Annotated in this window: 44 protein-coding genes and 1 pseudogene (1 of these 45 only partly in view); 20 read left to right on the forward strand and 25 right to left on the reverse strand. The window is 66.5% G+C overall.

Translation table 11 applies throughout. From position 1 onward, the window contains the following. The 4 genes from mltG to A5724_RS30375 form a co-directional block, all read right to left on the reverse strand. On the reverse strand, window positions 1–453 hold the start of the coding sequence (gene mltG / locus A5724_RS30360) for an endolytic transglycosylase MltG (RefSeq protein ID WP_067811199.1). 795 nt of this gene lie to the left of the window's left edge; the window shows 453 of its 1248 coding nt (coding positions 1–453); its start codon is at window positions 451–453; its stop codon lies beyond the left edge, outside the window. Further along, entirely contained in the window at window positions 446–1000 is a 555-nt protein-coding gene (gene ruvX, locus A5724_RS30365) for a Holliday junction resolvase RuvX (RefSeq protein WP_067811202.1), read from the reverse strand. Before ruvX ends, mltG begins: the two co-directional genes overlap by 8 nt. Before the next feature lie 3 nt (window positions 1001–1003). Beyond that, complete coding sequence (alaS, locus tag A5724_RS30370; RefSeq protein ID WP_067811205.1) at window positions 1004–3700, reverse strand: alanine--tRNA ligase; 2697 nt, start codon at window positions 3698–3700, stop codon at window positions 1004–1006. 204 nt (window positions 3701–3904) lie between these two features. Then, a complete protein-coding gene (locus tag A5724_RS30375; protein ID WP_197518845.1) occupies window positions 3905–4300 on the reverse strand; it encodes a secondary thiamine-phosphate synthase enzyme YjbQ in 396 nt (131 codons plus the stop codon). Window positions 4301–4468: 168 nt separating this feature from the next. On the opposite strand from A5724_RS30375, the gene A5724_RS30380 reads away from it, so the two are divergent. Further along, window positions 4469–5089, forward strand: a complete 621-nt coding sequence (locus A5724_RS30380) for a hypothetical protein (protein WP_067811382.1) — start codon at window positions 4469–4471, stop codon at window positions 5087–5089. Between the two features lie 84 nt (window positions 5090–5173). Continuing rightward, the gene (locus tag A5724_RS30385) at window positions 5174–5482 is read left to right on the forward strand and encodes a GlsB/YeaQ/YmgE family stress response membrane protein (protein ID WP_067811212.1); all 309 of its coding nucleotides are present in this window, start codon (window positions 5174–5176) and stop codon (window positions 5480–5482) included. Window positions 5483–5542: 60 nt separating this feature from the next. Here A5724_RS30385 and A5724_RS30390 read toward each other — a convergent pair whose 3' ends face one another. The 3 genes from A5724_RS30390 to A5724_RS30400 all read right to left on the reverse strand — a co-directional run bounded on the left by A5724_RS30390 (window position 5543) and on the right by A5724_RS30400 (window position 7778). Then, window positions 5543–6016: an SRPBCC family protein gene (locus A5724_RS30390; RefSeq protein WP_067811215.1), complete on the reverse strand. Its 474-nt coding sequence runs from the start codon at window positions 6014–6016 to the stop codon at window positions 5543–5545. Beyond that, window positions 6013–6324 carry a helix-turn-helix transcriptional regulator gene (locus tag A5724_RS30395; RefSeq protein WP_067811386.1) on the reverse strand — a complete coding sequence of 104 codons (312 nt, stop codon included), beginning with the start codon at window positions 6322–6324 and terminating at the stop codon, window positions 6013–6015. Before A5724_RS30395 ends, A5724_RS30390 begins: the two co-directional genes overlap by 4 nt. Before the next feature lie 122 nt (window positions 6325–6446). Beyond that, a complete protein-coding gene (locus A5724_RS30400) occupies window positions 6447–7778 on the reverse strand; it encodes a replication-associated recombination protein A (protein WP_067811219.1) in 1332 nt (443 codons plus the stop codon). Window positions 7779–7818: 40 nt separating this feature from the next. Between A5724_RS30400 and A5724_RS30405 the strand changes: the two genes are divergently transcribed. After that, entirely contained in the window at window positions 7819–8214 is a 396-nt protein-coding gene (locus A5724_RS30405) for a cupin domain-containing protein (protein WP_067811222.1), read from the forward strand. Here A5724_RS30405 and A5724_RS30410 read toward each other — a convergent pair. Beyond that, window positions 8211–9041, reverse strand: a complete 831-nt coding sequence (locus A5724_RS30410) for a DUF3097 domain-containing protein (RefSeq protein WP_067811225.1) — start codon at window positions 9039–9041, stop codon at window positions 8211–8213. The two genes, A5724_RS30405 and A5724_RS30410, sit on opposite strands and share 4 nt — an antisense overlap. Before the next feature lie 23 nt (window positions 9042–9064). Here A5724_RS30410 and A5724_RS30415 point away from each other — a divergent pair, with 23 nt between their 5' ends. Together A5724_RS30415 and A5724_RS30420 are read left to right on the forward strand one after the other, a co-directional pair. Further along, window positions 9065–9643 (forward strand): hypothetical protein, encoded by a 579-nt coding sequence (locus A5724_RS30415; protein WP_067811242.1) that lies wholly within the window; start codon window positions 9065–9067, stop codon window positions 9641–9643. Continuing rightward, window positions 9628–10380, forward strand: coding sequence for a sugar phosphate isomerase/epimerase (locus tag A5724_RS30420; RefSeq protein ID WP_067811245.1), 753 nt, complete (start codon window positions 9628–9630; stop codon window positions 10378–10380). The genes A5724_RS30415 and A5724_RS30420 overlap by 16 nt, the downstream gene beginning before the upstream one ends. 13 nt (window positions 10381–10393) lie before the next feature. Here A5724_RS30420 and A5724_RS30425 read toward each other — a convergent pair whose 3' ends face one another. From A5724_RS30425 to A5724_RS30445, 5 genes are read right to left on the reverse strand one after another with little or no spacing between them, the layout of a single operon-like run. Continuing rightward, complete coding sequence (locus A5724_RS30425) at window positions 10394–11413, reverse strand: putative zinc-binding metallopeptidase (protein WP_067811250.1); 1020 nt, start codon at window positions 11411–11413, stop codon at window positions 10394–10396. After that, window positions 11406–12329, reverse strand: a complete 924-nt coding sequence (locus A5724_RS30430) for a transglutaminase family protein (RefSeq protein WP_067811254.1) — start codon at window positions 12327–12329, stop codon at window positions 11406–11408. Before A5724_RS30430 ends, A5724_RS30425 begins: the two co-directional genes overlap by 8 nt. Further along, on the reverse strand, window positions 12326–14962 hold the full coding sequence (locus tag A5724_RS30435; protein WP_067811257.1) for a circularly permuted type 2 ATP-grasp protein: 2637 nt from the start codon (window positions 14960–14962) through the stop codon (window positions 12326–12328). Before A5724_RS30435 ends, A5724_RS30430 begins: the two co-directional genes overlap by 4 nt. Next, entirely contained in the window at window positions 14962–18342 is a 3381-nt protein-coding gene (locus A5724_RS30440) for a DUF2126 domain-containing protein (protein ID WP_067811260.1), read from the reverse strand. The genes A5724_RS30435 and A5724_RS30440 overlap by 1 nt, the downstream gene beginning before the upstream one ends. A 12-nt stretch (window positions 18343–18354) precedes the next feature. After that, window positions 18355–19290 carry a DUF389 domain-containing protein gene (locus tag A5724_RS30445; protein WP_067811391.1) on the reverse strand — a complete coding sequence of 312 codons (936 nt, stop codon included), beginning with the start codon at window positions 19288–19290 and terminating at the stop codon, window positions 18355–18357. A gap of 33 nt (window positions 19291–19323) precedes the next feature. Here A5724_RS30445 and A5724_RS35260 point away from each other — a divergent pair. Further along, window positions 19324–19588: pseudogene (locus A5724_RS35260) on the forward strand (MmcQ/YjbR family DNA-binding protein); the annotation flags it as partial. A 79-nt stretch (window positions 19589–19667) separates the two neighbouring features. On the opposite strand, the gene A5724_RS30450 reads toward A5724_RS35260, so the two are convergent. Genes A5724_RS30450 through A5724_RS34035 form a run of 3 tightly spaced genes read right to left on the reverse strand, consistent with a single transcriptional unit; the run spans window position 19668 to window position 21516 of the window. Then, on the reverse strand, window positions 19668–20210 hold the full coding sequence (locus tag A5724_RS30450) for a sigma-70 family RNA polymerase sigma factor (RefSeq protein WP_067811264.1): 543 nt from the start codon (window positions 20208–20210) through the stop codon (window positions 19668–19670). Next, a complete protein-coding gene (locus A5724_RS30455; protein WP_082965358.1) occupies window positions 20207–21319 on the reverse strand; it encodes a LysR family transcriptional regulator in 1113 nt (370 codons plus the stop codon). The genes A5724_RS30450 and A5724_RS30455 overlap by 4 nt, the downstream gene beginning before the upstream one ends. Beyond that, window positions 21316–21516, reverse strand: coding sequence for a hypothetical protein (locus tag A5724_RS34035; RefSeq protein ID WP_156752521.1), 201 nt, complete (start codon window positions 21514–21516; stop codon window positions 21316–21318). The genes A5724_RS30455 and A5724_RS34035 overlap by 4 nt, the downstream gene beginning before the upstream one ends. Before the next feature lie 44 nt (window positions 21517–21560). On the opposite strand from A5724_RS34035, the gene A5724_RS30460 reads away from it, so the two are divergent. Both A5724_RS30460 and A5724_RS30465 read left to right on the forward strand, forming a co-directional pair. Continuing rightward, window positions 21561–24353 (forward strand): LuxR family transcriptional regulator, encoded by a 2793-nt coding sequence (locus A5724_RS30460; RefSeq protein WP_067811267.1) that lies wholly within the window; start codon window positions 21561–21563, stop codon window positions 24351–24353. Window positions 24354–24454: 101 nt separating this feature from the next. Next, window positions 24455–25291: an alpha/beta fold hydrolase gene (locus tag A5724_RS30465; protein WP_067811270.1), complete on the forward strand. Its 837-nt coding sequence runs from the start codon at window positions 24455–24457 to the stop codon at window positions 25289–25291. Here A5724_RS30465 and A5724_RS30470 read toward each other — a convergent pair. Then, window positions 25264–26034 (reverse strand): SDR family oxidoreductase, encoded by a 771-nt coding sequence (locus tag A5724_RS30470; RefSeq protein ID WP_369830686.1) that lies wholly within the window; start codon window positions 26032–26034, stop codon window positions 25264–25266. The genes A5724_RS30465 and A5724_RS30470 overlap by 28 nt on opposite strands. Before the next feature lie 116 nt (window positions 26035–26150). Here A5724_RS30470 and A5724_RS30475 point away from each other — a divergent pair, with 116 nt between their 5' ends. Both A5724_RS30475 and A5724_RS30480 read left to right on the forward strand, forming a co-directional pair. Then, on the forward strand, window positions 26151–26645 hold the full coding sequence (locus A5724_RS30475) for a nitroreductase/quinone reductase family protein (protein ID WP_067811278.1): 495 nt from the start codon (window positions 26151–26153) through the stop codon (window positions 26643–26645). 62 nt (window positions 26646–26707) lie between these two features. Then, window positions 26708–28114 carry a selenium-binding protein SBP56-related protein gene (locus A5724_RS30480; protein WP_067811280.1) on the forward strand — a complete coding sequence of 469 codons (1407 nt, stop codon included), beginning with the start codon at window positions 26708–26710 and terminating at the stop codon, window positions 28112–28114. Here the strand turns inward: A5724_RS30480 and A5724_RS30485 are convergent. Further along, window positions 28096–28575, reverse strand: a complete 480-nt coding sequence (locus A5724_RS30485) for a helix-turn-helix domain-containing protein (RefSeq protein WP_067811281.1) — start codon at window positions 28573–28575, stop codon at window positions 28096–28098. The two genes, A5724_RS30480 and A5724_RS30485, sit on opposite strands and share 19 nt — an antisense overlap. Window positions 28576–28669: 94 nt before the next feature. On the opposite strand from A5724_RS30485, the gene A5724_RS30490 reads away from it, so the two are divergent. Further along, entirely contained in the window at window positions 28670–29851 is a 1182-nt protein-coding gene (locus A5724_RS30490; protein ID WP_067811286.1) for an acetyl-CoA C-acyltransferase, read from the forward strand. Window positions 29852–29969: 118 nt separating this feature from the next. On the opposite strand, the gene A5724_RS30495 is transcribed toward A5724_RS30490, so the two are convergent. Beyond that, window positions 29970–30401: a nitroreductase family deazaflavin-dependent oxidoreductase gene (locus A5724_RS30495; RefSeq protein WP_067811290.1), complete on the reverse strand. Its 432-nt coding sequence runs from the start codon at window positions 30399–30401 to the stop codon at window positions 29970–29972. 257 nt (window positions 30402–30658) lie between these two features. On the opposite strand from A5724_RS30495, the gene A5724_RS30500 reads away from it, so the two are divergent. After that, window positions 30659–33250, forward strand: a complete 2592-nt coding sequence (locus A5724_RS30500) for an alpha/beta hydrolase fold domain-containing protein (RefSeq protein WP_067811294.1) — start codon at window positions 30659–30661, stop codon at window positions 33248–33250. On the opposite strand, the gene aspS is transcribed toward A5724_RS30500, so the two are convergent. Then, complete coding sequence (gene aspS / locus A5724_RS30505; RefSeq protein WP_067811298.1) at window positions 33247–35043, reverse strand: aspartate--tRNA ligase; 1797 nt, start codon at window positions 35041–35043, stop codon at window positions 33247–33249. The two genes, A5724_RS30500 and aspS, sit on opposite strands and share 4 nt — an antisense overlap. Before the next feature lie 66 nt (window positions 35044–35109). Between aspS and A5724_RS30510 the strand changes: the two genes are divergently transcribed. Further along, window positions 35110–35997, forward strand: coding sequence for an oxidoreductase (locus A5724_RS30510; RefSeq protein ID WP_067811302.1), 888 nt, complete (start codon window positions 35110–35112; stop codon window positions 35995–35997). An 85-nt stretch (window positions 35998–36082) separates the two neighbouring features. Here the strand turns inward: A5724_RS30510 and A5724_RS30515 are convergent, their stop codons facing one another. Then, a complete protein-coding gene (locus A5724_RS30515) occupies window positions 36083–37582 on the reverse strand; it encodes a carboxylesterase/lipase family protein (RefSeq protein WP_067811397.1) in 1500 nt (499 codons plus the stop codon). 61 nt (window positions 37583–37643) lie between these two features. Here A5724_RS30515 and A5724_RS30520 point away from each other — a divergent pair, with 61 nt between their 5' ends. Both A5724_RS30520 and A5724_RS30525 read left to right on the forward strand, forming a co-directional pair. Next, window positions 37644–38531, forward strand: a complete 888-nt coding sequence (locus tag A5724_RS30520) for a neutral zinc metallopeptidase (RefSeq protein WP_067811306.1) — start codon at window positions 37644–37646, stop codon at window positions 38529–38531. Continuing rightward, window positions 38524–40158: a DUF885 domain-containing protein gene (locus A5724_RS30525; protein ID WP_067811310.1), complete on the forward strand. Its 1635-nt coding sequence runs from the start codon at window positions 38524–38526 to the stop codon at window positions 40156–40158. The genes A5724_RS30520 and A5724_RS30525 overlap by 8 nt, the downstream gene beginning before the upstream one ends. On the opposite strand, the gene A5724_RS30530 is transcribed toward A5724_RS30525, so the two are convergent. Further along, window positions 40133–40711, reverse strand: coding sequence for a hypothetical protein (locus tag A5724_RS30530; protein WP_067811313.1), 579 nt, complete (start codon window positions 40709–40711; stop codon window positions 40133–40135). The two genes, A5724_RS30525 and A5724_RS30530, sit on opposite strands and share 26 nt — an antisense overlap. Before the next feature lie 151 nt (window positions 40712–40862). Beyond that, a complete protein-coding gene (locus A5724_RS30535; protein WP_067811316.1) occupies window positions 40863–41102 on the reverse strand; it encodes a hypothetical protein in 240 nt (79 codons plus the stop codon). A gap of 151 nt (window positions 41103–41253) precedes the next feature. Between A5724_RS30535 and A5724_RS30540 the strand changes: the two genes are divergently transcribed. Continuing rightward, window positions 41254–41808: a DinB family protein gene (locus A5724_RS30540; protein WP_067811320.1), complete on the forward strand. Its 555-nt coding sequence runs from the start codon at window positions 41254–41256 to the stop codon at window positions 41806–41808. Here the strand turns inward: A5724_RS30540 and A5724_RS30545 are convergent. Beyond that, a complete protein-coding gene (locus A5724_RS30545; protein ID WP_067811324.1) occupies window positions 41805–42686 on the reverse strand; it encodes an acyl-CoA thioesterase II in 882 nt (293 codons plus the stop codon). The two genes, A5724_RS30540 and A5724_RS30545, sit on opposite strands and share 4 nt — an antisense overlap. 48 nt (window positions 42687–42734) lie before the next feature. Here A5724_RS30545 and A5724_RS30550 point away from each other — a divergent pair, with 48 nt between their 5' ends. From A5724_RS30550 to A5724_RS30565, 4 genes are all read left to right on the forward strand, one after another. Further along, a complete protein-coding gene (locus A5724_RS30550; protein ID WP_067811328.1) occupies window positions 42735–43370 on the forward strand; it encodes a TetR/AcrR family transcriptional regulator in 636 nt (211 codons plus the stop codon). Between the two features lie 99 nt (window positions 43371–43469). Beyond that, window positions 43470–44693, forward strand: coding sequence for an amidohydrolase family protein (locus A5724_RS30555; RefSeq protein ID WP_067811331.1), 1224 nt, complete (start codon window positions 43470–43472; stop codon window positions 44691–44693). A gap of 9 nt (window positions 44694–44702) precedes the next feature. Further along, entirely contained in the window at window positions 44703–45836 is a 1134-nt protein-coding gene (locus tag A5724_RS30560) for an acyl-CoA dehydrogenase family protein (RefSeq protein WP_067811335.1), read from the forward strand. After that, complete coding sequence (locus A5724_RS30565) at window positions 45833–47086, forward strand: acyl-CoA dehydrogenase family protein (protein WP_067811339.1); 1254 nt, start codon at window positions 45833–45835, stop codon at window positions 47084–47086. Before A5724_RS30560 ends, A5724_RS30565 begins: the two co-directional genes overlap by 4 nt. A 19-nt stretch (window positions 47087–47105) precedes the next feature. On the opposite strand, the gene A5724_RS30570 is transcribed toward A5724_RS30565, so the two are convergent. Beyond that, window positions 47106–48119 carry an Rv2578c family radical SAM protein gene (locus A5724_RS30570; protein ID WP_067811343.1) on the reverse strand — a complete coding sequence of 338 codons (1014 nt, stop codon included), beginning with the start codon at window positions 48117–48119 and terminating at the stop codon, window positions 47106–47108. Between the last annotated feature and the right edge of the window lie 78 nt (window positions 48120–48197).

Genomic DNA, 48197 nt, shown 5'->3' on the forward strand with positions numbered 1-48197 from the left:
GACCCTGTTCTGTGGATCGGCAAGTCTGGCAACGGCATTGGACGCCGGTATCTCGGTGCGCACCTTGTAGAAGCCGGGCTGGATGGCCGAGATCGCCGAGTTGCCCTGCGCAGCGGTGACGAAGGCCTTCACCGTCGCGACCACCTTGTGGTCTTCGAGGGTCTTGCCGATCGCGGTGGTCGAATCACCGTCGCGGATCTGGATGACCACGTCGTTGACGCCGTCACCGGTGTAGTCGTTGCTGCCACCGAACAGCGAATGCCACATTTTCGAACCCAGGAACACCGCGCCGACGACCACCACGATCAGCAACGCGATTGCGAAGCCGGTGGCAAACCGCCGCTTGCGCCTGGTGCGCGCTTCGCGGATCCGGTCCGACCGCGACACCCGGCGCCGCGGTGGTCCAACCGCAACGGGTTCGGCCCGGTCGCGGCCCCAGTGGTTGTCAGTCATCCCCGACCTCTCCGTGCACGGCACCGAGTTCACTCGCTCCCCGCGTGCGCGAAGCGGAGCGCCGTTGGTCCAACCAATTCTGCAAGATTCCTACCGCTGCGGCCTGATCGATCATCACCCGCTGCCCTTTGGCTCGGATGCCCGCATCACGCAGAGACCGTTGCGCCACAACGGTTGTCAGTCGTTCGTCGGACAGCCGCACCGGTGTCGGCGAGATGCGTCGGGCAAGCTCGTCGGCCAACTCGATAGCGTCCCTGGCTGAGGAGCCGGCCCGGTCCGCGAGGGTGCGCGGTAACCCCACCACCACTTCGACCGCCTCCAACTCGTCGGCCAACTGCGCGAGCCGGCGCATGTGTTTGCCGTTCTTGTTCCTCTTGTCCCGCTGCACCGTCTCCACCGGGGTGGCCAGGATCCCGTCCGGGTCGCTCACAGCCACCCCAATCCGGGCCGTGCCCGCGTCGATACCGAGTCGTCGCCCGCGCCCGGGATCAGGGGGCGCAAGACTGTCCCCCGGCCGATCCGGGAGACGACTGTCGGTATCGGCCACCGGTCAGCTCCGGCCTATCTCTGCGCGCAGCGCGGCCAATGCCGCGTCGATGCCCGCCGCCCCCTTACCGGAACCCTGTGCCAGATCGGCCTTACCGCCCCCGCGGCCGTTGACCGCCGTGCCCACCTGCTTGACCAACTCGTTGGCCGCCAGCCCGAGGTCTTGCGCGGCCGCGTTGGTCGCGACCACGAACGGCACGGTGTCGTTCTCGCCCTCCGCGATCAACGCGACGACCGCGGGGTCGCTGCCGAGTTTGCCCTTGATGTCGCCCACGAGCGTGCGCAGATCCGCCGCCGACATTCCGCCGGCCATCCGCTGCGCCACGACACGCACCTTACCGATTTGCTCAGCACCCGCGGCGGCATTCGCTGCGGCTGCGCGCGCGTTTGCCAGCCGCATCCTGTCGAGCTCCTTTTCGGCTGCCCGCAGGCGCTCGACCAGGTTGGCCACCCGGGCGGGAACCTCGTCCGAAGGAACCTTCAGCGTGGATGCGAGGCCCGCCATCAGGGCGCGTTCCTTCGCGAGATGGCGGAACGAGTCCAAGCCCACGTAAGCCTCGACGCGGCGCACCCCCGAACCGACGGACGACTCGCCGAGGATCGTCACCGGACCGATCTGCGCCGAACTCTCGACATGCGTTCCGCCGCAGAGCTCCAGCGAGAACGGCCCGCCGATCTCGACCACCCGGACCTCGTCGGGATAGTTCTCGCCGAACAGGGCCATCGCGCCCATCGCCTTGGCCTTGTCCAGTTCGGTGGTGAAACTGTGCACCTCGTAGTCGGCCTCGACCGCCTCGTTGGTGACTTCCTCGATCTGGGTCCGCTGGTCATCGGTCAGGGCGCCCTGCCAGTTGAAGTCGAACCGTAGATAGCCCGGCCGATTCAGCGAACCCGCCTGGACAGCGTTGGGACCCAGCACTTGTCGCAGCGCCGCATGCACCATGTGGGTGCCCGAATGGCCCTGCGTCGCGCCGTGCCGCCAGCGCGGGTCCACCGCGGCGATGACGGTGTCGCCCTCGACGAACTCGCCGGATTCGACATTGACGCGATGAGCCCACAGGGTCTTGGCGATTTTCTGGACGTCGGACACGGCAGCCTTGGCCGCCCCGGAGGCGCCCGTTCCGCTGATGCTGCCCTCGTCGGCGATCTGGCCGCCGGACTCCGCATAGAACGGCGTGCGGTCGAGAATGAGTTCGACCCGCTCCTGGGCACCCTCGCGCCCGGCGTGCGTGACGACGGGCACTCGCTTGCCATCGACGAAGATGCCGAGAATCCTTGCCTCGGAGGTCAATTCGTCGAATCCGGTGAACTCCGTCGGCCCGGCGTCGACCAATTCCCGGTATTCGGACAGGTCGGCGTGGGCCTGTTTACGCGCCGCGGCGTCAGCCTTTGCGCGTTTGCGCTGTTCGGCCATCAGGCTGCGGAAGCCTTCTTCGTCGACGGACAAGTCGGCCTCGGCGGCCATCTCCAGAGTCAGCTCGAGCGGGAAGCCGTAGGTGTCGTGCAGCGTGAAGGCGTCGCGGCCGGACAACTTATCGGATCCCGAAGCCTTCGTCGCACGCGCGGCCTCTTCAAACAGCCGGGAACCCGAGGCCAGCGTGCGGTTGAATGCGGTCTCCTCCGCGACGGCGATGCGCTGGATGCGGTCGAAGTCCGACACCAGTTCGGGGTATGACGGCCCCATCGCGTCGCGCACCGTCGCCATCAGGTCCGCCATGACCGGGTCGTCGACACCCAGCAGTTTCGCCGCGCGAATGATCCGGCGAAGCAGGCGTCGCAGCACGTAGCCGCGGCCTTCGTTGCCTGGGCTCACCCCGTCGCCGATCAGAATCGCCGCGGTGCGGCTGTGGTCGGCGATGATCCGGTAGCGGACGTCGTCATCGTGGTTGCCGACGTCATAGCCGCGTGGCGCACGGGCCGCCACTGTATCGATCACCGGACGCAGCAGGTCGGTCTCGTAGACGTTGTGCACACCCTGCAGCAGGAACGCCACCCGTTCGACGCCCATGCCGGTGTCGATGTTCTTGCGCGGCAACGGGCCGAGGATCTCGAAATCCTCCTTACTGGTGCCCTCGCCGCGTTCGTTCTGCATGAACACGAGATTCCAGATCTCGATGTAGCGGTCCTCATTGGCGACCGGACCGCCCTCGACACCGAACTCCGGGCCGCGGTCGTAGTAGATCTCCGACGACGGACCGCACGGCCCGGGGATGCCCATCGACCAGTAGTTGTCGGCCATGCCGCGCCGCTGGATGCGCTCGGCGGGCAGCCCCGCGACTTCCTGCCACAGTCCGACAGCCTCGTCGTCATCCAAATAGACCGTCGCCCATAGCCTTTCGGGATCGAAGCCGTAACCGCCCTGATCTATCGGGTTGGTCAGCAGGGTCCACGCCAACTCGATGGCCCGGCGCTTGAAATAGTCGCCGAAGGAGAAGTTGCCTGCCATCTGGAAGAAGGTGTTGTGCCGGGTGGTGATGCCCACCTCGTCGATGTCGGGGGTCCGGATGCACTTCTGGATGCTGGTCGCCGTGGCGTACGGCGGGGTCCGCTGCCCCAGGAAGTAGGGCACGAACTGCACCATGCCCGCGTTGACGAACAGCAGGTTGGGGTCGTCGAGGATCACCGAGGCGCTGGGCACCTCGGTGTGGCCTGCCTTCACGAAGTGATCGAGGAAGCGCTTCCTGATCTCGTGTGTTTGCACGTTCCTACTGCCTCATCTATTCAGAAGTCTTGACGTCACCTGCGACTATGCGACCGCACTACAGTACCGGTCGTCGTTGTCGCGCTGACAAGCCAACGAACCGGCGCGGCGGCAAGTGCCGGAGCCGGCTCCTGCTTCCATGTCGCCGCCTAAGCGCCTCCTTCCATGTCGGCGCCTAAGCGCCTCCTGCTTCCATGTCGGCGCCTAAGCGCCTCCGCCGAGAAACGTCAACCTCACCTGCCGCTGCCGATTGTCCCGGTTCAGGTCCACCAGCACCACGCTTTGCCATGTGCCGAGCAGCGGTTGGCCATCCTGCACAGGAACCGTGATCGACGGCGCCACGAGCGCCGGCAACACATGGTCCGCGCCATGTCCCGGCGCCCCGTGCCGGTGACGGTAGCGGTCGTCGCGCGGCAACAACCGATCCAGCGTGTCGACGAGGTCGTCGTCGGAGCCCGCGCCGGTCTCGATGATCGCCACGCCCGCCGTGGCGTGCGGCACGAAGACGTTGCACAACCCGTCCCCCTGGCCGCGGCAGAACGAGCGGACCGCGTCGGTGACGTCGACGGTCCGTCGCCGCGATGTGTCGACCTCGAGCACGTGCGACTTCGTGTCCACGAAACCACCTTACGGACCCTCCGTTTGCGAACCCAAACACCCCATTTTGGTGCCGCCAAAGCCATTGAAACCCCTGCTCAACGGGAGGATTCTGAAAGCGGTCCGGTGGCGCCACCGGGGCGCCGCCCCAACACCGATCGGGGGTGGATCGTGCACGCACGCACTACCACTATTCAGGCGCAAACCTCATGCATCGACGCGGGAATCGGTCACGTGCGCGACGAAGTGATGCCTGCGCTCGCCGGGATGGAGGGGTTCGTCGGACTATCGCTTCTCGTCGACAGGGATTCGGGTCGGTGCATCGCCACCAGTGCGTGGCAGACGGGGGACGCCGAACGGGCCAGCGCCCAGCAGGTCGGGCTGATTCGTGACCGGGCCGCCACGGTCTTCGGTGGCAGCGACGCCACGGCCGAGACCTGGGAAATCGGCGTGTTGCACCGCGACCACCACGCCGACAACGGCGCCTGCGCACGGGTCACCTGGCTGAAGATCCCGCCGGACCAGACCAACCGCGCCGTGGAGTTCTACCGAACCGAGGTGTTGCCGTCATTGGAGGGCCTCGAGGGATTCTGTAGCGCAAGTTTCCTGATGAACCGCTCCGGGCGTGCCGTTTCGACGGCCGCGTTCGACAGCAGGGAGGCCATGGAGCGCAACCGCGAGCAGGCGCGGGAACTGCGGAATGCCCGGACCAGGGAGCTGGGGGCCGACATCATCGACGTCTGCGAATTCGAGCTCGCGATCGCGCACCTTCGGGTGCCGGAGATGGTCTGACCTGTACGAGCGCTGATTGACGCACGCGTTTATTCGGGGAACGGCTGGGGTATTTCAGCTGGACCCTAGAGCCTTGGAGGAGCAATGACCATTACAGGTGTAATCACCGCGATTCTGATCGGCATCGTGGTGGGTGTGCTCGGCCGACTGCTGGTTCCCGGCAAGCAGCCGATCGGCATGCTCATCACGATCTTGGTGGGCATCGTGTCGGCCTTCATCGGCACGGCGATCGCCCGCGCGCTCGGTCTGCCCACCGCGACGGCGGGCATCGACTGGATCGAGCTCTTGTGCCAGGTGGTCGTCGCGGCGATCGGCGTCGCCCTCGTGTCGGCGTTGATGGGCCGCAGGCGCACCGGTGTGATGGGCGGCAGGCGTTCCGGTCTACTGCGCTAGCCGCACCCCCGGCGATCCCGGCTGGCCCCCACCGGCCGGGATCGTCGCTGTCTGGAGCTTCTACAGCGTCGCCAGCAGCTCGTCGAGCTTTTCGTAGCCCTCCGCCATGCCGCCCTCCATGCCCGACGACAGCAGACCGTCGCGCGCTTCGATGGTCGGACAGATCGACCGGCCGCGCAGCCTGCTGCGGCCACCACCGAGATCCTCGAAACACATGAATTCGATGTTCACCATGTCCGGTGCCCCTTCGAATTCGAAGGTCTGGATGATGAACTCGTTGTCCCGCACCTTGTGGAACACGCCGTTGAAACCGAACTCGCCGCGATCGGCCTTGTGCACATAGCGGTATCCGCCGCCGGTCTTGAACTCCCAGTGCTCGATCGTCATCTCGAGATCCCGCGGGCCCAGCCACTGCTTCACCAGATCCGGTTCGGCGTGGGCGCGGAACAGCGCCTCGACCGGAGCGTCGAACTCGCGGGTGAATTCCATCGCCAGGGTGTCGACCGGGGCGTTGAGATTGAGCGGGTTGGTCATCTGTCCGTTCCTTCCTTGTCGGTTATCGCCGCCAGCAGAGCGTCGAGCTGGCGGTAGCTGCGTTCGGCGTCGAGCCGGTACCGGTCGATCCACGCGGTCATCCGCTCCAGCGCGGCCGCGTCGAGGTGGACGGGCCGGCGCTGCGCGTCGCGAGTCCTGGTGACCAGGCCCGCCTGCTCGAGCACCTGAATGTGTTTGGAGACAGCTTGTTTGGTGATGTCGAACGGGGCAGCCAACTCGTTGACTGTGGCTGGTCCTCGGGACAGTCGCGCCACAATCGCGCGTCGCACCGGGTCTGCCAACGCCATGAAGGCGCGGTCCAGCCAGGCGTCTGCACCATCCCCATCCTCCAATTGTCAACCTTGCCTTTGATCAATTAGTTGGTTGATTACCAAGGTAGAAGGCTGTGCGATAGCTGTCAAGAGGCTTGTCAGCGCTTCTTGCGGATGATGGCGCGCAGCTTGTCGAGCCTGGTGGCGATCTCGCGTTCGACACCATGATTGGTGGGCCGGTAGTAGTCGACGCCGACCAGCTCATCGGGTGGATACTGTTGCGGCACAACACCATCCGGGTCGTCATGGCTGTACTTGTAGCCGACGGCGTGGCCCAGCTTGGCGGCACCGGAGTAGTGGCCGTCGCGCAGATGAGGGGGTACCAGACCGGCCTTGCCGTTGCGGATGTCGCTCATCGCGGCGCCCAGCGCCGTCGTTACGGCGTTGGACTTCGGGGCGGTGGCCAGGTGCACCGTGGCGTGGGCCAGCGTCAGCTGCGCCTCCGGCATGCCGATCAGCTGGACGGTCTGCGCGGCGGCGACGGCCGTCTGCAAAGCCGTCGGATCGGCCATCCCGATGTCCTCGCTGGCCAGGATCATCAACCGCCGCGCCACGAACCGCGGGTCCTCCCCCGCGACCAGCATGCGGGCGAGGTAGTGCAGCGCCGCGTCGACGTCGGAGCCGCGTACTGACTTGATGAATGCGCTGATCACGTCGTAGTGCTGATCACCGTCGCGGTCGTAGCGCACGGCGGCCTTGTCCAACGACTGCTCGATGGTGGCGACGGTGACCTGCTCGCCCGCCTCGGCCGCCACCTCCAACGCGGTCAGCGCGCGACGCGCATCGCCGGCCGACAGTTGCACCAGCAGTTCGACCGCGTCGTCGGTGACGTCGACCTGACCGCCGAGGCCGCGCGGATCCTCGATCGCCCGGCGCACCACGGTCCGCACGGCATCACTGTCGAGTGGCTGCAGTTGCAGGATCAGCGACCGTGACAGCAGCGGCGCGACGACGGAGAACGACGGGTTCTCGGTGGTGGCGGCGACCAGCAGCACGACCCGGTTCTCGACCGCCGAGAGCAGGGCGTCCTGCTGGGTCTTGGAGAACCGGTGCACCTCGTCGATGAACAACACCGTCTGCTCGCCGTGATGGACGAGGGCGATGCGTGCCTTCTCTATGACCGCTCGTACCTCTTTGACGCCTGCCGACAACGCCGACAACGCCTCAAACCTGCGGCCAGTGGCCTGCGAGATCAGCGACGCCAGCGTGGTCTTGCCGGTGCCGGGCGGGCCGTAGAGGATGACCGACGCGGCACCTGAGCCCTCGACCATCCGGCGCAGCGGTGAGTTCGGCTTGAGCAGATGGTCCTGCCCGACCACCTCGTCGAGGCTGGCCGGACGCATCTTGACCGCCAAGGGAGCCGAAGCGCCGACGGATCCGGCCGCGGGGGCGCTCGCCTCGCCTGGGACGTCAAACAGACCGTCGGACACTGTTCAGGAATACCACGGGCAGCGGACATACGATCGACTGGTGACCACCAAGCCGATCAATCTGGCCGAGGCGCTTGCATCGTTCGACGCCGTCTACAGCCCGCGGATTGTCGCCAGTATCAACGACTACGACGTCCGCATCGCCCACGCCAAGGGTGACCACGTGTGGCACGTGCACGAGGACACCGACGAGTTCTTCCTCGTCCTCGACGGCGAGTTCCACGTCGCCGTCCGGGATGGCGACGGCAGGGAGTCAATCGTGGTGTTGCGCCAGGGCGACACGTACGTCGTGCCGAAGGGCACCGAGCACAAGCCGTCGTCGCCCGGTGCCTCGATCCTGATGTTCGAACCCCGCGGCACTGCGACGACCGGCGACCGGCACGAGGGAGAAATCCCCGACCACATCGACAGCACGACGGGGCACGCGCTCGGTTAAGCGTCTGCCGTCACGAAGTCGATCAGTTCCTCGACCCGGCCGATCAGCGCGGGCTCGAGGTCGTTCCAGTTCCGCACCCGGCCGCGGATCCGCTGCCATGCTCTGGCGATGTCGGCCTGCTGGCTGTGCGGCCAGCCCAGCGCCTGACACACGCCGTGCTTCCAGTCCGTGCCTCGCGGCACCACCGGCCACGTCGAGATGCCGAGCCGCGCAGGTTTGACGGCCTGCCAGATGTCGATGAAGGGGTGGCCGACCACCAGTGTGTGTGCGCCGCCGGGACCGCGGCGCACGGCGTCCGCGATGCGCGCCTCCTTGGAGCCGGCCACCAAGTGGTCGACGAGAACGCCGAGTCGACGCCCGCGGCCGGGCTGGAATTCCTCGACGATGCCGACGAGATCGTCGACGCCGCCGAGGTATTCGACGACCACACCCTCGACGCGCAGGTCGTCGCCCCACACCTGCTCGACGAGCTCGGCGTCGTGGCGGCCCTCGACGTAGATCCGGCTGGCGAGCGCCACTCTGGCCTTCGCCTGCACGGCCACCGAACCGGATGCGGTGCGGGCAGGAGCCTTGGGCGCCGTGCGCTTCGGCGCAGTGAGAATCACGGGCTTGCCGTCGATCAGATAGCCGGGCCCGATCGGGAACGGTTTGCGGCGGCCGTTGCGATCCTCCAGTTCCATCCGGTCGTATTCGACACGGACCACCGCGCCCACGTATCCGGTCTGGGCGTCCTCGACCACCATGCCGATCTCGACCGGCTGCTCGGTGGAGCGGGGCTTGCGGTGCGGGTTGTTGGCGAGAACATCGATGCCATAGCGATCAGCCACCGAGCGATCGTAGGGTCACACGCGTGCTGCTCAATCGCGACACGGCGGAAGGCATTGCAAACGGTGACATCACACTCGTGTTGCGCCGGTGGGACGCGCCGCGGGCCAAGGCAGGCGGGACGCAGCGCACGGTGACCGGGACGATCCGCATCGACGACGTCGCCGAGTATCCGGGCAGCTATCGGGTCACCGCAGCACAGGCGCGGGCCGCCGGGTACCCGGATGCGCAGTCCGCGCAGAAGGACCTCGATCGTCGTCCCGCCCAGCACACGTATGTGGTGACCGTGTCTTATCTGGGTCCGGACGAGCGACCGGATCTGGCCGCGGACGACCGATTGTCAGATGCCGACGTCGCTGCGATCGCCGCGCGGCTGGCACGCTGGGACGCTGCCGCCGAAACCCCGTGGACGCGTGACTATCTGACGATGATCGGCGCCAACGAGGCGGTGCGGGCCCCGGACTTGGCCGCTCGCGTCGGGCTGGACGTGCCGCGGTTCAAGCGCCGGGTGCGAAAACTCAAGGGGCTGGGGCTGACCATCAGCCTCGACGTGGGTTACCGGCTTTCCCCGCGTGGGAAGGCGTTTTTGTGCAGCTCGCTCTGACCCCCGACGGGAAGTGGGATGTCGCGGCGGCCGACCTCGTCGCGGCGGCTGCTGCGGCCGGTTTCACCGCCGTGGGCATCAATGCGGACAGGGTCGACGCCGCGGCGGTCGATGCCTACGCCGCGACGGGCGTCGGCTGCCACGAACTGCTGGCGTTCATCGTCGGTGACGACGAATCGGCCACAATGTCGAGTGCCGAGCAGTTGGCCGACCGGGCGCAGACTGTCGACGCGCAGTGGGTGCTCACGGTGTTCACCACCAAAGTGCCTACCGCGTGGATTACCCGCTGCGCCAAACTGTTTGACGATGCCGGTGCGGGCATGGCGGTGGAATACACCCCGTTGGGCGCGATCCCGTCAATCGAGGATGGCGTGGCGTACGTACGGGCCGCTCGGCGCGGTGGGCGGGCCGGGCTGTTGGTCGACTCCTGGCACTTCTGTTTCAGCGACAACACCTGGGAGGATCTGGCCACGCTGCCTCCCGACGACATCGCCTACGTGCAATTCACCGACGCGCTGCAACCCGAGCATCGCGACCGCATGATCCGCGAGAGCCTGCACCGTCGCGCCCTACCCGGTGACGGCATCCTCGAGTTGGACCGTTTCACCGCAACGCTTCTCGACCGGGGGTGGGACGGCACGGTCAGCGTCGAGGTGCTCAGTGCCCAGCTTCGACAGCTATCCGTCGACGTGTTGGTTGAGCGGTTGTACACCACCACCGCCCGGTACTGGACCTGACCTCTGGAGGCGGTCAAGTCCCGAGTTCGTCGATGATGGTGTGGATGAACCGCATCTTCTCCAGCACCGCTGGCGGCAACACGAACGGGTAGAGGTCTTCCTTGCCCATCGAGCGGTTGATCATGTTGAGCGCCCACGACAGCGGCAGCCACATGTCGATGATCGCGTCAAAACCGCTTGGCCCCAACTGCTTACGCTCGAACGTGGCCGCGGCGGGTGCGAAGCCGAACGCCGCAGCGGTGTCCAGCGTGTCGCGGATGTGCAGATAGTGGGCGAACGTCTCCGCCCAGTCCTCGGCGGGATGCATTGTCGCGTAGGACGACACGTAGTTGTCCTCCCAGCCCGGCGGCGCGCCCTCCTGGTAATGCCGGTCCAGCGCGGCCTGATAATCGGCATCGGGATCGCCGTACAGTTCACGGAAGCGCTCCGCGTACGCGTCCGCCGGTTCGACGAGCCGGTAGAAGTAGTAGTGGCCGATTTCGTGGCGGAAATGCCCGAGCAGCGTGCGGTAGGGCTCGTCCATCGCCACCCGCAGTTGCTCGCGGTGCACATCGTCGCCCTCGGCGAGGTCCAGTGTGATGACACCGTTGTGGTGGCCGGTGAACACCTTCTCCTGCTCGCTGGACAACAGGTCGAACGCCAGGCCGTACTGCGGGTCCTCATCACGGCCCACGATCGGCAGCTTCAGTTCGACGAGTTCGGCGATCAGTCTGCGTTTGGCCTTCTCCGCGGCGGCGAACGCCGCCAGTGCCTTGGTGTCCGCGTCGCTGGGCCGGGTGCGGGTCAGCGCGCACGATGCACACAGCCGGTCGACCGGACCCTTCTCGACCAACCAATTGCATTCGGCCAGATGCAGGTTCACGCACAGCTGGTACTCGCGCGCGTCAACTGAACCTGCGTGGTCGCCGCCGGTGGTGATGACCAGTAACGCCATGTCCTCCAGCGAGAAGCCGAGCGCGCTCCCGCAATTCAGGCAAACCGAGTTCTCGAAGGCCAGCCGCTGCCCGCAGTTCGGGCAGAGGAAATCACGCACGCAGCATCCCGCCCTCATACGGCGCCACGTCCACGGACACATCTATCACGCTGCTCTCCGCGTCGGTGAAGATGATGCCGCGCAACGGGGGTACATCCGCGTAGTCGCGGCCGAACCCGACGAAGATATAGCGCTCGTCGACCATCTGGTCGTTGGTGGGATCCAAAGCGAGCCATTGATTCTGCGGCGTCCACACCGACGCCCACGCGTGTGTCGCGTCAATGCCGATCATGCGTTCCTTTCCTGGCGGCGGGTCGGTGGCCAGGTACCCCGATACGTAGCTGGCCGCCAACCCGTTGGCGCGCAGGCAGGCGATGGCCAGCCGCGCAAAGTCCTGACATACCCCTTCCCGGGCCGCCAAAACCTCGCTGACCTTCGTCGACACCGTGGTCGATCCGGATTGGTAGGTGAAGTCGGAGTAGATCCGCGACGTCAGGTCGCGCAGCACGTCGATCAGCGGGCGACCCGGTTCGAAACTCGTTGCGGCGTATGCGCGTAGCTCGTCGGTGATCTCGGGTGGCTGCAGGTCGAGGGTGAACTCGGTGGCGAGCGCACCGTCCGCACCGACGGGCCGGGCGATCTCCCACGGGGCGCGGGCCGACCCGGCGCTGTAGAGCTCTGGCGCGGGCGGATCCACCTCCACGATCGACTTGCTGGTGATCGACAGTGTGCGGTGGCGCTCGGTGACATGGAAGTACGAGCTGATGTTGCCGTAGACGTCGCGACTGGTCGAGCTGTCGGCGGCCTCCGGCTCGATGATCAGCTCATGCGACAGACACCGTTGCCGCGACGAGTCGCGCGGGATCAAAAAGCCGCGGCCGTAGGAGCTCGTGACGTCGTCCGAGTAGCGGTACACCGTGCTGTGCGAGATCTGGTAGCACCGGCTCGATCCCGACCCGACAGGCCCGTCGGTCACGGCACCACCCTGAATTCGTCAGCGCCCCACAGGTGTTGCATTCCACCCGGCAGTGACAGATGCGTGGCGGTGATGATGCCCGACAGCTCGCGCAGATCGCCGTGTATCCCGTCGAGCAGATCGGCCAGCGTGACCCGAGCGCCGTCGGCGACCTCTTCCAGGTCGGCGGGATCGAGGCGGCGCAGTCGCGTCGCGATGTCGTCGACCAGCCGCTCGGGGCGCGACGATCCGGATGATCCGGGCAGCGCCTTCAGGTTTGCCCGCAGCCGCTCGAGTTGGTAGACCAGCGAGCGCGGGTTCTCGGTGTCGAACAACACCAGGTCCGCCACAGCAGCCACACTAACCTTGCCCAGTGTGCGTCGTCGGTAGATGACCGAGGATTCGCAGGCCACCAGCGTCGACTCAGTGATGGTCTGTTCGGCGCCCGCGTTGCGCACGGTCGTCAACGTCGCGCGCAGCAACGAGGTCAACGCCAACCCACGCTCGATACGTTTGCCGATATCCATCATCGTCCACCCGACGTCCCGCACCACCGACTCGGCCGCGACACCGGCCAGCGCCAGCATCCCGGCCAGCGCCAGACTGCTCGTCGACGACAGGAACGCCTCCCCTTCGGTCTGCGATTCGGGCGGCGATTCGGAGGCGTGCAGCAGCGCCCGCTCGACCGCGGACAGCACCATCCAGGTGTCGTTGGACATCTGGTCGCGCACCGCGCGGGCGGCGAGCCCGAGCCGCTCCACCGACTGCGCCAGCGAGCCGGGCCGGCGCCGGTCGGCGGTCAGTGACCATAGCGTGCTCTGGGCCGTCGCCACCATCTCCGCGTAGTCGCCGCCCGCACCGGTGTCGGTGCCCGTGGTGTGTCCGAGCGCGGCCAGCAGCACCGACACGCATTCGCTGCCTTCCATCTCGCGGCGGTACCGGTATTCGTGGTAGCGCTCACGGGTGACGGTGAGCAGCCGGGCCATGTTCTCGGCACGTTCGGCGTAGCGGCCCATCCAGAAGAGGTCGGACAACACCCGCGGCGAACTGACGGCGCGGATCGGGCTCGGCGTCACCGGAGCCAAATCGACCGGGCTCGGCAGCGTCTCGACCGTGACGCGGGTCGGGCTGCGCACCCAAATGTCCTTGGCTGCAACACTGTTCAACCGGTAAGCGGCGTGGCCCGGGGCCAGTAGATAACCCAGGCCGCCGATCATCGGCGCGTAGCCGCTGCGCTGCGAGACGGTGAACAACCGCATGCCGACGCTGGCCGACGACAGCCCGCCCGGGTAGAAGTCGCTCGGCGCCGTCGAGAACCGCGGCAATTCCTGGCCCACCCACTGCCAGGGCGTGGCCTCGATACGCGTGCCCAGTTCCTTGCGCTGCGCCGACGACAACGCCGGTCCGACGATCGCCTTGCCGCCGGTGACGGACCTGATCAACAGCGACGACAAGTTGGTCAGCAGGTGCGAGCGCTCGGTGTTGATGCCACCCCAGTACATCGGCGTCGTCTCCAGCAGCGGTGTCTCACCGACCAACCGCTCCGCCAATTCCGGCAGAAACCGCAGCAGCCCAGGGCTTTCCAGGATGCCGCTGCCCAACGTGTTCACAACCGTGACCGCGCCGCGGCGCAACACCTCCACCAGTCCCACCACGCCCAACCGCGAATCTGCCCGCAGGTCAAGCGGATCGACGTACTCGGCGTCCACGCGACGCAAGACCACGTCGACACGCTTGAGCGTGCCCATCGACCTCATCCACAGCTTGCCGTCACGCACCACCAGATCGGCGCTTTCCACCAGCGGGAAGCCGAGCACACTGGCGAGGTAGGCCTGGTCGAACGCCGTCTCGGAACGGATACCCGGGCTGAGCACCACGACCACCGGTTCCTCGGCGGACTCCGGCGCGGCGTCGATCAGCGCCAGCCGCAACGCCTGCGCCCACGGCGATGTGGGCCGCGGGCCGATCCGCTCGTAGAGGTCCGAGATCGCGTGTGCCACCACGCGCCGGTCGGCTAAGGCGTAGCCCGCGCCGGACGGCGCCTGCGCCCAGTCGGCGTTCACCCGAAAGTCGCCGTCGGCCGACCGGCTGACGTCGCAGCCGTGCAGGAACAGCTGGTGGCGGCCGGGCACCTCGATGCCGCGCGCGGCCCTGACGTAACCCGGATGTGCGAATAGCAGCTGGGGAGGTAGCACGCCGCTGCTGATCGCGTGGCGGGGCCCGTACAGGTCGGTCAGCACGGCGTCCAGCAGTCGGGACCGTTGCACCAGACCCGCTTCCAGGGTGTCCCAGTCGGTGGACGAGAGCACCAGCGGCAGTGCGTCGAGGTGCCATGGCGCCGGTTCCGCGGCGCCGTCGCCGTTGGTCACCGCGTCGCCGTGCCTGTCGACCTCGATGTAGGTGATGCCGTCGTTGTCGACCGAACTGCGGATGACGGAGCGCAGCCGGTCCAGGCCGGCGCGGCCACGTTCGCCGACGCATTCGGCGAGCTCCTGCCAGGCGGGGCGGACATTGCCTGCCGCGTCGACGAATTCGTCGTACCCGGTGCTGGCGCGTTCACCGCGGACGTCGAAAAGCGCCTGCTGAGAGCGCGCGGCGCGGTACCGGGCGAGCAGGTTGTCGATGTCGTGCGTGTTCGGCGCGGGTAAAGCCATCACTGCAAAACGGTACGCACCCGGCGCAGATCCAAGATGCCCGGTGCGCCCACATCGGTCGATTGGCGGGCCTGCTTCTCGCGGATGTCGGACATGTCGACCTTGCCTGCGGTGAAGCCGGTCGCGTCGAACCGGCGGCCGCGTCGGGATTCGGCCTCCACCGCGTTGACCGGCGGGCTGTCGTACGCGCGGCCACCCGGGTGGGATACGTGGTAGGTGCAACCGCCGCGCGACGTCGCGGTCACGGTGTCGACCAACTCGAACCGCAGCGGCCCGTCGACGGTGATGGTCGGATGCAACGCGCTCGGCGGTTGCCACGCCCGGAACCGCACCCCGCCGACCTGGACGTCGGGATTGTCGGTGGACAGCAATGGGATCGGGTAGCCGTTGGCGGTGACGACATAGCGGTGCCGGTCCGCGCCGATCAGCCGGACCTGGATCCGTTCCACCGACGAGTCGACATAGCGGGCGGTGCCGCCCGCCGTGGATTCCTCGCCGAGCACGTTCCACGGTTCGATCGCGCCGCGCAGTTCGATCTCGACCCCATCGAACACCGCGGTGCCGATGCGCGGGAACCGGAACTCGGTGAACGGGTCCAGCCAGCTGGTGTCGAAGTTGATGCCGTGCGCGCGCAGGTCGGCGGCGACGTCGGCGATGTCATGAATCAGGAAGTGCGGCAACAGATATCGGCCGTGCAGGTTGGCGCCGTGGCGGATCAGCGGGGCGCGCAGCGGTTCGTCCCAGAACCACGCCACCAGCGATCGCACCAACAGCGACTGCACCATCGCCATCTGAAAATGCGGCGGCATCTCGAAGCCGCGCAGCTCCAAAAGACCCAGTCGACCGCGCGCGCTGTCGGGGCTGTAGAGCTTGTCGATACAGAACTCCGCGCGGTGTGCGTTACCCGTGATGTCGGTGAGCAGGTGGCGAAGCGCGCGGTCGGTGATCCACGGAGCGACGCTTGCGGAGCGACCATGTCCCGGAGCGACGCTTGCGGAGCGACCATGTCCCGGAGCGACGCTTGCGCCTGCGGTGAGCCGGGCGATTTCGGCGAACGCGATCTCGAGTTCGTAGAGCGCCTCGGCGCGGCCCTCGTCGACGCGCGGCGCCTGGGACGTCGTTCCGACGAACCGTCCCGCGAACAGATAAGACAGCGACGGATGACGCTGCCAGTAGGTCAGCAGCGAGACCAGCAGATCGGGGCGGCGCAGCAGCGGCGAATCGGCGGGCGTCTGACCGCCAAGGGTGATGTGGTTGCCGCCTCCGGTGCCGCCGTGGGTGCCGTCGACGTCGAACGATTCGGTGGACAACCGGACCTGACGCGCCTGTTCGTAGAGCGTCTCCAGCTGCTGCCGCTGCTCGGCGAAGCTGCCCGTTGGGGTGATGTTGACCTCGATGACGCCGGGGTCAGGGGTGATCGTCATCGAGCGGACCCGTGGATCCGGCGGCGGGCCGTAGCCCTCGATCACGACGGCACAGTCGACTTTGGCCGCGGCGGCCTCGACGCGGGCGACGAGGTCGACGAAGTGTTCCAGCCGCTCGGTGGGCGGCAGGTACAAATAGAGGTGTCCGTCGCGGATTTCGGCGACCATCGCGGTGGTGGGCGCGCCATCGGCGTCCTCAACGACGGCAGCCGGCTCGGCGTCGACCCGCAACTCCTCGCGCCGCGGCAACGGGTCAGCGTCATACGACGGCCGCGGCGGATGCCAGCTGATCGAGTCCAGCGGCAGCCGCAGCCCGGCCGGTGAGTCGCCTTCGAGCAGCACGATGCGGCCGCGACGCAGTTTCCAGTCCGCGCTGGCCCATCCGGAGTCGTCGTCGCGGCGATGCAGCGGCAGCACGTAGGCGGCCGGTTCGGTGACGGCCTCGTCGACGCGTGCCAGCAGCGCCGCGCGCTCCGCGGGTGTGTCGTCGGCCAAATCGTCTGCGCTCGCGACGGGTTCGCCGTCGGGCCTTCGCACCGCGGCCGCCAGCCTGCCGAGCGCGTCCTCGTAGGCCGGCCGCACCTGCGAGGGCGGCAACCCGAGCCCGTCGGTGATGGCCGTCAGCACCTGGCAGCCCGCATCGGGTGCGAGCGCCTGCGGGTCGGCGCCTGCCCACGGATCGGCAAACAGCGCCTCGTTGGTCCACAGCGGCTGACCGTCGTCCCGCCAGATCAACCCGATCTGCCAGCGCGGCAACGGTTCTCCGGGATACCACTTGCCTTGGCTGCGCTGCACCAAGCCCTGCGGCGCCCACATCTTCTTCAGCCGGGCCGCCAACGCGGAGGCCCGCTCCCTTTTGTGCGGGCCGTCGGCGTCCGTGCTCCATTCCGGGTCGGTCTGGTTGTCGATCGACACGAAGGTCGGCTCGCCGCCGATGGTGAGTCGGACGTCTCCAGCAGTCAACCGATCGTCCACCGTGGCGCCCAGCGCGCAGATCGCGCCCCACGCCGCCTCGGTGTAAGGCAACGTGACTCGGGGATCTTCGTGCACGCGGGTGACGAGGTTGGAGAAGTCCAGCGTCGTCTCGCACGGCTCGGTCGCGCCGGTGATCGGGGCCGCCGATTCGGGATGCGGCGTCGCCGACAACGGGATGTGGCCCTCACCGGCGAACAGCCCCGAGGTCGGGTCGAGCCCGATCCAGCCGGCGCCGGGGATGTACACCTCGGCCCAGGCGTGCAGATCGGTGAAGTCGGCGGCCGGGCCTGACGGCCCGTCGAGCGCCTCCACGTCGGAGGTCAACTGGACCAGATAGCCGGACACGAACCGGGCGGCCAGCCCGAGTTGGCGCAGCACCGAGACCAGCAGCCACGCCGAGTCCCGGCACGAGCCGATCCCGGTGCGCAGCGTGTGATCCGGGGTCTGCACCCCGGGTTCCATCCGCACGCTGTAGCCGACGTCGGCGTTGATCGCGTGATTGAGCGCGACCAGGAAATCGATGGTGCGGGTGCCGGGGGCGACGGCGAAGTTCTCCACCCACGCCTGGACGAGATCGCCGGGGCCGGACCCCACCGCGTCTTCGTCGACCGGCCGCAGATACGGCTTGAGATCCTCGGCGAGCGCCTTGGGGTATTCGAAACCAGCCGAACCAGACCAGTGTTCGGCCCAGTCCTCGATGAAAAAGTCGAACGGGTTGATCACCTTCAGATCGGCGATCAAGCCGACCGTGATGGTCAGGCCGCGGGCCCGGTTCGGGAACACCACCCGCGCCAGGAAGTTGCCGAACGCGTCCTGCTGCCAATTGATGAAGTGGTCGCCGGGTTCGATCGTCAGCGAGTAGGCCTCGATCAGCGTGCGCGAATGCGGAGCCGGACGCAGCCGAATGACGTGCGGGTACACCTGCACCAGCCGGTCAAATGTGTAGCTGGTGCGATGCTCCAGCGCCACCTTGATGCCCACGGTGCGATCACATCACAATGTCCGCGCCCGTGCCTGTCGACGGCGATCCGCGAGCTGACGCACCCACAACACCAACACGCCTGCCACGACGATGCCGACCAGATTCACGGCCAGCTGGGCGGCGGACTGCGCCGCGATCGACCAGTCGCCGACCGTGGCCGCGACGACGGCGAAACCCGCGGCGGGCACCGTGGTGACCGAGATGAAAACTCCGACCAGCGCAGCGGATTTCGCCGACACCAACGACAACATGCCTGCTGCGCCGGCGAACAGGGCGACCACCAACGACAGCGGCCCGACCCGGAAGATGAAGTCGACCTCGGACAACTGGCGGGTGCTTTCCAGGGTGATCCAGCCGAGCGCCTCCCCGCCGAGCACGCCGAGGGCCGTCACGAGCATCGCGGCCGGGAAGCCGACGAACAACGCCACGGCGGCGCGGCGCGCGAGGTAGGCCCGCCGGCGCGCCAGCGCGACGGCAAGCGCGGCCAATGGACCGAACTCCGGCCCCACCACCATCGCGCCGACGACGGTGACGGGCGAATCGGTGACCACCCCGACCGCCGCGATCAGGCACGCGAGGCACAGGAAGGTCAGGTAAGCGGCGTTGAGCGTGGACTCCTCCCGGGTGCGGGCGGCGAGTTCGTCCCACACCACGGCGTCGGCCGGATCACCTGCGGCCTCGTCCTCGGCGCGGTAAGCGCGGGTCGACAGCACTGTGTCGACGACGTCGAGTGTGATCGCTCCGCGTTCTTTGACCCGCAGCCGTTTGAGTCCGTCGATGACCTCGTTGGCCGACTCCCTGGCGATGTCGGCGGTGATCTCGTCGCCGTCCGGGTCGAGCGCCGCCCCGCGGTGGACGACCAGATGCGTCACACCGGGGTTCTCGGTGAGCAGTTCGATGACCGGTTCGCGTAGTTCGGTCGGCGCGATCACCCGCAAATGCAGCATGTCCGGCACAGTAGCCAGTCCTAGGCTGTTGTGATGGCGACCTGGACGGACGGACGTCGCCGGCATTGCCGCTGAGCTTCCCGAGACCGCGGAGGCCTCGCCGCGCAACTGGCGGGTGCGAGAAAAGCTCATTGCCTGGGAACTGCCGCTGCGCAAGGCGGACTAGACGGCACTCGGGGCGGACGCGCCGGACCTCGAGATCCCCGGTATCCGGGTGGCCCCGCATTTCGACGGCTACCCCGCGGTGCGGGTTCGGCTGGCCGAGATCGACGTTGCCGAACTCCAGGAGCTGATAACAACTACGTTGCGATGCAGAGTCTTGATAGCGGTGATCATCGGAGCGAATAGCCCACGACTCACGTTGACCGACAACCGGATTAGTCGAATCCGCCGAGCACCTTCTGCAGCCGACGGCGCCCGCGATACAGCCGTGACATGACGGTTCCGTGTGGAGTGTTCATGATCTTGGCGATGTCCGAGCGTCGGAGACCTTCCACGTCTGCGTAGTAGACCACAGTCCGGATGTGCTCGGGCAACTCCTGCATCGCCGCTCTAATCTCACTGTCCGGCAACATCTTCAACGCAAGTTCTTCCGACGAGGGTGACCCGGAAGAGGAGTGTCGACTCTCGGCATACTGTTGCGCGTCGGTGATGTCATCGACGGGGTACTGCGGCCTGCGCTGGCTTCTGCGGTAGGAACTGATGTAAGCGTTGGTCATGATGCGGCCCAGCCACGCAATGAGGTTGGTGCCCTCCTGAAAGGATGCGAAGGCGGCATACGCATTGGCCAATGTGTCCTGTACAAGGTCCTCTGCGTCCGCGTGGTTGCGTGTCAGCCGAAGGGCTTGGCGGTCAAGCCGGTCCAGCAGTGGCAGAACGTCACGCTGGAAGCGTTGGTGAGTCTCGAAGTTCTCGGTCATTCGTCGTCGTCCGGCGCATCGAGTGTGGTGATGAGTTGGGCGATATCGCGGCGACGCGAAGTAGCACGCCACACGGCCCAGGTTCGTTGGACCACGGAATCACCCGCGATCGGCGCCCACACGACGGTGTCTGAGGCCGGCGGCACGCTATGCCGGGGAACAAGGGCGAAAGCCTGCCGCGAGCCGACCGCGGCCAGCATGACGGAGGGAATCGCAATCTCGCCTTCGTCGTCCGCCGAGCCGATGTCGATTCCGTGGCCCCGCAGGATGGCCGCCAGTTCGTCATGCCAGGCGGGGCTGCTCGCCCGGGGCCAGTCGAACCATTGCAGTCCCCTCAGAGCGTCAAGGCGAACGCCGCTCGAGTCGGTGACTTGCGCCCCCAAATCCGTTGCCAGCAGGACTCCAAGAGTCTCGCGCGCCACCAACACCGCGTCGAACTCTGCGCCAATCGGCCGTTCTCTCACGAAGATCACGTCAAGTGCGCCGGTACGCAAGTCTTCGAGCTGGTCAGACATCGATTGGTGGTAGCGCGGTTCGACCCGCGTCGGGCGGTCGCCTGCCGCGAATTGTGCAAGCGCGCGCAGCACGTCGACGCTGAGTAACAGCGGAATCCCCAGTCGGATCACGCCTCCACCCTCGACCGTATAACCCGCCATCACCCGCCGGAGTTGGTGATGCTTGGCAAGGACTGCGCGCGCCTCCGCCCGCAGCGCACGCCCGGCCAGCGTGATGTGCACGCCAGATTTTGCGCGCACGAATAGCTTCACGCCGAGGTAATCCTCCAGTGCACCTATCGTTTGAGAAAGCGCGGGTTGACTGACGTGAAGTCTTCGCGCGGCGACGGAGAAACCGCCTTCCTCGGCTACCGCGAGGAAGGCCTCCAGTCTGGCTGGAGTGAGGAACCCAACTGTCGAAGCGCCATCACCTGCCGACGGTCCGGCGGGCTGGCTGCCGCGCGACGGCCGAACGCTACGCCGAGATTCGCGCTGATGTGGCACAGGGACCTTTTCGCTCGGGGAGAGTGTTCGGGACGGTTGCAATCGCAACCTTGTTGGCACGAGGGCGGTTTCGTTTGCCTCGAAGGCAATGTCCGAGCTGTCTGTGGTCATGGCCGCCTCGATACCAACGTGTATCCGACACCGGCGAACAAGGCAGGCGAAACCAACAGCATGCCCAAGATCGTGTGCATCATCGTTCTCTCCATGTGGAACGCCTCGCCGTGCGTGAAGGCGCCGTGGCTGGGGTCGTGAATCATCCCCGTAGGACCCCAGTGTGCGGGCGCAGGCGGGTGATTCGAGTCCGCCACTTGCCAGCCTTTACAGCCGGTGAACGTGTACCGTCGGCTGGGAAATGGCCGGGAGTCTTGGTGTTCCTGCCGTCGGGTTGATCGGCCGACGAAGCGAAATGCGCACACTCGGCGAACTTCTCGGGGCGATCCGCTCCGGCCAAAGCCGGGTGCTGGTGGTCAGCGGTGAGCCCGGTGTTGGCAAAACGGTGTTGTTGGAGGCGCTGGTCCAGCAGGCGACCGGCTGCCTCGTGCTACACGCGGGCGGTGTGCAAGCGGAAATGGAGCTGGCCTTTGCCGGCCTGCACCAGCTACTAGCACCGATCATCGGCAGGCTCGATGTCTTGCCGCAGCCTCAGCGCGAGGCACTCGAAACCACGTTCGGCCTGAGTGCCGCGGCGAAATCCGACAGATTCTTCATTGGCTTGGCCGCGTTGACTCTACTCTCCGCGGTCGCTGATGAGCAGCCAGTCATTTGCGTGATCGACGACGAACAGTGGCTCGACAGCGCGTCCAAACAGGTCATGGCATTCGTGTCGCGCCGGTTGGGTGCCGAGTCCGTCGGCCTCGTCTTCGCGTCGCGAACGCCGAGCGACGAGTTGTCCGGATTGCCGGAGTTGAAGGTTGACGGGTTGGCGGTTGAGGAGGCACGGGTTCTGCTCGACTCCGTACTCACGGCCCCGGTTGATCCCCACGTACGCGACCAGATCGTGACCGAGACTCGCGGCAATCCGTTGGCGCTACTTGAACTCACCCGAGGCGTCACACCCGCGGAACTGGCCGGCGGTTTCACATTGCCCGGGCTGATCCCGCTTTCGGGCCGAATTGAGGCGAGCTTTCGGCGCCGCCTCGAGCAGTTGCCCAAAGCGGCCGTACGTTTCGTTCAGTTGGCTGCGGCGGACCCGGTGGGCGATCCGTCCCTGCTATGGAGTGCAGCATCTCTGCTTGGCGTCGACGCCGAGGCCGCGCTGCCTGCCCTGGACGCTGGTCTCCTCGAAGTCGGCACGCGGGTGCAGTTTCGCCATCCGCTGGTTCGGTCGGCGGCCTATCGATCGGCCTCGCTGTCCGATCGACAAGCCGTTCACCGGGCATTGGCCGATGCCACCGACCCCCGGGTGGATCCGGATCGACGCGCTTGGCATCGGGCGCAGGCGTCCGTGGGGCCGGATGAAGGCGTCGCCGAGGAACTCGAGAGCTCCGCCGACCGCGCTCAAAGCCGTGGCGGGTTGGCCGCAGCAGCCGCCTTTTTGGAACGCGCGGCAGCGCTCACCCCTGATCCCGCGCGCCGCGGCAGTCGCACTTTGGCCGCCGCCAAGGCCAAACGTGACGCCGGGGCGCTCGATGCCGCCCTCGGACTGCTTGTCGCCACCGACGGCGCGCCGCTCGACGACATGCAGCTCGCACAGGCGCAATACCTGCGCGGGGAAATCGCGTTCGATCAACTCCGAGTCCAGGATGCGGCTCGCTATCTGCAAAGCGCTGCCGCACTATTCGCTCCCCTCAGTCCTGAGCTGACACGAGAAGTCCGACTACAGGCTCTCGACGCGACGATGTGGCTTGCTGATCTCGACGGCCCCGGCGGTATGCGCGAGACCGCGGCGGCAGCACGCGCAGGTACCCCAAGCCTCCAGCCGCCGCGGACAGTCGATGTGTTGCTCGATGCGCTTGCGTCCCTGTACACCGACGGTTATCAGGCGGGTGCGCCGATGCTCGCCCACGCCATCCGATTGATGCTCGCTGACGATGCACGCGACGACGCCCGTTTGTGGCTCCCGCTGGCCCGCTCGAAAGTGACAGCTGCTCTTGCCGCCGAGCTGTGGGATGCAGAAGCGTGGCACGAACTGGCTTTGGGACTCGTCCATTTCGCCCGTCGCACCGGCGCGCCGGTGTACCTCCAGTTCGCGCTGCAGTACCTGGCGTGGACTTATCTGCTACGCGGCGAGTTCGCGACCGCGAGCTTGGTGATCGACGAAGGTCGGCTGGTAGCCGATGCGACGGGAAACGCGCCGCTGACTTTCATGGACATGTTGATGGCTGCCTGGCGTGGCCATGAGCAGTCGGCGTCGGAACTGATTGGGGCTACGGAGGCGTCCGCTACCGAGCGTGGATTGTGTAAGGTCGCCGACTTCGCCGCGTATGCGCGATCGGTGCTCTACAACGGCTTGGGCCGCCACGAGGAGGCCCTCGTCGCCGCCCGCCGGGTTTTCGAAAGCGACCACGTCGGATTCTCGGCCTTCGTCATCCCTGAACTGTCCGAAGCCGCTTCCCGCACTAAAGACGTGGACGGGATCACTGTGGCGTTGGAATACGTCTCGGACCGCATCGGGACGAACTCCACCGCTTGGCTATCGGGCATTCAAGCGCGCCTGCGTGCGCTGCTCACCAGCGGGCAAGCGGCCGAACGCTATTACCGAGAATCCCTCGTCCTACTCGGCCAGACAAATGTGGCTGCCGAACTTGCCCGCGGCCACCTTCTCTACGGCGAATGGCTGCGCCGTGAAAACAGGCGTGTCGAAGCGCGCACCGCGCTTCGTACTGCCGACGAAATGTTCACCGCCATGGGGGCCGACGGGTTCGCCGAGCGGGCGCGTCGCGAGTTGCTCGCCACCGGTGAGACTGCGCGCAAGCGCAAGACCACGACGCACGATGAGCTCACACCCCAAGAACTGCAGGTGGCCCGGCTCGCGAGGGATGGATTGACCAACCCCGAAATCGGCGTCCAATTGTTCATCAGTCCCCGCACGGTCCAGTACCACCTTCGCAAGGTGTTCTCCAAGCTCGGCATCCGGTCACGCGCGGAACTGACCCACGTCCTGTCCTCCAGTCAAGTGGGAGCCAGAAACCGCGACCACGACTGAAAGTCGCGTTCTTTGGAAAATTCACATGACTGTGCGATGGCGGATGCGAAGTTTCGTCGACGGGAAAGACACTAATAAACCCGGTCGGAAGGGAACTGCCAGTGACGAAGTGGTTCAACATCCCGATGGAGCTTCGCTACCGAACCATCGACGGACTGGCGATCCGCGTCGCCGAAACCCCACCCCGCGGCGAACAGGCGTTGCTCTTGAGCCCGTGGCCGGAGAGCGTGTTGGCGTTTCAACCGGTATGGGCGTGCCTGTGTGAGGACGTGCAACTCACGGCGATCGACCTGCCGGGATTCGGCCGCTCAGAGCGCCGTCCATCGTTGCTGACGCCAGAGGCGATGGCGGAGTTCATCATTCGAGTGATCGATGCGATGGGCTTGGACAATCCACACGCCGTTGGGCCCGGCAGCGGCACAGCCGCTTTACTTCTCGCCGCGGCCAGACATCCGGGGCGGCTTCGCAGCCTTGTCATCAGCGGCATGTCCCCACGTCGACGAGAACTAGATGAGCTCTTCACCGGCTCGCGCGACGACGGCCACATCAGCGATTCACGACACTTCCTCGACCGGATGCTCTCGCTGATCGAGCGGTATGAACTCCCCCCTGAGATCCGCGACGATTACCAATGTTCCTACGAGGGCGTCCGCTTCGTGGACTCACTGAGGTACATGCGGAGCTACCATGCCGAGGTGACAGTCCTGCGCGACTTGCTCGCCGAAGTGTCGACACCGGTGAGGATCATCGCCGGACGCCGTGACCCGTTTGCGCCGCCGGAGGATGCCGAGCTTCTTGCGGCCAGCCTGCCCGACGGTGATCTCACTGTTCTCGACGCTGGCCACTTTGTGTGGGAAGACGCCGCCGACGAGTACGGCGAACTGGTCAGCAGCTTTTGGCGCAAGCTGCGTCACCCAATCTGCGGCGGAGAAAGGTAGTACCCCGCAGCCGACAGAGTGCTCTTGACCCGACGCGACTGCTCGTCGGCGAGCACTTCTTCCTGGTCGTTCCCAACACCCTCTAGTGCTGTCTCCGCGACGACACGTGGATCCGACTTCTTCGTATCGATTGCGCCGGCCATGTCCGTGTCGACGAACCCGACGTGTAAGGCGGTCACGAGAACGCCTCGATCGCGTAGCGCGAGCCGCAGCGCGTTGGTGAAGTTCCACGCCGCAGACTTCGTGGTCGAATATGCGGAGACCAGCGGCCGTGCGAACCATGTGGCATCGGACAGCACGTTGATGATCGCACCTCCACCGTTGCCGACGATCACCGGCGCGAATGCCTGGCTGGTGTGGACCATTCCATAGAAGTTGGTTTCGAACATTCGGCGGGCGACGTCGACAAAAGAGGGATCGAGCGCGCCCTGGTTCACCACACCGATACCCGCGTTGTTGACCAGTAATGTGACGTCGCCGCACTTCTCGGCGGCGGAGTCGACCGTGTCGGGGTCGGTGACGTCAAGTCGCACCGGGACGATCGACGGGTCGTCGAACGGTTCGGGGTTTCGCATTCCGGCGTAGACGCGCCGCACGCCGCGAGCACGTAAGGCACGAGCGAAGGCTAGGCCCAGACCGCGATTGGCACCTGTGACGAAGGCAACTGAACTTCTGATGTCCATGATCTCCTTTCTCCGAACTGAACAACTGCAGACATGACGCGGATCGTGCAGGGGCACCATGCAGACTGTCGATAGCACCCATAACCGGCGCGGATGGACGTCGCGGACTGTTTTCAGACGCGAGAGGCGTTGTCGTCGTTGCATTTACGCGATTCTGTAGCGAAGGAAACCTGCTCATGGCCGACCTCGACCATTTAGGCGTAGGGGCTCGCCTCTACACGGTATTTCTCGGGACGGCCACGGGGCGATGGATTGCGTTGAACATCGCTCCCAAGGTCGACCCGTGGCTGATGCGCGTCACGCGCGGACACATCGGCATGGCCCTCATGCTGCCGTCGACCTTGCTGACCACAGTCGGCGCCAAGTCACGCATTCTCCGCACCTGCGCGGTGCTGTTCTTCCGTGACGGCGATGACGTCATCGTCATCGCCTCGAGCTTCGGGCGTGACCGACACCCGGCCTGGTATCACAACCTCAAGGCCAATCCGCACGTTCACGTCGGTGCTGGCGACGGTGCCGTGGCGATGACGGCCACCGAAGTCCGCGACCCAGCCGAGCTGGCCCGACTGTGGGCGCGCGCCGACCGCATTTATCCGCTATTTCCCGATTACCGCGGCCGGGCGGCCGTCAGCGGCCGAACCATCCCGATCATCCGACTCTCGGCGTCGTAGTCACAGCGGTCAACCGTCCATTTTTACCCCAACGTCAGCGGCGCGGAGGATGATCTGCAGGCATGGCTGCAACTGACCCCACCTTTTACCGCAGCCCGGGTGCCGCCATCGCCGCGGTGCCTGAGCAGCTTGCCTATGTTGTCGCATTCGATCCAGGAGGCCAGGCGAAAGATGCGCTCGCCGTGGTGGACTGCGACTCGTCCTCGTCGTCATACGGTCGCGTGGTCGGCTGGTCCGAGCTTCCGACGGCGGGCAACGAACTGCACCACTTCGGCTGGAACGCCTGCTCGAGCGCGCTGTGCCACGAGGGTCACGAGGGCCATGCGATCCAGCGGCGTTACCTGGTGGTTCCTGGCATCCGGTCGTCGAACACCTACGTGCTCGATACTCAACCGGACCCGCGAAACCCGGTGTTGGCGCACACCATTGGCGCAGACGAGCTCGCGGCCAAGGCCGGCTACTCGCGTCCGCACACCGTGCACTGCGGGCCGGGCGGCATCTTCATGTCCGCTCTTGGCGGACCGAACGGCGACGACGGGCCGGGCGGTGTCGCACTGCTCGACCACGACACGTTCGAGGTCGTCGGGCGATGGGAGAAGGACCGCGGTGAGCAATTCTTCGCCTACGACGTCTGGTGGCATCTGCGCCAGGACACCGTGATCACCTCCGAGTGGGCCTCGCCGTCGATGATCGAGAATGGCCTGAGCCCCGAGGATCTGCTCGGCCGAAAGTTCGGACACCACCTGAACTTCTGGAGCATGTCCGACCGCACCCTGACCCAGCGCATCGACCTGGGCGATGAACACCAGATGGTGCTCGAACTGCGGCCCGCGCACGACCCGACGAAGACGTGGGGATTCGCGGGGGTGGTGATCAGCGTCGAGGATCTGTCGGCGTCGGTGTGGTTGTGGCACCGGGAGGACGACGCGTGGGCCGTCGAGAAGGTGATCACCATCCCGGCCGAACCCGCCGCCGTCGACGATCTTCCGCCGGCGTTGCGACCGTTCGGCGCGGTCCCGCCGCTGGTGACGGACATCGATCTCTCGGTCGACGATCGTTGGCTCTACGTATCGTGTTGGGGTACTGGCGAACTCAAACAGTTCGACGTAGCTGACCCGCTCCGTCCCCGCGAGACGGCATCTGTTCGCCTCGGCGGCGTGGTGCGGCGCGAACCGCATCCCGCCGACCCGGACCTGCCGCTGGCAGGCGGGCCGCAGATGATCGAGATCAGCCGCGACGGCAGGCGCATCTACGCCACCAACTCGCTGTACGCGGCGTGGGACGAAGTGTTCTATCCCGACGGTGTCGGCGCGTGGATGGCCAAACTGGACGCCGACGTCGACGGCGGCGGACTCGTTGCGGACCCCGCCTTCTTTCCCAACGGCAACGACTTTCGGGGCCTGCGGGTGCACCAGACCCGGTTGCAGGGCGGAGACGCGTCGAGCGATTCCTACTGCTTCACCGACTGAGCGAGCCGGACCGCGAGCTCATCGGCGGGCACACGATGCCCGCGCGCGCAGCGGATCTCGACGGTGGCCTCGGCTTCGCAATCCCGGTGGGCGAGCCGCAGCGACGGGCTCTCCGGCAGGTGCCGCCGACCCCACTCGAACATCGCCCACACCACCGGCATGAAATCCAGTCCGGCGTCGGTGAGCACATACTCGTCACGCCGACGCTGTCCCGGCTCCTTGTAGGGCCTTCGCTCCAGCAGGCCGGCGTCGACGAGTTCGGTCAACCGGGCCGACGCCGCAGCCTTGGTGACGCCAATGCGGCGCCAGAAGTCCTCGAAGCGGGTGGTGCCGTAAAACGCCTCCCGCATGATGAGCATCCCCGACTTGGTCCCCACCAACGCCATCGTCTTCTCGATCGGGCAGTGCCCCACCGCTGACCAGGTGTCGCGGTCGGCGAGCCGCCCCTGCAGCACTGTCATGCACGTCACTCCTTTTCTGGGTTGTTATCACTATACCTAGGTGTTATAGCTGGATATAGCGAGCAATACTCAGCGTGGAGTTCAGGAGGCGGAAATGGCCGGATATGTGGGCCGCGACGCGGTCATCGTCGGTGCGGTACGTACCCCGATCGGAAAGGGCAAGGCCAGTGGCGCACTGCACGACGTGCTGCCTGTCGACCTGCTGGCGCACAGCCTGAAAGAACTGGTGAACCGGACCGGCATCGATCCGGCGCAGATCGACGACGTCATCGCAGGCGCGGTCACCCAGGTGGGCGATCAGGCGGTCAACATCGCGCGCAACGCGCTACTCGGCGCGGGCTTCCCCGAAGCGGTGCCTGGCACCACCGTCGACCGCCAGTGCGGCAGCAGCCAACAGGCGATCAGCTTCGCCGCCCAGGGGGTGATCTCGGGGGCCTACGACATCGCCGTGGCCGCCGGCGTGGAGTCGATGGGTCGGGTCCCGATGGGCTCGAGTGTGCTGCCCGGCAGTGACCCGTTCGGTCAGATGGCGCAGCGCTACCCGGAAGGCCTTGTGCCGCAGGGCATCAGCGCCGAACTGATCGCCGCGAAGTGGGGATTCTCCCGTCAGCAACTCGACGAGTTCTCGGCAGGCAGTCACGAAAAGGCCGCGACAGCAACCAAAGAGGGCCGGTTCGACAATGAACTCGTGCCGATTGCGGGGCTCACCACCGACGAGATCGTCCGTCCCGGTACCACCGTCGATACGCTCGCCGGTTTGAAGCCGGCGTTCTACAACCCGGCCTACGAGGCGCGTTTCCCGCAGATCAAGTGGGAGATCACCGCGGGCAACTCGTCGCCGCTGTCCGACGGCAGCGCGGCCGTGCTGATCACCACCAGCGAGGTGGCCCGACGCCTCGGTCTACGCCCGCTGGCCCGCATCCACACGGCCACCGTCGTCGGGTCGGACCCGCTGTACATGTTGACCGGCGTCATCCCCGCAACCGAAAAGGTCTTGCAGAGAGCGGGTTTGACGATCGGCGACATCGACCTGTTCGAGGTGAACGAGGCGTTCGCTCCCGTCGTGCTGGCCTGGGCCAAAGACACCGGGGCCGACCTGGCGAAGACGAATGTCAACGGCGGCGCGATCGCGATCGGCCACCCACTGGGTGCCAGCGGTGCACGCATCATGACCACGATGGTCAACGCGCTGGAGCAGCGCGGCGGACGCTATGCGCTGCAGACGATGTGCGAGGCGGGCGGCATGGCCAACGCAACCATCATCGAACGCCTGTAAGGCTTGCCCCCAATTGCACTCAGGGTCGTGATCTGGTGCCTTTCACGACCCTGAGTGCAATCTTCGACACAGGACGCCCGAGATTTCGTCAACGACAAGCGGGCTGGTCGAGGCCTGCCTAAACGCGCTGCAGTTCGAACAGCGGAATGACGCGACTGGTCTTTGCTTGGTACTCGCCGAATCCCGGCGCCAGCGCGACCACCTTGGGGTAGATCGCGTCACGCTCTTGCTGCGGTAACTCACGCGCGACGACGTCGTATCCGTCGGTGCCCACCTCGACGTGCGCCCGCGGATTGGCCCGAAGGTTGTGCACCCAATCGGGATTGGTGTCGGCGCCTGCCTTCGAGCCGACGATGATCATCTTCGCGTCGATGGTGAAGTAGGCCAGCGGCGCCAACCGCGGCTGACCCGACTTGGCGCCGGTGCTGGTCAGCAACAGCAGCGTCGCGCCTTCGAAGGGCCCACCGACCACGCCGCCGTTGGCGCGGAACTCGTCGACGATGCTCTTGTTGAACGCCTTCATGGCCTCGGCGTCAGGTATCTCCGTCATGAGGCATGAAGCTACCTCGGCGATGGATCCGATAGTGCGCTTCTGGTACTCGCCGAAGTCCGCTCGTTGCGCGACGATTTTCGGGTAGGTCGCGTCTTGCCGCAGTTGGTGCAGTAGGCCAGCGGGGCCAACCGCGGCTGACCCGACATGGCGCCGGTGCTGGTCACGCCGGGCTCAACGCCGGCGATTGGCGACTCTCTTCGACCGAGTATTGCCGTACTCAGTACAGCGGGTCGCCGCGACGAGATCATCGATGGATGACCGATACAGCTCGGACACCCGATGTCAACGTCGTCGTCGTGGGAGCGGGGCTCGCGGGTCTCTACCTTGCCTACCGATTGGGCCGCACCGGCCAGTCTTTTCGGATCTTCGAAGCGGGCGACGACCTCGGCGGAACGTGGTACTGGAACCGGTATCCCGGTGCCAGGGTCGACGTACCGAGCATCGACTACATGTACACCTTCGACCCCGACTGGCGAAGCGGCTGGGAGTGGTCGGAGAAGTACGCCACCCAACCCGAGATCCTTCGTTATCTGAACCACGTCGCCGACAAACACGACCTGCGCCGCCGCATCACGTTCTCCACCCGAGTGCGGCAGGCGCGCTGGGACGAGGAATCCGCGTTGTGGCACGTGCACACCGACGCCGGCGACGAGATCACGGCGCGTTTCGTCGTGATGGCCACGGGTTGTCTGTCCATGCCGAAACCGGCCGAGATCGACGGCTTGGACCGATTCGCGGGCGAGGTGTACTTCACCAGCAACTGGCCGCACCAGCCTGTCGACTTCACCGGCAAGCGAGTGGCGGTGATCGGCACGGGTTCCTCTGGCGTGCAGTCGATTCCGGTCATCGCGAGGGATGCGCAGCAAGTGGTGGTGTTCCAGCGCACCCCGACGTTTTGCATTCCGGCGCACAACGGACCGGTCACCGAGGAGATGCTGGCGCAGATCGAGAACGAGGCGGAATACCGCGCCGCGGCGAGGTTGTCGCCGGGCGGCATCCCGATCGAGCGCGCCATCACCCCAACGTTCAGCGTCTCGGAGGCTGACCGGCAAAAGCGCTACGAGCGGGTTTGGGAGTTGGGCCTGCTGTTCGAGTCGATCAACGTATTCTCCGACGTGCTCAGCAATCCGGCGGCCAACGACGCATTCGCCGAGTTCTTCCGCGACAAGATCCGCAGCATCGTCGAGGATCCACAGACCGCGCAAGAGCTGTGCCCGACGGAATATCCGGTCGGGACGAAGCGGCCATGCCTCGACACCGACTACTACGCCACCTACAACCTGCCGCACGTGCGCCTGGTCAACATCCGCAAGAACCCGATCCGGCAGATCACCGAAACCGGTGTCGAGACCGCCGACGAGGTCATCGCGGTCGACATCATCGTGTTCGCCACCGGGTTCGACGCCGTCACCGGCGCCCTCACCGCCGTCGACATCACGGGCCGTAACGGACTGGCGCTCAAGGACAAATGGGCGAACGGACCGCGGACCTATCTCGGGTTGACCACTGTCGGGTTCCCCAACATGTTCATGATCACCGGCCCGGGAAGCCCGTCGGTGCTGTCGAACATGACCGTGTCGATCGAACAACACGTGGACTGGGTGGTGGGCTGCATCGACCATCTGAGGTCCAACGGCTTCGACGTCATCGAACCTACCGAGGCCGCCGAATCGGGGTGGGTGCAGCACGTCAACGACTGCGCCGACATCACCCTCTTCCCCACCGCCAACTCCTGGTACATGGGCGCCAACGTGCCCGGTAAGCCGCGGGTGTTCCTGCCGTACTGCGCCGGTGTCGATTTCTACGGCGTCAGTTGCGCCGAAGTGGTGGCCCGCGGCTATCTGGGCTTCACGCTGTCCGGCCCGAAGGGGTCGCAGTGCAACGACGGCGTCGTGCGCCGGTTGCAGCCCGACGTCGAGATGGTCCTGATGGAGATCGCGGCGCTGAATCTGCCGCTGATGGAGTCGATGCCCGCGCCCGACGCTCGCGCGTTCTATCAGCAGACGCAGGCCGAACGGCCGCCGGGGCCGGACATCGGCGACATCGTCGACGGTGAATTCCCTGGCGCCACAGGTGAACTCGCCTACCGGCTGTACCGTCCACCGACACCCGGCCCGCACCCCGTGGTGCTGTACTTCCACGGCGGCGGTTGGGTCATCGGCAATGCGACTGCGGATGATCCGCTATGCCGCGACCTGTGTGTGCGCAGCGACGCTGTCGTCATCTCGGCGGATTACCGGCATGCACCTGAGCACCGATTCCCCGCCGCGGTCGACGACGCGATGGCCGCGCTGCGATGGGCCGCGGACAACGCCGAATCCCTCGGCGGCCGGGAAGGCCAACTGGCGGTAGCGGGTTGGAGCGCAGGCGCTGGACTGGCCGCGGTGGTCTGCCAACTCGCGCGCGACACCGACGGGCCCCACCTCGCCGGGCAAGCCTTGCTGACGCCGGTGACGAGCGGCAGCACCGCGCTCGCGTCGTACCGCGAGAACGCCGACGGCTACGGTCTGACGACACCGTTGATGACGTGGTTCTACGACCACTATGTCGACGAGGCCGACCGCGGCGATCCCCGCGTCGCACCGCTGCACGCGACTGATCTGTCCGGACTGCCGCCCGCGATCGTCGTGACGGCCGAATTCGATCCGCTACGCGACGACGGCCGGGCGTACGCCGCCGCCCTCACCGCCGCGGGGGTGCCGACCGAACACATCGCCGCGAGGGGGCACACCCACGCCTCGATGACGATGGTCGACATCGTGCTTTCGGGTGCGCCGATACGCGGCCAGCTTGCCGACGCGCTGCGCCGGTTCTTTGTGGCGGCGCGGACGCCCGAGCCCGCCTAGGCCTTTTCCGGCCCAGGCCCAATGTCGCCGCCATTGCGGCTCCTGGCGTCGATCCCGGATTCCTTGCGCTGCTGCGGCGTGATCTGTGCTGGCGCACCGGTCAGCGGGTCGACACCGCCACCGGACTTCGGGAACGCGATCACCTCGCGAATCGAGTCCATGCCGGACAGCAGGGCGTTGATGCGGTCCCATCCGAACGCGATGCCGCCGTGCGGAGGCGCGCCAAAGGTGAACGCCTCCAACAGGAATCCGAACTTCTCCTCGGCCTCGGCCTTGTCGAGACCCATCACCGCGAACACCTTCTCCTGGATGTCGCGGCGATGGATACGGATCGAGCCGCCGCCGATCTCGTTGCCGTTGCACACCACGTCATAGGCGTCGGCCAGCACCGCGCCGGGATCGGTGTCGATGCTGTCGGAGAACTCCGGCTTGGGGGCGGTGAACGCATGGTGCACCGCCGTCCACGCACCCGAGCCCACGGCCACGTCGCCGTGCGCGGTGGCCTCGTCGGCGGGTTCGAACAGCGGCGGATCGACGACCCAGGTGAACGCCCAGGCGTTGGGATCGATGAGTTCCTGCCGCTTGGCGATCTCGATGCGCACCGCGCCGAGCAGCGCCCGCGACGACTTGGCCGGGCCCGCCGAGAAGAAGACGCAATCGCCCGGCGAGGCGCCGACATGGGCCGCCAGCCCGTCCCGCTCGGCGTCGGACAGGTTTTTGGCCACCGGGCCGCCGAGTTCACCGTCATCGCCCACCAGCACGTAGGCCAGCCCGCGGTGCCCGCGCTGCTTGGCGAACTCCTGCCAGCCGTCCAACGTGCGGCGCGGCTGGGAGGCGCCACCGGGCATCACGACCGCGCCGACGTAGGGCGCTTGGAACACGCGGAACGCGGTGTCCTTGAAGTAATCGGTGCACTCGACGAGTTCCAGTGCGAACCGCAGGTCGGGCTTGTCGGAGCCGTAGCGCCGCATCGCGTCGGCGTAGGTCATGCGAGGCAACGGCGTCGGCACGTCGTAGCCGATCAGTGCCCACAGCGCCTTGATGATCTGCTCGGAGATCGCGATGACGTCCTCGGTGTCGACGAAGCTGAGCTCCATGTCGAGCTGGGTGAATTCCGGTTGGCGGTCGGCGCGGAAGTCCTCGTCGCGGTAGCAGCGGGCGATCTGGTAGTAGCGCTCCATGCCCGCGACCATCAGCAGCTGCTTGAACAGCTGCGGGCTCTGCGGCAGCGCGTAGAACGAGCCCGGCTGCAGGCGGGCAGGCACCAGGAAGTCGCGTGCGCCCTCGGGCGTCGACCGCGTCATCGTCGGGGTTTCGATCTCCACGAAGTCGTGTTCGGCCAGCACTGCGCGCGCGACGGCATTTGCCTTGGAGCGCAGGCGAATTGCCGCGCCGGGGCCGTCGCGACGCAGATCCAGGTAGCGGTATTTCAGCCTGGCCTCTTCGCCCGCGGTCTCGTCGAGTTGGAACGGCAGCGGCGCGCTCTCCCCCAGCACGGTCAGTGTCGTCGCGTTGATCTCGATCTCGCCGGTGGGGATTTCAGGGTTCTCGTTGCCCTGTGGGCGGACCTCGACGACGCCGTCGACGGCGATGCAGAATTCGGCGCGCAGTCGGTGGGCCGCAGCCAGCACGTCGCCCTCGCGGAACACCACCTGCGACACCCCTGAGGCGTCACGGAGGTCGATGAAGATGACGCCGCCGTGGTCTCGACGACGCGCCACCCAGCCGGCGAGGGTCACCTGCTGTCCGGCATCGGTGGACCGCAGCGAACCGGCGGCATGTGTGCGCAGCACAGAAACTCCCTGGGAAAGGCCTGACGACAGGACTGCCACAGTGTAGTGGGGCGTAGCTTGGCCCCCGTGGGCACGAGCATTGCATTGATCGGACCTGGCGCCATCGGCGCGACCGTGGGCGCATATCTGCACGCCGCGGGTCATTCCGTCCTGCTGTGCGGGCGCACCGAGCGCGACGCGATCGAGGTGCGGCCCGACGACCGCGACCCGATTGTGCTGCCCGGTCCGGTGCAGACGGATCCCGCTGTCGTCGACGGGCCGGTTGACGTGGTATTCATCGCGGTCAAGGACACCCAGACCGAGCAGGCAGGCGGCTGGCTGTCGCGGCTGTGCGACGACCGCTCCATCGTGTGCGCCCTGCAGAACGGCGTCGAACAGGTCGAGCGGGTCGGCCGGTTCTGTCCGTCGTCGACGGTGGTGCCCGCGGCGGTCTGGGTGTCGTCGGAGGTGCAACCGCAGCGCTGGGTGCGGGTGCGCAACCAGCCCCGGCTGGTGCTGCCGGACACCGACGCGGCGGCGACGCTCGCGGAGTTGTTACGCGGGGCGGGCGTCACGGTCGAGTTGGACCCCGATTTCGTCACTGCCGCGTGGCGCAAGCTGCTCGTGAACGCCGTGGTCGGCCTCATGGTGTTGTCCGGGCGACGCGCGGGCATCTTCCGCCGCGACGACGTGGCCGCGCTGGGCCGCCGGTACCTGGCCGAATGCCTGGCCGTGGCGCGGGCCGACGGCGCCCACCTCGACGAGGGGGTGATCGACGAGATCGTCGGCATGCTGGCGCAGGGGCCGCCCGACATCACCACGTCGATGCTGACCGATCGCCAGGCGGATCGGGCGCTGGAATGGGACATCCGCAACGGCGTCGTGCTGCGCAAGGCCGCCGCGTACGGCATTGCGGCCCCGATCAGCGAAGTGCTGGTGCCGATCTTGGCGGCGGCCAGCGACGGCCCCGGCTAGCTCACTTCCTCTGCGCCGAAACGGCATTCCGGCACGGAAAGTTCGAGAAGAGGCGTGCTGGAATGCCGTTTCGGCGCACGCGGGATCAGTACAGGGCCGCCCACGCCTTGCGGCGTGCGGCGTCGGGATCCTCGACGACGGTGTCGCGCGCGGTCTCGATGATGCGGGTGTAGCGGTGCGCGGTGTCGTAGATCGGCCAGTCGTGCCCGCTGGACCAATGAATCGGGCCGGACGTCTGCGCGGCGAAGTCCAGCCAGGCACGCTGCATGCGCCTGCCGACCGGTGGCTGCAGCCGCCGGCCCAAAGGATGCAGCTTGCGCCCGATGAACGACGCGTAGCTGTGCTGAATGTGCACGATCTCGCTGCCGTGGGTGGCGCCTAGGCCGAGAACCCGCAGGCTCCAACCGAAATGGTCGAACCGGTACATGTGCGTCGGCGCGTGGGCGCTGTACGCGTCGGCGAACGCCCATGCCGGCCCGCCGAACATGCAATCCGACCCGAATGCGACCAGCGCACGCCGCCGCGGATAGTCCGGATACGCGGCGAGCACGCGCTCTCTGGCATCCGGTGCGACGCGGTCGAGGTAGGCGTCGATGGATGCGGTCGTGGTGGGCAGCATCGGCGGTTTGGTCCAGGCGAACATCGACGCCTCATGGCTGTTGGTGCCGATGATCAGCGGCATCCGCGCCAGCGTGCCCGCCCGCGCCGCGTCGACGGGATGCCTCGGCAGCAGATCGACGCCATAGGTCAACCCGTAAGCGAGCGTCGGCGTCGTCGACGCGCTCTTGAGCTGCAGCAGGCCCGCGGCGCGGCGCAGTTGCCGCTGCGGCAGCGCCTTGACTTCGGCCGGGCGCACGCCCAGCCGCTTCAGGAATTCGTGCGCCCGCCTCGCGCGCAGGTCGCGGTCGGCGATCAGCGGCAGCGCGGGACTCTGAGCGATCGCGCGGTGGAACAGACCGTCGGCCGCCGGGCTGGCCAGCAGCGCGAGCACCGACGTGGCGCCCGCGGATTCGCCGAACACCGTCACCCGGTCGGGGTCGCCGCCGAAGGCCGCGATGTTGTCCCGAATCCATTGCAGGGCGGCGATCTGGTCGCGCAGCGCGAGGTTGTCGTCGAACCCGTCGCCGAGGTCGGACAGTTCGAAGCCGCCGAAGACCCCGATCCGGTAAGTGATGTTGACGACGACGACGTTCCCGTTGGCGGCCAATCGTGACCCGTTGTAAAGCTGGAACTGTCCGGCGCCGTACACGAATGCACCGCCAGGGATCCACACCATCACCGGTAGCGATCCGCCTGTGTCGGGCGACCAGACTTGCAGTGTCAGACAGGCCTCGTCACGCACCTTCGGATCGTCGCGACCGCCGCCGACGAACGACTTGCTCTGCGGTGGCAGCGGTCCGTGTTCGACCGCGTCGCGCACACCGGTCCACGGCTGCAGCGGCGCGGGCGCCAGAAAACGACGTTCGCCGACCGGCTGCTCCGCATACGGCACGCCGCGCCAGACGTCCACCCCGGCCTCGGTCGTGCCGCGCAGATCTCCAAGGCCGGTGTGCGCGATGGTCGAATGTCCGGCAAGGACTGCCACGCCCAAATCGTAGTGTGCGAAGCTGAGCAGACCCCGGTGGACAAGGAGACGGAGCGGTGCGATGACCTTCAACGAGGGTATGCAGATCGACACGAGCAACATCTCCACCGGCGGCGGCCGCGGTCCCGGCCGCGGCATTGCGATCGGCGGCGGGCTGGGTGGCTTGATCATCGTGGTGCTCGCGCTGTTTCTCGGGGTCGACCCCAGTTCGGTCGTGCCCCAACAACAGCAGATCGACACCGGCGGTGTCGATGCGCCGGGCTACGACCTGACCCACTGCAAGACCGGAGCAGACGCGAACAAGTACGTGGAATGCCGGGTGGCCGCGACCACGAACTCCGTCGACGGCGTGTGGCAGCAACTGCTTCGCGGCTATACCCCGCCGCACACCGTACTGTTCCACGGCTCGGTGCAGACCGGCTGCGGCCCCGCCGACACCTCCGTCGGCCCGTTCTACTGTCCGGTGGACCGAACCGCCTATTTCGATACCGACTTCTTCCAGGTGCTCGTCGACCAATTCGGTTCCAGCGGTGGTCCACTCGCTCAGGAGTACGTGGTGGCGCACGAGTATGGTCACCATGTGCAGAATCTGCAGGGCGTGCTGGGCCGCTCACAACGTGATCCGGAGGGTGCCACCGGCGCGGGGGTCCGCACCGAGCTCCAGGCGGACTGCTACGCCGGTGTGTGGGCGCACTACGCCGCGATCACGAAACAGGAGAGCACCGGCGTGCCATACCTTGAGCCGTTGAGCGACAAGGACATTGCCGACGCGTTGTCGGCGGCGTCATCGGTGGGTGACGACCGGATTCAGAAGCAGGCCACCGGCCGGGTCAACCCGGAATCGTGGACGCACGGGTCATCGGCGCAGCGGCAGAAGTGGTTCACCGTCGGCTACCAGACCGGCGACCCCAACAAGTGCGACACCTTCGCGACGAACGACCTTGGCTAGGCCGCCAACGGCCGTCGATGCCGTCGCCGAACGCTACCTCGATACGTTCGCGACGTTGGATCCCTGCGCGGCAACGGAAATGGGCATCCTCGGCCACGACGACGAGATCACGGACTACTCCCCCGACGGTGTCGCGGCCCGGGTCGAGGCGGCGCGCGCGACGCTGCGCGAACTCGACGTCGTGACCGCCGCCGACGACGTCGACTGGGTGACGATCGCCGCGATGCGGGAGCGACTCGGCCTTCAGATCGAACTGCACGACGCATGGTTGGACGTCGGCGAACTCAACGTGATCGCGTCGCCGCTGCAGTCGATGCGCGACGTGTTCGACCTGATGGCCACCGACACCGACGACGACTGGGCGTTGATCGGCAAGCGGATGTCGAAAGTGCCCACCCGGGTGGCCGGTTACGCCGACGCCCTGCGCGCGGCGGTGGCAGGCGGGCGGGCGCCCGCAGCCCGCCAGGTCGCACGCGGCACCCAGCAGGCAGCCCAGATCCAGCAGTTGTTCGTCGAGATGGTGGCCGACGCGGCGCCGGGCAACGCCGTGCTGCACGCGCAATTGCAGCAGCACGCGTCCGCTGCCGCCGACGCGTACGCCGGGCTCGCGACCGTACTGCGCGACGAGATCGCCCCCAACGCACGACAGGAAGATGCGTTCGGCCGTGAGGTGTACGAACTGCTGTCGCGGCAGTTCCTGGGTACGTCGGTCGACCTCGACGAGACCTACGAGTGGGGCCTTCGGCTGCTGGAAAGCATTGTCGCCGAGCAGGAATCGATCGCCGACCGACTGTACCCAGGGGCGTCGGTCAGCGACGTGTTGCGGCGACTCGACGACGAACCTCGCTACCTGGTGCATGGCACCGATGCACTGCAGGCGTGGATGCAGGATCTTTCCGACCGTGCGGTGGAATCGCTGGCCAAGACACACTTCGACATCGAGCCTGCGTTGCGGACACTGGAGTGCCGGATCGCCCCCACGCACACCGGCGGCATTTACTACACCGGGCCGTCGGAGGACCTGAGCCGACCAGGACGGATGTGGTGGTCGGTGCCGCCGGGTGTCGACACCTTCCGCACCTGGCAGGAAACCACCACGGTGTTCCATGAAGGCGTGCCCGGCCACCATCTGCAAGTCGGCCGCGCGGTCGCGTCTGCCGACCGTTTGAATCGGTGGCGCAGGCTGGGCTGCTGGGTGTCGGGTCACGGCGAGGGATGGGCGCTGTACGCAGAGCGGTTGATGGCCGAACTCGGCTGGCTCGACGACGCCGGAAACCGGATGGGAATGCTGGACGCGCAACGCTTCCGGGCCGCGCGCGTGGTGCTCGACATCGGCGTGCACTGCGGACTCACTGCACCGGATGGCGGCCGGTGGGACGCCGAACGGGCGTGGGTGTTCCTGCAATCGCACAGTGCGATGGCCGAGGAAAATCTGCGTTTCGAGTTGGACCGCTATCTGGGTTGGCCGGGCCAGGCGCCGTCGTATGCGATCGGACAACGCATCTGGCAGCAGTTACGCGATGAGATCGTCGCACCTCACCTGCCGCTGCGGGAGTTCCACAACCGGGCGCTGGATCTCGGCGGGTTGCCGCTGGACGTGCTCAGGTCCGCACTGCTCGACGGCTGACCAGCGTGACCTGGCGAACCAGATAGCCGATACCGATTGCGGCGCCGACGAATACGATCACGACGCCACACCCGGCGACCACCGCGGGCGTCGTCGATGTGACGAACCAGGCGGCACCGCCGATCGCAGCGGCGACCAATGCGAACGCCACCGCCGAGTGTTGGGGTGCGCGTAGCGGCCGCCACAGCGCCGACCAGGACACGAATGCACCGTAGACGACCACGTTGAACGAGAAGTCGATGCCCATCGCGAGGTACACGCCGAGATGAAACAGCACCACGGCCAGCGACGCCCACAGAGTCCAAAACCCAACGGCGAGCACGGCAAGAGCTACTGACCGCAGCAGCTCCAGCGCGACCAGCACGGCCGGTGCCGGGACGCCCGACAGCAGTTCGAAAGGTCCCGCAGGCGCGTCGATGAGTGAGTCGGGATAGTTGCCGACCCATTGCACGTCGGGCACCGTGAAAAGTGTCGCGACCGCGAAGATGATCCGGTACAGCCCGAGGTCAACCGCGGTGAGCGGGCCGCGCTGGACCCATCGGTCGAACCTCACCGGCCACGCCCGAAGTCGAGGTGGACGGTGCGCGCACGGTGGAGTAGGTGACGTCGCCGGGGTTTGTGAGGTGGTGAGCGGCCTTGCGCCACACGATGTCAACGCCGGTCGGTGTTCTGTCGGGGAATCGTCGGGCGATGGTGTCCTGCAGTCAGGTCAGCGTCTGGTCGTCGATCGCGAACTGATAGAACGCGAAAGCGTTCTTGAAGATCGGCAACGTGTCCAGCGGTGTCGTCGGAAGCAATTGGTCGTAGGCGACGGCCTCGGTCTGTCCGCCGCTGAACTGCCCACGAATTTCCGGCTTTTCGACGACGACGACATCGCCCTGCATTGGATGACCGGTGAAGGCGGGCATCGTCAACGCCGGATACGGTTCGGTCTTGGTGGTCATCAGGAACAACTAGAGCGCGAACAACACGACGGTCCCTGCGAAGAGCAGGCGTAGTCCGACTGTGCGCGTCAACGGGACCTCAATCGTCAGGCCTGGCGTGGGTCAAGCGTACCGATCGCGTAGGGCGCAACGCGGCTGCCACACTTGTGGCGTGACCACCGAACCCATCGAACCCGACACCAAGGACTGGACCTGGGTGTTGACACACCCGTGCCCGGAGTGCGGCTTTGATCCTGCCGCGGTGCACCACTCGCAGGTCGCCGACCGAATCCGCGCCGACGCGACCGACTGGCTGCGACGCCTCGGCGAACCCGACGCCGCGCAGCGCAGGCAGCCCGCCGTGTGGTCCACGCTGGAGTACGCCTGCCACGTCCGCGATGTGCACCGCATCTTCGATCATCGAGTCCGGTTGATGCTCACCCAGGATGAGCCACAGTTTCCGAACTGGGATCAGGATGCGACGGCGATCGCCGACGACTACGCGTCGCAGGACCCGGCCACCGTCGCAAACGAGTTGTTCGACGCCGCGGGCGTGGTCGCCGACACCTACGCCAACGTGCCCGCCGACGCGTGGTCACGGCGCGGATTGCGCAGCAACGGAAGCGAATTCACCGTCGCAACCATCTCCGTCTACCACCTGCACGACATCGTTCACCACGCCCACGACGTCGACAGGGCTGACCCTCCCCCGCGGGAGAGTGGCTAGAGGCGGGACTGTTCCTTGATCGCGGTGTCGGTGGTGCGCAGTGGGCGGATCAACGCGTCCTGCGTGAAGGAGGCGATCAACTCGCCCTCCTCGGTGTGCACCGCGCCGCGCACATAGGACATGCCGGCACCGACCTGTGTGCTCTCGTGGCTGTAGAGAATCCAGCCATCCCAGCGGACCGGTTCGTGGAAACTCACCGTCACCGTCATCGGCGCCGTCGACACGGTCAGATGCGCCTGGGCGGTGCCAATACCCTCATGCGCCCGCATGGTCGTCGAAATCCCAAGGTGGCCAGTGAAATACGCGATCAGCGCCTTTGCGAGCTCGTCGCGCGCCGGGATCGGGTCGTAGTGCAGCCACGCGTACAGTTCGGGTGGCCCCACCTCGTCGGGACTATTCACATCGACGATGTCGACCAGGCGCAACTGCCTGCCGTCCATCGGCATCGGCGACACGTTCGCGTCATCGGGTCCCGCGACGTCGGGGCGCGGCAGATGGTGACGGATGACGTCTGCGGTCGGCACGTCGGCCAGCACCGTCGCCGTGATGCACCGCTTGCCGTTCTGCTTGGCGGCGACGATCGCCGTCGCAGTCGACCGGCCTTCGCTGACCACGTCGATCTCCAACTCGACCGGCCCCGCCCCGACCATCACGGCGCGGGCGAACACCGCAGACACCGAACGCACTGACTTGTCCGCAAACCGTTTGGCTACCGCGACGATCGCCTGAGCGAGCACCTGCGTGCCCTCCACTACCTGGCGCTCGTCCTCACCGGCGGGCCCTGTCGCGGCGAGGAACCGGTTCTCCCCGTCCTGCCGGACGTCGAACAGGTCGAGAAGTCCGGCAACGGTCCACGTCTGCGCAGAGTCTGTCGTCATGGCACCGAACAGTAACCGAGCTTCTGCAAAAGCGGTAACGTCATTACCATGGCGAAGTCGAGCGGACGGACTCCCGACGCCGCCGGCGTCGACACCGAACCCCGGGAACGCCGCTTCATGAAGTCGGCGCTGGCGATTCTCGGCGAGACCGGCCGCACCGACTTCACGGTGCTCGAGGTGGTCGAGCGGTCAAAGACCTCGCTACGGTCCTTCTACCAACACTTTTCGACCAAGGACGAGTTGCTGCTGGCGTTGATCGACAAGATCATGTCCGAGTCGACGCGGAAGTGGCGCGAGGACACCGCGGGGTTGAAGGCGGCCGCGGCGCTGCGGGTACTCATCGACGGCATCTGCACACCCGCCGAGTCGACCACCCAGGACAGGGTCAACCGCGGACTGACCTCTTACAACGATCGCCTTGCCGAAACCCTGCCCGGCGAGTACGCGCGCGTGCTGTCGCCGTTGCACGACCTGATCAAGGACATCATCACCCGCGGTATCGCCGACGGTGTCTTCCCCAGCGGAATCGATATCGACGCCACCGCCGCACTGATCATGCAATCGGCGCTCGGCGCGATGCGATTGCAGGTGCTCGGCGCCGAACTCAACGGCGTCCCGATCACCGCCGACCACATCTACCAGTTCTGCATCGGCGGCCTGCACGGCCAGGCCGACCTCCGCTGACCTGCGCGATATTACTTCGCCTCGGGGTGATGTTTTCGCTGGTCCACGCGTGGTAATGTCATTACCACCAGAGCAAAACGAGACTTCCAGGAGGCGGAAATGGCCCGCAAGCTTCCGTATCCGGTGTTCGACGCCGACAACCACTTCTACGAGCCGAAAGAAGCTCTGACCAAGTTCCTGCCGGACCACCGCAAGAACGTCATCGACTACATCGAGGTGCGTGGCCGGACCAAGATCATGGTCCGCAATCAGGTCAGCGACTACATCCCGAACCCCACTTTCGAGGTCGTTGCTCGTCCGGGCGCACAGGAGGAGTACTTCCGGCACGGCAGCGGTGGCAAGAGCTTCCGCGAGGTGATGGGCAAGCCGATGAAGGCGATCCCGGCGTTCCGCGAACCCGCGGCGCGCCTGGAGGTGATGGACGGACTGGGTCTCGACTATTCGCTGATGTTCCCGACCCTGGCCAGCCTGGTCGAGGAGCGGATGAAGGACGACCCTGAGCTGATCCACGACGTCATCCACGCGCTCAACGAATGGATGTACGAGACATGGCAATTCAACTACGAGAACCGGATCTTCTCCACGCCCGTCATCACGCTGCCCATCGTCGACCGCGCCCTGGAGGAACTCGAATGGTGCCTGGAGCGCGGCGCCAAGACGGTGCTCGTCCGCCCCGCGCCGGTGCCAGGAATGCGTGGCACCCGGTCGTTCGGTACTGAGGAGTTCGACCCGTTCTGGGATGCCTGCGTCAAGGCAGGCATCCCGGTGTCGATGCACGCGTCGGACTCCGGATACGCCGAGTACCTGAACGACTGGGAGCCTGCCGACGAGTTCCTGCCGTTCAAACCGACCGCGTTCCGGATGGTCGCGATGGGCAAGCGGCCGATCGAGGACTCGATGGCGGCGCTGGTGTGCCACGGCGCGCTGACCCGCAACCCCGACCTGCGGATCCTGTCTATCGAGAACGGCGCCGACTGGGTGCCCTACCTGTTCAAGCAATTCGAGAACACCTACAAGAGGATGCCGCAGGCGTTCCCCGAGGATCCCGTGCAGGCCTTCAAGCGCGGCGTCTACGTCGCGCCGTTCTGGGAGGACGACTTCGCCAAGATGGCCCAGTTGTGCGGGATCGACCGCATCATCTTCGGATCGGACTGGCCGCATCCCGAAGGCTTGGCCGAACCGACGCATCTGGTCGATGACCTACAGGACCTCGACGCGGAAGGCCAGCGAAAGGTCATGGGCGGGAACATGATCGACCTCTTCAAGGTCGAGAACAAGATCGTCCACAACCCCGACGTGCCGCCTCTCGTCATTCCCGCCTGAACGGATCACATGACCGACGACGCAAATCCGGAACGGCTGCTGTTCGCCTCGACGACCCAGTCGTTTCTGGAGAAGGAAGCCTCGCTGAGCCGCCTGCGTGAACTGCACGCGGCGGGCGTTGCCTTCGACGCCGACTGGTGGCGACGCGCCGCCGAACTCGGCTGGACCAGTCTGCTGGTGCCCGAGGATCTCGGCGGTGGCAGCGTATCCGGGGACGGAGTCGCCGATCTGGCGCTCGTCGCCGAGTTGGCAGGCAGGACCGTCGCCCCTGGGCCGCTGCACCCGGTCAGCACCGTGCTGGCCGCCCTCGCCGAGGCACCCGAAAACCACACGGACACGATCGAATCGCTCGTGTCGGGGGAGGTCGTCGGCTCGTGGGCGGTGTACGAGCCTGGCAAGCCGTGGGCTCCGCTGGACGCGCAGACCACGGCGACCAAAATCGGAAACGGTTACCGGATCGAGGGTGTCAAGGATCGCGTCGAGGCGGGACCTCAAAGCGCGGTGCTGATGCTCGTCGCGCAATGCGACGGCGCGGTGCGTCAGTTCCTGGTTCCGACGGACGCGGCCGGGGTGCGCGTTGAGCGGCAACGCTCGATCGACATGGTCAAAAGCTATGCCCGCGTGCACTTCGACGGCGTCGAGGTCGACGAGTCCGCGGTGGTCGGCACCGTTGAGCAGACGCCCGGCATCATCGCGCGGCAAAGCCAGATCGCGCAGGTGCTGCAGTGCGCCGAGGTGGTCGGCATTCTCGACACCGTGCTGGCCTTCACCATCCAGTGGGGATTCGACCGACATTCGTTCGGCCGCCCGATCGGCTCCTACCAGGCGCTCAAGCACAAGTACGCAGACCTCAAGATCTGGTTCGAGTCCTGCCGCGCCACCACCAATGCCGCGGTCACGGCGGTCGCTTCCCGTTCGCCCGGTGCTGATTTGGTGGTCAGTGTGGCGAAATCCTATGTGGGCGAACACGCTCCTGGCATGCTGCAGGACTGCGTGCAGTTGCACGGCGGCATCGGGGTGACGTGGGAACACGACCTGCACCTCTTCCTGCGCCGGGCCACGCTGTACCGCTCGATGTTCGGCACACCGGAGGAACACAATCTGCGGGTCTACCGTCTCACCGAACTGGAGGCCGCGTCATGACCGAAACCGCTTCTGCTCCGCCCCAAACGGAATCGGTCGACGAGTTCGCCGCCCGCGCCCGAGCGTGGCTGGCCGACAACATGCCGCGCATCGACCCGGCCAACCCGCCCGAACACGACCGCGGTGAAGAGGAACCGTGGCGGCGCGCCCGTGAGCTGCAGAAGAAGCTGTACGCCGGTGGATTTGCCGGAATCTGTTTCCCCCGCGAGTACGGCGGGCTGGGCCTCCCGATCGCCTACCAAAAGGCGTTCGACAACGAGTCCCGAAACTACGAGATGCCGGTGATCCTCAACACCCCGACATTCACCATCTGCGCGGCGACGATCCTTGACACCGGCTCCGAAGAGCAGAAACGCAAGCACATCTCCGCGGTCCTGCGTGGCGAAGAGGTACTGGTCCAGTTGCTCTCGGAACCGAGCGGCGGATCGGACCTTGCGGGAGTCATCACCCGCGCCGACCGGGTCGGCGACAAATGGGTGATCAACGGCGCCAAGACCTGGAGCACAAGCGCTTTCGCCGCCGACTACGGGTTGATGTTGGCCCGCACCAACTGGGACGTGCCCAAGCACGAGGGCCTGACGATGTTCCTGGTGCCGATCAACAGCCCCGGCATCACCCTGCGGCGGATCAAGCAGGTGAACGGATCGGTCGAATTCTGCGAGGAGTTCTTCGACAACCTCGAACTCGGCGACGACGCCGTTGTCGGCGAGGTCAACCAAGGCTGGCAGGTCGCGTCGCGGCAGCTCTACCACGAGCGACGCGCAGTAGGCGGCGGCTCCGAGTTCGCCAGCGGCATTGGCGCAGAAGGCAAGTCGGATGTGCCGATCGACTACGTGTCACTGCTGGCGACGTTGGGGCAGGCGGACAACGAACGACTCCGAGCCCTCGCGGGCCGGGCGCTGGTGCACCGGGCGGTGCGCGACCAGTTGATCGACCACGTGTACCACGGCGTCCTCGACGGTTCGCTGCCACCTGCAGCGGGTTCGATCATCCGCGTCACGCACGCCGAGATTCACCACCTCGAGATCGACACCGTGCTGGCCATCACCGGCAGCGCCGGCGTGGTCGACGGCGGCGACGACCTGATCCGCTACGGCGACCGGTACCTGTCAAGGCAGGCGAGTGCGCTCGGCGGCGGCACCACCGAGATCGCGAAAAACATCATCGGCGAACGCATTTTGGGCTTCCCCCGCGAATACGCCGCCGACCGCGGTGTGCCGTTCAACCAGGTGAAGCGCAACAAGACCTGAACAATTCCCTCGCGAGCCGCTAGAAAAGTGTCGGTTGCAGGACCTCGGCGGGCGGTGGCGGCGCCTGCGCCGCGCGGAACGACCGCTTGTCCGGGGCCAGCCCGTACCTGGCCACCAGCGGCGCCGCCCGGTCGTGCAGCATCTTCCGGTAGTCGGCCGGCAGATACGCTCCGCGCCTGTACAACTCGCGGTACTCGCGCACGAGTTCGGGATGCGATTTCGCCAACCACGCCATGAACCAGCCGCGCGTCGAACCGCGCAGATGCAGACCGAACACCGTCACACCCGTGGCCCCCGCCTCCGCGATCTGGCGTAATAGCCCGTCGAGGTGCTCGGCCGAATCGGTCAACCGCGGCAGCACCGGCGCGACCATCACGTGACACCCCAGCCCCGCTTCGCGGATGGCGGAGATCAACCCCAATCTTGCTTGCGGCGTGGGTGTTCCGGGCTCGACGTCCTTGTGCAACTCGGGATCCCCGATCGCCAGCGACACCGCGACGCTGACCTCGACGGCATCCGCGGCTTGGGTGATCAACGGCAGATCGCGACGCAGCAGCGTGCCCTTCGTCAGGATGGAGAACGGTGTGCCGGACTCCGCGAGTGCACCGATGATGCCCGGCATCAGCGCGTAGCGACCCTCTGCGCGTTGATAAGGGTCGGTGTTGGTGCCGAGCGCGACGGTTTCGCGTTGCCACGTCCGGCGGTGCAGTTCGCGCCGCAGCACCTCGGCGACGTTGGTCTTCACCACTACCTGGGTGTCGAAATCGGTGCCGCAGTCGAGATCGAGGTACTCGTGGGTGGGCCGCGCAAAGCAGTACCGGCAGGCGTGCGAACAACCGCGGTAGCCGTTCACGGTGTACCGAAATGGCAACATCGACGCTGCGGGCACCTTGTTCAGCGCGCTTTTGCAGAGAATCTCGTGAAACGTCATGCCCTCGAACTGCGGGCTGCGAACGCTGCGCACGAAGCCGATGCGTTGCAAGCCGGGCAAGGCGCCGTCGTCGACGCTGATGCCCTGCCGATCCCACCGCACCTGTCTTGAGTCAAGAAGTTGGCAGGTTCGTGCTGTCGAGGTAGGCCTGCTTGGGGGTGCGGTCTTCCAGTGCTTGGT

The organism is Mycobacterium sp. ACS1612 (genome assembly GCF_001667505.1).
Lineage (GTDB): Bacteria > Actinomycetota > Actinomycetes > Mycobacteriales > Mycobacteriaceae > Mycobacterium.

Bases quoted from the DNA above. Each gene is read 5' to 3' on its own strand.
- A5724_RS30385 (WP_067811212.1), top strand. From the start codon at position 5,174: ATGACCATTACAGGTGTAATCACCGCGATTCTGATCGGCATCGTGGTG.
- A5724_RS30390 (WP_067811215.1), bottom strand. From the start codon at position 6,016: ATGACCAACCCGCTCAATCTCAACGCCCCGGTCGACACCCTGGCGATG.
- A5724_RS30395 (WP_067811386.1), bottom strand. From the start codon at position 6,324: ATGGCGTTGGCAGACCCGGTGCGACGCGCGATTGTGGCGCGACTGTCC.
- A5724_RS30435 (WP_067811257.1), bottom strand. From the start codon at position 14,962: ATGGCTTTACCCGCGCCGAACACGCACGACATCGACAACCTGCTCGCC.
- A5724_RS30445 (WP_067811391.1), bottom strand. From the start codon at position 19,290: ATGCTGCATTTGCGGGTGATCGCGCCGACCGAACTACGCGAACCGGTC.
- A5724_RS30450 (WP_067811264.1), bottom strand. From the start codon at position 20,210: ATGACCGAGAACTTCGAGACTCACCAACGCTTCCAGCGTGACGTTCTG.
- A5724_RS30455 (WP_082965358.1), bottom strand. From the start codon at position 21,319: ATGACCACAGACAGCTCGGACATTGCCTTCGAGGCAAACGAAACCGCC.
- A5724_RS30460 (WP_067811267.1), top strand. From the start codon at position 21,561: ATGGCCGGGAGTCTTGGTGTTCCTGCCGTCGGGTTGATCGGCCGACGA.
- A5724_RS30470 (WP_369830686.1), bottom strand. From the start codon at position 26,034: ATGGTGCCCCTGCACGATCCGCGTCATGTCTGCAGTTGTTCAGTTCGG.
- A5724_RS30475 (WP_067811278.1), top strand. From the start codon at position 26,151: ATGGCCGACCTCGACCATTTAGGCGTAGGGGCTCGCCTCTACACGGTA.
- A5724_RS30480 (WP_067811280.1), top strand. From the start codon at position 26,708: ATGGCTGCAACTGACCCCACCTTTTACCGCAGCCCGGGTGCCGCCATC.
- A5724_RS30485 (WP_067811281.1), bottom strand. From the start codon at position 28,575: ATGACAGTGCTGCAGGGGCGGCTCGCCGACCGCGACACCTGGTCAGCG.
- A5724_RS30490 (WP_067811286.1), top strand. From the start codon at position 28,670: ATGGCCGGATATGTGGGCCGCGACGCGGTCATCGTCGGTGCGGTACGT.
- A5724_RS30495 (WP_067811290.1), bottom strand. From the start codon at position 30,401: ATGACGGAGATACCTGACGCCGAGGCCATGAAGGCGTTCAACAAGAGC.
- A5724_RS30500 (WP_067811294.1), top strand. From the start codon at position 30,659: ATGACCGATACAGCTCGGACACCCGATGTCAACGTCGTCGTCGTGGGA.
- A5724_RS30520 (WP_067811306.1), top strand. From the start codon at position 37,644: ATGACCTTCAACGAGGGTATGCAGATCGACACGAGCAACATCTCCACC.
- A5724_RS30535 (WP_067811316.1), bottom strand. From the start codon at position 41,102: ATGACCACCAAGACCGAACCGTATCCGGCGTTGACGATGCCCGCCTTC.
- A5724_RS30545 (WP_067811324.1), bottom strand. From the start codon at position 42,686: ATGACGACAGACTCTGCGCAGACGTGGACCGTTGCCGGACTTCTCGAC.
- A5724_RS30550 (WP_067811328.1), top strand. From the start codon at position 42,735: ATGGCGAAGTCGAGCGGACGGACTCCCGACGCCGCCGGCGTCGACACC.
- A5724_RS30555 (WP_067811331.1), top strand. From the start codon at position 43,470: ATGGCCCGCAAGCTTCCGTATCCGGTGTTCGACGCCGACAACCACTTC.
- A5724_RS30560 (WP_067811335.1), top strand. From the start codon at position 44,703: ATGACCGACGACGCAAATCCGGAACGGCTGCTGTTCGCCTCGACGACC.
- A5724_RS30565 (WP_067811339.1), top strand. From the start codon at position 45,833: ATGACCGAAACCGCTTCTGCTCCGCCCCAAACGGAATCGGTCGACGAG.